At 70.8% G+C, this 57671-nt stretch carries 53 protein-coding genes and 2 pseudogenes (2 of these 55 only partly in view); 29 read left to right on the plus strand and 26 right to left on the minus strand.

The window, feature by feature from the left end; translation table 11 throughout:
• Positions 1-762, minus strand: the 5' portion of a protein-coding gene (locus B4N89_RS30390) for a WD40 repeat domain-containing protein (protein ID WP_161500865.1). The gene continues 1653 nt to the left of window position 1, outside the view; only the first 762 of its 2415 coding nucleotides appear in the window; the start codon lies at positions 760-762; its stop codon lies beyond the left edge, outside the window.
• Positions 763-993: 231 nt separating this feature from the next.
• Between B4N89_RS30390 and B4N89_RS49165 the strand changes: the two genes are divergently transcribed.
• Complete coding sequence (locus B4N89_RS49165; RefSeq protein ID WP_143658135.1) at positions 994-1302, plus strand: hypothetical protein; 309 nt, start codon at positions 994-996, stop codon at positions 1300-1302.
• A 132-nt stretch (positions 1303-1434) separates the two neighbouring features.
• Here the strand turns inward: B4N89_RS49165 and B4N89_RS30395 are convergent, their stop codons facing one another.
• Entirely contained in the window at positions 1435-2196 is a 762-nt protein-coding gene (locus tag B4N89_RS30395) for a hypothetical protein (protein ID WP_078978950.1), read from the minus strand.
• 619 nt (positions 2197-2815) lie between these two features.
• Here B4N89_RS30395 and B4N89_RS30405 point away from each other — a divergent pair.
• Positions 2816-3625, plus strand: coding sequence for an endonuclease/exonuclease/phosphatase family protein (locus B4N89_RS30405; RefSeq protein ID WP_078978952.1), 810 nt, complete (start codon positions 2816-2818; stop codon positions 3623-3625).
• 43 nt (positions 3626-3668) lie between these two features.
• Here the strand turns inward: B4N89_RS30405 and B4N89_RS30410 are convergent, their stop codons facing one another.
• The 3 genes from B4N89_RS30410 to B4N89_RS30420 form a co-directional block, all read right to left on the minus strand.
• The gene (locus B4N89_RS30410; protein ID WP_078978953.1) at positions 3669-4661 is read right to left on the minus strand and encodes a hypothetical protein; all 993 of its coding nucleotides are present in this window, start codon (positions 4659-4661) and stop codon (positions 3669-3671) included.
• Positions 4658-5260: an RNA polymerase sigma factor gene (locus tag B4N89_RS30415; protein WP_078978954.1), complete on the minus strand. Its 603-nt coding sequence runs from the start codon at positions 5258-5260 to the stop codon at positions 4658-4660. Before B4N89_RS30415 ends, B4N89_RS30410 begins: the two co-directional genes overlap by 4 nt.
• Positions 5261-5442: 182 nt before the next feature.
• Positions 5443-5730 carry a YciI family protein gene (locus B4N89_RS30420; protein WP_078978955.1) on the minus strand — a complete coding sequence of 96 codons (288 nt, stop codon included), beginning with the start codon at positions 5728-5730 and terminating at the stop codon, positions 5443-5445.
• 97 nt (positions 5731-5827) lie between these two features.
• Between B4N89_RS30420 and B4N89_RS30425 the strand changes: the two genes are divergently transcribed.
• Positions 5828-6697, plus strand: a complete 870-nt coding sequence (locus B4N89_RS30425; protein WP_078978956.1) for a LysR family transcriptional regulator — start codon at positions 5828-5830, stop codon at positions 6695-6697.
• A 63-nt stretch (positions 6698-6760) separates the two neighbouring features.
• On the opposite strand, the gene B4N89_RS30430 is transcribed toward B4N89_RS30425, so the two are convergent.
• A complete protein-coding gene (locus tag B4N89_RS30430; protein WP_078978957.1) occupies positions 6761-7696 on the minus strand; it encodes a LysR family transcriptional regulator in 936 nt (311 codons plus the stop codon).
• A gap of 71 nt (positions 7697-7767) precedes the next feature.
• Here B4N89_RS30430 and B4N89_RS30435 point away from each other — a divergent pair, with 71 nt between their 5' ends.
• Positions 7768-8157 (plus strand): RidA family protein, encoded by a 390-nt coding sequence (locus tag B4N89_RS30435; RefSeq protein ID WP_078978958.1) that lies wholly within the window; start codon positions 7768-7770, stop codon positions 8155-8157.
• Positions 8158-8294: 137 nt separating this feature from the next.
• On the opposite strand, the gene B4N89_RS30440 is transcribed toward B4N89_RS30435, so the two are convergent.
• From B4N89_RS30440 to B4N89_RS30475, 8 genes are all read right to left on the minus strand, one after another.
• A complete protein-coding gene (locus B4N89_RS30440; RefSeq protein WP_143658136.1) occupies positions 8295-10298 on the minus strand; it encodes a serine/threonine-protein kinase in 2004 nt (667 codons plus the stop codon).
• 374 nt (positions 10299-10672) lie between these two features.
• A complete protein-coding gene (locus B4N89_RS30445; protein ID WP_078978960.1) occupies positions 10673-11281 on the minus strand; it encodes an NADPH-dependent FMN reductase in 609 nt (202 codons plus the stop codon).
• Positions 11282-11942: 661 nt separating this feature from the next.
• Positions 11943-12311: a hypothetical protein gene (locus B4N89_RS30450; protein ID WP_078978961.1), complete on the minus strand. Its 369-nt coding sequence runs from the start codon at positions 12309-12311 to the stop codon at positions 11943-11945.
• Between the two features lie 302 nt (positions 12312-12613).
• Positions 12614-13444 (minus strand): IclR family transcriptional regulator, encoded by an 831-nt coding sequence (locus B4N89_RS30455; protein WP_078978962.1) that lies wholly within the window; start codon positions 13442-13444, stop codon positions 12614-12616.
• A gap of 28 nt (positions 13445-13472) precedes the next feature.
• The gene (locus tag B4N89_RS30460) at positions 13473-14348 is read right to left on the minus strand and encodes an alpha/beta hydrolase (protein WP_161500866.1); all 876 of its coding nucleotides are present in this window, start codon (positions 14346-14348) and stop codon (positions 13473-13475) included.
• Complete coding sequence (locus B4N89_RS30465) at positions 14345-15640, minus strand: amidohydrolase family protein (protein WP_078978964.1); 1296 nt, start codon at positions 15638-15640, stop codon at positions 14345-14347. The genes B4N89_RS30460 and B4N89_RS30465 overlap by 4 nt, the downstream gene beginning before the upstream one ends.
• A 127-nt stretch (positions 15641-15767) precedes the next feature.
• Positions 15768-16544 carry an SDR family NAD(P)-dependent oxidoreductase gene (locus tag B4N89_RS30470; protein ID WP_078978965.1) on the minus strand — a complete coding sequence of 259 codons (777 nt, stop codon included), beginning with the start codon at positions 16542-16544 and terminating at the stop codon, positions 15768-15770.
• Positions 16545-16597: 53 nt separating this feature from the next.
• A complete protein-coding gene (locus B4N89_RS30475) occupies positions 16598-17344 on the minus strand; it encodes an SDR family NAD(P)-dependent oxidoreductase (protein ID WP_235618862.1) in 747 nt (248 codons plus the stop codon).
• 235 nt (positions 17345-17579) lie between these two features.
• On the opposite strand from B4N89_RS30475, the gene B4N89_RS30480 reads away from it, so the two are divergent.
• Genes B4N89_RS30480 through B4N89_RS30490 form a run of 3 tightly spaced genes read left to right on the plus strand, consistent with a single transcriptional unit; the run spans position 17580 to position 20012 of the window.
• Entirely contained in the window at positions 17580-18161 is a 582-nt protein-coding gene (locus B4N89_RS30480) for a carboxymuconolactone decarboxylase family protein (protein ID WP_078978966.1), read from the plus strand.
• Positions 18158-19069: a fumarylacetoacetate hydrolase family protein gene (locus B4N89_RS30485; protein WP_078978967.1), complete on the plus strand. Its 912-nt coding sequence runs from the start codon at positions 18158-18160 to the stop codon at positions 19067-19069. Before B4N89_RS30480 ends, B4N89_RS30485 begins: the two co-directional genes overlap by 4 nt.
• 4 nt (positions 19070-19073) lie before the next feature.
• A complete protein-coding gene (locus B4N89_RS30490) occupies positions 19074-20012 on the plus strand; it encodes a fumarylacetoacetate hydrolase family protein (RefSeq protein WP_078978968.1) in 939 nt (312 codons plus the stop codon).
• A gap of 145 nt (positions 20013-20157) precedes the next feature.
• On the opposite strand, the gene B4N89_RS30495 is transcribed toward B4N89_RS30490, so the two are convergent.
• The 3 genes from B4N89_RS30495 to B4N89_RS30505 form a co-directional block, all read right to left on the minus strand.
• Positions 20158-20919, minus strand: coding sequence for a hypothetical protein (locus tag B4N89_RS30495; protein WP_078978969.1), 762 nt, complete (start codon positions 20917-20919; stop codon positions 20158-20160).
• Positions 20920-21078: 159 nt separating this feature from the next.
• Positions 21079-21582, minus strand: coding sequence for a hypothetical protein (locus B4N89_RS30500; RefSeq protein ID WP_078978970.1), 504 nt, complete (start codon positions 21580-21582; stop codon positions 21079-21081).
• Positions 21579-22535: a class I SAM-dependent methyltransferase gene (locus B4N89_RS30505; RefSeq protein WP_078978971.1), complete on the minus strand. Its 957-nt coding sequence runs from the start codon at positions 22533-22535 to the stop codon at positions 21579-21581. The genes B4N89_RS30500 and B4N89_RS30505 overlap by 4 nt, the downstream gene beginning before the upstream one ends.
• A 173-nt stretch (positions 22536-22708) precedes the next feature.
• Between B4N89_RS30505 and B4N89_RS53425 the strand changes: the two genes are divergently transcribed.
• The 5 genes from B4N89_RS53425 (at position 22709) to B4N89_RS30525 (ending at position 25744) form a co-directional block, all read left to right on the plus strand.
• Positions 22709-23218, plus strand: a complete 510-nt coding sequence (locus tag B4N89_RS53425; protein ID WP_414646402.1) for an FAD-binding protein — start codon at positions 22709-22711, stop codon at positions 23216-23218.
• Positions 23176-23817: a hypothetical protein gene (locus B4N89_RS30510; RefSeq protein ID WP_321170718.1), complete on the plus strand. Its 642-nt coding sequence runs from the start codon at positions 23176-23178 to the stop codon at positions 23815-23817. Before B4N89_RS53425 ends, B4N89_RS30510 begins: the two co-directional genes overlap by 43 nt.
• Positions 23818-23880: 63 nt before the next feature.
• Positions 23881-24375 carry an NUDIX hydrolase gene (locus B4N89_RS30515; RefSeq protein ID WP_078978972.1) on the plus strand — a complete coding sequence of 165 codons (495 nt, stop codon included), beginning with the start codon at positions 23881-23883 and terminating at the stop codon, positions 24373-24375.
• A gap of 232 nt (positions 24376-24607) precedes the next feature.
• On the plus strand, positions 24608-25144 hold the full coding sequence (locus B4N89_RS30520) for an NUDIX hydrolase (RefSeq protein ID WP_078978973.1): 537 nt from the start codon (positions 24608-24610) through the stop codon (positions 25142-25144).
• A gap of 285 nt (positions 25145-25429) precedes the next feature.
• On the plus strand, positions 25430-25744 hold the full coding sequence (locus tag B4N89_RS30525; RefSeq protein ID WP_078978974.1) for a YciI family protein: 315 nt from the start codon (positions 25430-25432) through the stop codon (positions 25742-25744).
• 586 nt (positions 25745-26330) lie between these two features.
• On the opposite strand, the gene B4N89_RS30530 is transcribed toward B4N89_RS30525, so the two are convergent.
• Together B4N89_RS30530 and B4N89_RS30535 are read right to left on the minus strand one after the other, a co-directional pair.
• The gene (locus tag B4N89_RS30530) at positions 26331-26777 is read right to left on the minus strand and encodes a cupin domain-containing protein (RefSeq protein ID WP_078978975.1); all 447 of its coding nucleotides are present in this window, start codon (positions 26775-26777) and stop codon (positions 26331-26333) included.
• 300 nt (positions 26778-27077) lie between these two features.
• Positions 27078-27449, minus strand: coding sequence for a cupin domain-containing protein (locus tag B4N89_RS30535; RefSeq protein WP_078978976.1), 372 nt, complete (start codon positions 27447-27449; stop codon positions 27078-27080).
• 402 nt (positions 27450-27851) lie between these two features.
• Here B4N89_RS30535 and B4N89_RS30540 point away from each other — a divergent pair, with 402 nt between their 5' ends.
• From B4N89_RS30540 to B4N89_RS49170, 16 genes and pseudogenes are all read left to right on the plus strand, one after another.
• Positions 27852-28127, plus strand: a complete 276-nt coding sequence (locus B4N89_RS30540) for a hypothetical protein (protein WP_078978977.1) — start codon at positions 27852-27854, stop codon at positions 28125-28127.
• Between the two features lie 41 nt (positions 28128-28168).
• Positions 28169-28468: a hypothetical protein gene (locus B4N89_RS30545; protein WP_078979755.1), complete on the plus strand. Its 300-nt coding sequence runs from the start codon at positions 28169-28171 to the stop codon at positions 28466-28468.
• 221 nt (positions 28469-28689) lie between these two features.
• The gene (locus tag B4N89_RS30550) at positions 28690-30147 is read left to right on the plus strand and encodes a hypothetical protein (protein ID WP_201260944.1); all 1458 of its coding nucleotides are present in this window, start codon (positions 28690-28692) and stop codon (positions 30145-30147) included.
• Positions 30148-30453: 306 nt separating this feature from the next.
• On the plus strand, positions 30454-30615 hold the full coding sequence (locus B4N89_RS50070) for a hypothetical protein (RefSeq protein ID WP_161500867.1): 162 nt from the start codon (positions 30454-30456) through the stop codon (positions 30613-30615).
• A 796-nt stretch (positions 30616-31411) separates the two neighbouring features.
• The gene (locus B4N89_RS30560) at positions 31412-32734 is read left to right on the plus strand and encodes a hypothetical protein (RefSeq protein WP_078978979.1); all 1323 of its coding nucleotides are present in this window, start codon (positions 31412-31414) and stop codon (positions 32732-32734) included.
• Between the two features lie 760 nt (positions 32735-33494).
• Positions 33495-34069: pseudogene (locus tag B4N89_RS51760) on the plus strand (transposase); the annotation flags it as partial.
• Positions 34070-34479: 410 nt separating this feature from the next.
• Entirely contained in the window at positions 34480-35448 is a 969-nt protein-coding gene (locus tag B4N89_RS30570; protein WP_268812532.1) for a beta-ketoacyl-ACP synthase 3, read from the plus strand.
• Between the two features lie 73 nt (positions 35449-35521).
• Positions 35522-35764, plus strand: coding sequence for a phosphopantetheine-binding protein (locus tag B4N89_RS30575; RefSeq protein WP_078978981.1), 243 nt, complete (start codon positions 35522-35524; stop codon positions 35762-35764).
• 472 nt (positions 35765-36236) lie between these two features.
• Entirely contained in the window at positions 36237-37307 is a 1071-nt protein-coding gene (gene mvk / locus B4N89_RS30580; RefSeq protein ID WP_161500868.1) for a mevalonate kinase, read from the plus strand.
• Positions 37294-38298, plus strand: coding sequence for a diphosphomevalonate decarboxylase (mvaD, locus tag B4N89_RS30585; RefSeq protein WP_078978983.1), 1005 nt, complete (start codon positions 37294-37296; stop codon positions 38296-38298). Before mvk ends, mvaD begins: the two co-directional genes overlap by 14 nt.
• Positions 38295-39476 carry a phosphomevalonate kinase gene (locus B4N89_RS30590; RefSeq protein WP_078978984.1) on the plus strand — a complete coding sequence of 394 codons (1182 nt, stop codon included), beginning with the start codon at positions 38295-38297 and terminating at the stop codon, positions 39474-39476. Before mvaD ends, B4N89_RS30590 begins: the two co-directional genes overlap by 4 nt.
• The gene (gene fni / locus B4N89_RS30595; protein WP_078978985.1) at positions 39473-40558 is read left to right on the plus strand and encodes a type 2 isopentenyl-diphosphate Delta-isomerase; all 1086 of its coding nucleotides are present in this window, start codon (positions 39473-39475) and stop codon (positions 40556-40558) included. The genes B4N89_RS30590 and fni overlap by 4 nt, the downstream gene beginning before the upstream one ends.
• Positions 40555-41652 carry a hydroxymethylglutaryl-CoA reductase gene (locus B4N89_RS30600; RefSeq protein ID WP_078978986.1) on the plus strand — a complete coding sequence of 366 codons (1098 nt, stop codon included), beginning with the start codon at positions 40555-40557 and terminating at the stop codon, positions 41650-41652. Before fni ends, B4N89_RS30600 begins: the two co-directional genes overlap by 4 nt.
• Entirely contained in the window at positions 41642-42856 is a 1215-nt protein-coding gene (locus B4N89_RS30605; RefSeq protein ID WP_078978987.1) for a hydroxymethylglutaryl-CoA synthase, read from the plus strand. Before B4N89_RS30600 ends, B4N89_RS30605 begins: the two co-directional genes overlap by 11 nt.
• A gap of 843 nt (positions 42857-43699) precedes the next feature.
• Positions 43700-44803, plus strand: a complete 1104-nt coding sequence (locus tag B4N89_RS30615) for a polyprenyl synthetase family protein (RefSeq protein ID WP_078978988.1) — start codon at positions 43700-43702, stop codon at positions 44801-44803.
• 253 nt (positions 44804-45056) lie between these two features.
• Positions 45057-46970 carry a hypothetical protein gene (locus B4N89_RS49170; protein WP_143658137.1) on the plus strand — a complete coding sequence of 638 codons (1914 nt, stop codon included), beginning with the start codon at positions 45057-45059 and terminating at the stop codon, positions 46968-46970.
• A gap of 388 nt (positions 46971-47358) precedes the next feature.
• On the opposite strand, the gene B4N89_RS49175 is transcribed toward B4N89_RS49170, so the two are convergent.
• The 3 genes from B4N89_RS49175 to B4N89_RS50080 all read right to left on the minus strand — a co-directional run bounded on the left by B4N89_RS49175 (position 47359) and on the right by B4N89_RS50080 (position 49265).
• Positions 47359-47544: a hypothetical protein gene (locus tag B4N89_RS49175; RefSeq protein ID WP_143658138.1), complete on the minus strand. Its 186-nt coding sequence runs from the start codon at positions 47542-47544 to the stop codon at positions 47359-47361.
• Between the two features lie 415 nt (positions 47545-47959).
• Positions 47960-48826 (minus strand): MaoC/PaaZ C-terminal domain-containing protein, encoded by an 867-nt coding sequence (locus B4N89_RS51765; RefSeq protein ID WP_235618863.1) that lies wholly within the window; start codon positions 48824-48826, stop codon positions 47960-47962.
• A 226-nt stretch (positions 48827-49052) separates the two neighbouring features.
• Positions 49053-49265, minus strand: coding sequence for an aldolase/citrate lyase family protein (locus tag B4N89_RS50080; protein WP_161500870.1), 213 nt, complete (start codon positions 49263-49265; stop codon positions 49053-49055).
• 549 nt (positions 49266-49814) lie between these two features.
• Here B4N89_RS50080 and B4N89_RS30640 point away from each other — a divergent pair.
• On the plus strand, positions 49815-51233 hold the full coding sequence (locus tag B4N89_RS30640; protein WP_078978990.1) for a hypothetical protein: 1419 nt from the start codon (positions 49815-49817) through the stop codon (positions 51231-51233).
• 501 nt (positions 51234-51734) lie between these two features.
• Here the strand turns inward: B4N89_RS30640 and B4N89_RS30645 are convergent.
• The 4 genes and pseudogenes from B4N89_RS30645 to B4N89_RS51770 all read right to left on the minus strand — a co-directional run.
• The gene (locus tag B4N89_RS30645; protein WP_078978991.1) at positions 51735-52331 is read right to left on the minus strand and encodes a hypothetical protein; all 597 of its coding nucleotides are present in this window, start codon (positions 52329-52331) and stop codon (positions 51735-51737) included.
• A 967-nt stretch (positions 52332-53298) separates the two neighbouring features.
• A complete protein-coding gene (locus B4N89_RS50085; RefSeq protein WP_161500871.1) occupies positions 53299-53475 on the minus strand; it encodes a hypothetical protein in 177 nt (58 codons plus the stop codon).
• 1859 nt (positions 53476-55334) lie between these two features.
• Entirely contained in the window at positions 55335-57119 is a 1785-nt protein-coding gene (locus B4N89_RS30660) for a HEAT repeat domain-containing protein (protein ID WP_078978994.1), read from the minus strand.
• 79 nt (positions 57120-57198) lie between these two features.
• A pseudogene (locus B4N89_RS51770) lies at positions 57199-57671 on the minus strand (transposase); its annotated part runs 49 nt beyond the window's last position; the annotation flags it as partial.

Genomic DNA, 57671 nt, shown 5'->3' on the forward strand with positions numbered 1-57671 from the left:
CGCCACGGCGAGGATCGTTCCGGCATGGCCCCCGGCGAGGGGGCCGCCGACCGGGCGTCGGGCGGCCGGGTCCCACAGCCGCACCGACCCCTCGGTGCCACCGGAGGCCAGCAGCGACCCGTTCGAGGAGAACGCCAAAGCGACGATCCGCCCGGGGTGGGCGGTCAGGGGATCGCCGACCGGGCGGCCGGTGTCCGGGTTCGAGAACCGCACTTCGCCGTCCTCGCCGCCGGTGGCCAGCAGCGACCCGTCCGGGGAGAATACGACCGCCCGGACCGCGCCGAGGTGGCCGGTGAGGGGGGCGCCGGCCGGGGCGTAGCGGGCCGGGAGAGGGGGCAGCCGAGGCAGCGGTACGGCCGCGTTCGCGCCCCCGACCTCCCCGTTGTCCTCGTCGCCTGCACGGCCGCGCACCGGACCGGGGGTCGGTCGGTCGGCCATCGAGAGGGCATCGCGGTCCGCCAGCCACAACTCGTGGAAGCGCAGCACCTCCCCCTCCACGTCCGGACGGCGTACCGAGGCGGCCGCCAAGTGCCGCACGACGGCCTCCAAGCGCGGCCAGTCCGGGACCGACCGCCCGTTCAGCAACTGGCCCAGCGTCTCGCGGCTGACCGGCGCCGGAAGGCTGTCGTCCCCGGTGATCGCCTTGGCGGCCACGTGCGTGCTGGGCCGCCCCGCATCGGTATACAGCCGGTGCAGCGCCACGATCAGGTCCCGCCGCGCCCCCGGGGGCACCCGCTCCTCGCCCGGCATCGCGATCGCCACACGCCCCCCGCCCCGCGCACACGCGCCCCATCGCAAGCAGCCGCCCAGATCTGCCAAGTCTCCTCCCCGGCAACGACGTTCGCAGGCCAACCGCCGACAAGAACCGCCCGAACCCGGCGGCCTCCCGCCCATGATCGGCAGGACGTGACCGAAACCGGTCCGGCGCAGTGACCAGGGCCGACGGTGGAAACACGGGGCAACAAGCCCCGCCGACACCCACCGGGGGACGCCATGACCAGCCCGCTCACCACCACCGCCGCGCCGGTCCTGGCGCCCCTGTTCTCCGCCGCCGTGAAGGCGCCCGCATGGATCACCTTGCCGCTGTTCGCCCTGGGCGCGGCGGCGGTGATCGTGCACCTGGTCCTGCAACTGCGCGCCGCACGCGAGCAGGAACGCGCCACCCGGCACGCCGAACAACGCCGGGCCGCCCTCGAAGACGAAGCCGTCCACGCCGCCCGCACCATCACCGACGCCACCGAACGCACAGCCGTCCTCGTCGACCTCGCCGCCCTGCGCACCAGACCCCCCGACCCGCCGTAGACGACCTGTCGAATCGCGCAGCGTCGTGGTGCTCGTGCCCCGTCTGTCGACGTCACCCGAGTGGATCCCGACGCCGGCACGCTGCCGAGCCGGACGGCGGAGCGAGGCTCCTCGCATCTTCGCCTCGGCCGGTCAGGGGGTGGTCAGTGTGCGGCTGTAGTGCAGGAGTTCATTGCAGCCGCCGGACTTGTCGACGTTGTGGCTCCATCGCCAGGAACCGTCGGAGCGTCCCTCGACGCGGGTGAGCGGGTGGTTGGTGAAGGTGGTGATCGTCAGGCAGAACACGTCGTTGCGGAAGGCGCCGGTGGTGTCCGTCGCCGCGCTGATCCCGTCGTTGGTGTGGTGTTGGTCGTGGGCCGTGCGGGTCCAACCGCTCGGCGTGAACCAGTTCCAGTCGGAGTGGTGCCGACTGGTCAGGCCTCGTTGCGGATCCGGCGCCCACTCGAGCGCGGCGTCCGTGGCGGTGACCTCGATGCCGAGCGGGTCGACGACGGCCACTCGCAGGTCCAGTGTCCAGGGCGCGGGGTGCGAGGCGGTACCCGTGCCGTGTGCCGTCGGGTCGGTTCGCGTCGCGGCCTTGACGGCGTCCGTTCGGGTGCGGCTGACCGTCGTGCGGGTGCAGGTGGCGGCGTCGTACGCGGTCTCGACGACGGTCGTCGTGACGGCGGAGCGCGCGGAACCGGCGGAGCCGGAGCCGCTTTCGGTGAAGCGGCATGTGCCGTCGGACAGTCGTCGGCCGCGTTGGGTCTGCGACACCTCTTCCGAGCCGGGCGGGGCGGCCGAAGCGGATGCGGCGCCGACGGCGGGCGAGGGGCCCACGGCGAGCGTCGCCACGGCGGCGAGCACGAGCGCGAGCAGCCTGCGACCGAAGCGGCCGTTTCGGATATCGGGCATACGCAACCTCCGTGACGAGACGAGGCGTTTGTTCCCATCGTGTGTCCCCCTGTATAGCGACTCCCGCATGACTCCGGGGCCGCCGTTCGAGTGAGATCCACCGGGGTTCGCGCGGTGCTCGGAGATACCGGCGCGACGTGGCGGCCAAGCCGATGCCCCGGCGACGTCGTCCCGCGTGTTCGCGGTGCGCCGGTCCGGGTTCCGCCGACTGTCGGGCGAGGCGGCGGTCGGCGACACGATCCGCATCGCGGGGGCCGCACGGGAGGACCGCCCGGCATCTCATCGGCCGACCGCAGGCTCCGGAGCCCGGGAGCGTTGGCGCAACGAAAGGACGCGTCGATGGGACGTGCGGGATAGGTTGATGTGCAGCTGATGGTTGCGCTGAGGTCGGGAGAGTCTGAATCCCCCCATGGGCCCTCCGGGCGCGACGCCGTCGTCGGCTCCTCGCCCATGGCGCGCCGAGGCCCTGCCCGGGGCGACTGGCGTACTCCCTGGCCCGGTGGAGAGCGCGGTCCCCACGCATCCGGCGCAACTGCCAGGCCTGCGACTCGCGTTGGCTCGGCAACCACCCGAAGTGTGCGCCCAACGCGTCGCGCCGTCCGTGACGTAGGTTCGCACGATGCGCATCATCTCGATCAATGCCTGGGGCGGCGCGAGGTACGGCGTCCTCGGTCCCTGGCTCGAAACCTGCCGGGCCGATGTCCTGTGTGTGCAGGAAGTGACCCACACGCCGGGACTCGGCGGTTGGACGCGATACGACGACGCGGAACGGTCGCTGCCCCAACGCGCGGACCTGTTGGCCGACATCCGGGCGAGGCTGCCCCGGCACCACGGACTCCACGTCGCCGGTGACTCCGGGCCCGTCCACGACGAGGACCGTCGGCGCCACCGACAGGACTTCGGCGTGGCGACGTTCGTTCACGACGGGTCGGCGCTCATCGGCGTGCGTTCGGCCTTCCTGCACGGCGACTACACCGAACACCGGGACGAATGGCCCGCGGGCGACCGGCCCCGAGCGGCCCTGGCCGTACGCCTCTTCGACCGCGCGGCCCGACGCCACGTCACCGTCGTCAACGTGCACGGCCTGCGCGACCCGCAGGGCAAGGGCGATACCGAAGCCCGCCGCGCCCAGGCCCACCGCCTGGCACGGTTGGTGACCGACACCCGCCGACCCGCAGACCTCACCGTGGTCGCGGGCGACTTCAACGTGCTGCCCGACAGCGAAACCCACCGGATCCTGGCCGACCTGGGACTGACCGACCTGGTCGGCCGATCCGACACCAGAACCTCCCACTACGCCAAGGCATGCCGGCACGCGAGCTACCTGCTGGTGTCCGACCCCGACGCCGTGACGCGCTTCGAAGTCCAGACCACACCCGAGGTGTCCGACCACCGCGCGTTGCTGCTCGAACTCCGAAGCGCTCAATAGGGCCGGCCCATCCGGCGCTGCCCGTGGATGGGCCGGCTGCGGCTCAACGGTTGCCGGCGGTCCAGGGCAGTGCCGGGCGGCACGTGGCCGGGTCGGGCTCGGCGTGACCCTTGTAGTCGAGAACCCGGCCGTCGGGGGTGCGGACGCATTCCGCCGACCCCGGTTCGGGGATGTCTCGGGCGGAGTCCCAGATCAGCTTGCCCGCCGCGTCGTAGCCGCGGATCCGGGGAAATCGCCCGGCCTGGAACGCCTCGGCGGCCTCGCGCGTGTACCCGACGGTCTCCGCCGCGTACCAGACGCCGCCCGACATGATCGCCGAGCGCTCTCCGGTGCCCCGGTCCATGGTGACTCGCGCCACGGGGGCGTTGTAGCGGCCCGCGGCGTAATCGGTCCAGGCGGAACCGGACTTGGTACCACCGCTGTTGTCCACCTGCACGGTCCCTGTCAGCAGTTCGAAATCCGACTGGACCCACTGAGCCGTGGGCGAAGCCGAGCCGGAACACTGCAACGCGTGGCGTCCGGACGGGTCGACCGCGACGGCGTAGACGTGCCCGGGGTCGGCGGCGCGCGGGCTGCGTACCGTGAAGTAGGGGCGGTATCCGCTTGCGGTGGCCGGGTCGAGTCGGGAAGCGGCGCACGCGGCGACGAATCGGCCGGCCTCGGCGTCGGGTACCGCGACCTCGGCGGGTACCGGTACCTGCCCGGGCGGCAGCGTGCGGTCCACGACGGGGGGCGTGGGGACGGTCGCGGAGGGTACTGCCGACGGCGGGCCGGCCGGCCCCGGAATCCGGGTGGCCCGGTCGTCGTCGGAGACCCCGAGCAGGACGCCGGTGACGAGGCCGGCGACCGTCGCCGCGGCAGCCAGTGGCAGCAGTACCCGGCGCGGCGGTACCAGCCGATCCGGGATGCGCCGCCGGGCCGTGGGTGGTTCCGACACCTGGGTGTCGGCGAGGGGAAGGAGGGCGAGCAGCTCGGCGCGGCGGGCGGCGCTGTGCGGCAACTCCCGCTCGGCCGGGATCGGGTTCGGCGACTTCACGATGTCTCCTCGGCGACGGCGTGGGAGTTGCGGGAGGACGGTGCGTGTTCACGCAGGTCGTCGCCGAGTCGGCGGCGGGCGCGGTGCAGGCGCGACTTGACGGTGCCCACGGCCACGCCCAGCGCGATGGCGGCGGCCTGTTGGTCCAGTCCGCTCCACACACACAGTTCGATCACCCCGCGTTCGTGTACGGGCAGGCGAGCGACGGATTCACGCAGTGCGACGAGGGCGCGCTCCTCGTCGATGCGATCGGCGACGTCCTGGGCATGGTCGGGGACCGGTGACGGCGTGGGAAGGCGTTCCTTGAGCGCCTGATAGCGCCGGCGAGCCCGCCCGCCATTGGCGGCGGTGTTGCGGGCGATGCCCAGCAGCCACGGCAGCGCGCTGTCCCGGTCCAGGGTGACGCCGTTTCGATGACGCCAGGCCTGCAGGAAGACGACCGACGTCAGATCCTCGGCCTCGACCCACGAAGCGGTGCGGCGGGACAGGTGGTTGAAGACGGCGCGGGAGTGCCGGTCGAAGATGACCCCGAACGCCTCGGGGTCACCTGCGCACGCCCTCTCCCACAACTCGCGGTCGGATATCGCGGTGATGGTCACACCCTGTCTTGTACGGCGGACCGTCTCGGGTTCCCGAACGGATCGCCCACCGCCGCACGCGAGATCGACGGCGGCCCGCCGTGGAGCCCGCCGCTTTCCACCGCGCGGAGTTGCCGCGCGGTGGGATCGCGACCACGACCGCGCCCCCGCCGAAAGGCGCTGTCGACCCTCGACGAAGCCGGCTACGAAACGTGGAGGAAGTCGGCGCCGCCGGGGCGGATGGTGGGGTGGAAGCGGAGGATTTCGGCGGTGGCGGCGCCGGTGACGATGAACGGGTCGGAGGCGACGGCGGCCTCGACGGCGGCATGTTCGCCCTCGGCGATGATCACCCCGCCCGTGCGGGGTTCCAACGGTCCGGCGTAGCGCACCATGCCCTTGGCGAACACGCCGTCCGGGTTGGTGTAGTGCGCGTCCTTGAGCGCGTCGATGGTCGTCAGGGGGGCTTGGTAGCGCAGCACAATCACGTACATGAGCCCAGCAAAGACCACGGCGACCGGAACGCGCCAAGACCTGTCCGCGTCCACGCCATAGGCTGACACCTATACGTACAGGTCGAAGGAACGTGGCATGGACGATGTCCCCGACGTGGAGCTGCGGCAACTGCGCTATTTCGCCGCGGTCGCCGAGGCCGGCACCGTCACCGAGGCGGCCCGGCGGTTGCGGATCGCCCAGCCCAGCCTCAGTCAGCAGATCCGGCGACTGGAACAACGTATCGGCACCCCGCTGTTCCGACGCACGCCGCAGGGCATGGAACCCACCGAAGCCGGGAGCCTGCTGCTGAACGGCGTCAACCGGGCCCTGGACGAACTGCGCTCCTCGATCGCGGCGGCACGCGACGTCCGGCCGACGGCGACCGTCGGGGTGTGCCACGGGGTGCCCCGATCCGTCCTGACCCGGGCCGAGGAGGCGATGACGCGGAGACGAGCGCTGCTCCTCGACTACCGGCAGGTCGATTCGCAGTCCCAGGGCGACATGCTGCGCGCGGGGACGCTGGCATTCGGGATCCTTCGTACCCCGGTCGACCCATCGGGTCTCGTCCTGCACCTTGTGGACGACGCGCCGCTCGGCGTCGTCCTGCACCGACGTCATCCGCTCGCGGACTGCCCGGAGCTGACCTGGTCGGACCTGTCCGGACAGCGCCTGCTCTGGTTCCCGGCCGAGCGTGCGCCCGGCTACGCGGCGGGCGTCCTCGCGCGTCTTCGCGAGCACGGTTGGATCCCGGAGACCGTGATTGAGGAGCACAGCGGCCACACCCTCTACCGGCACCGCCTCATCGGCCATGACGACCTGATCGCCCTGCGCACCCGTGACGGTTCGACCGACGACCCGGACCTCGCCTGGCGCCCGGTCGGCCCGAACCCGCCCCGCGAACGCTTGGCGCTGGCCGCAGCCGCCCACACACCCTGGGCCGAACAGTTGACCGACATCCCGGCCTGACGACCGCCCCTCGCCTCCCGACGCCCACGCCATCACCACCGGCGCAGCCCTCGTCCCCCGGCATCACAGCCCCTGACAGCCCGTCCTCCGCGAGCTGTTCGGCGGATCCTGGTCGATGGCCTTCAGCAGGTTGCCGACCAGGGGGCTTCGGTCGTCTGTGCGCCAGGCGATGGCGACGCGGGTGTGGGGGGCGTCGGGGTCGATGGTGCGGAAGGTGACGCCCTGGAGGCGGATGCGGCGGATGCTTGCCGGGGCGAGGGACACGCCGAGGCCGGCTTCCACCAGGGCGCAGACGGTCTGCCATTCGACGGCGTGTTGGACGACGTGTGGGGTGAAGCCGGCGGTGGTGCACAGGTCGATGATGCGGTCGTGCAGGTGTGGGCCGACGTGGCGCGGCAGGAGTACGAAGGGCGAGTCGGCCAACTGGGCGACGCGCAGTGTTCGTCGGGTCGCGAGGGGATGGGTGCGGGGCAGTACCGCGACGAAGGGTTCGGTCAGTACGGTCCTGAAGCCGAGTCGGGGTTCGTCGTCGGTGGGCGGTTCGCGCATCAGGCCGATGTCGATGCTGCGGTCGTGGAGTGCGGCGAGTTGCGGTGTGGTGGTCATCTCCCGGATGTGCAGACGTACGTCGGGGAACCGCTCGTGGAAGGTGCGCAGCAGGCCCGGCAGTACGGTCGGGGCGAGGGAGGCGGCGAAGCCGATGCGCAGGTGGCCGACCCGTCCGCTGCCGGCGGCGCGCGCCGCCGCCAGGGCGTCCGCGAGGTGGGCCAGGATCCGGCGTGCGGCGGGCAGGAGTTCCCGGCCCGCGGGGGTGAGCGTCACGCGTCCCGGTTCGCGGCTGAACAGCGCGTGGCCGACCTTGTCTTCGAGGCGGCGGATCTGCTGGCTCAGCGGGGGCTGCGCGATGCCCAGGCGGGCGGCGGCACGGCCGAAGTGCAGTTCCTCGGCGAGCACGACGAAGGCGTGCAGCTGCGGCAGGGGAAGTTCGGGGCGTTCCATACGCGCAGGGATATCACACGACAACGAACGACGTATTGGACGTATCGACCACGCTCGCCTAACTTCGCCGCATGACAGAACGACGCGCGATCCTCGGCGGCTCGACGTTCGAGGAACACATCGGCTACGCCCGAGCCGTGGTGGACGGCGACTGGGTACACGTGTCCGGAACGACCGGCTTCGACTACACCACCATGACGATCCCCGACGACGTGGTGGAACAGGCACGACAATGCCTGCGCAACATCGAGACCGCCCTGACCGAGGCGCGGTGCGGCTTCGCCGACGTCGTGCGGGTGCGATACCTGCTGCCCGACCGGGCCGACTTCGAACCGTGTTGGCCGGTGCTGCGCCGGTGCTTCGGCCGGGTGCGACCGGCGGCCACGATGTTGGTGTGCGGGCTTGCCGATCCCCGGATGAGGATCGAGATCGAGGTGTACGCCCGGCGGGCGACCGCGTAGCGGGCCACCGGGCGCAACCGGCCACGCGCGAATCGAAAGCCGGGCCGAGGTCGGGGCACTGAGCGACGGCGTCCGTGTCCGATGAACGCACGGATCCAGGGCGGTCCGAGCGGATGTCTCGGGTAGGCGGGAAGGTCTCACGCCGACGGCGGAGCCATCGTCACTGCGGCACCCAATTCCTCGGACGTCTCGCAGAGTTGCCGCCCGGTGCGGATGCCGCTGACCTTGATCAGCACGATCTCGGCGATGGTGCGGTTGCGAGGATCGGGATACGACCGGTGCACCAACCGTACGGTGCAGGCGGCATCGGCGCCCGTTCCGATCTCGGGGCTCACGAAGGCCTGTCGCCCGCCCAGAATGCCCGGGCGGCCGGTGCTCGTGTTCGGGGGTTCGCTTCGATCGAACTGGATGTCGATGCCGCCTTTGCCCGCGGTACTGCGCCAGCGGCAACGCCAGTTGCCGAAACCGGGCTCCGGCGCCGAGGCCTCGATACCGGGTACCCGGCCCAGTGCACCGGGACCCAACAGTCGGCAGGCGTCCTGCCGGGCCAACGACTCGGGGGAGGGCGGTGCGGATCGCGGGGGAGTGCCGTGGTCGCGCAGCAGGCGCGCGGCGCGTTCGGTCGTGAGGTCGGTGATCCGACACACATCGGGCGACCGGTCACCATAGCCCTGCGACGCGATCGTGACCCGGATCCGGTCGGGCAGTCGCAGCAGGCGACGACACGAACCGTCGCCGTCCGCCCGCGTGGCGACCGCGGTGTCGTCGACTCGGTCGCCGGGCGCCGGCGACGCCGAATCCCTTGGGCCGAGACCGAGTACGAGCCGCACACCGGCGACCTTGTCACCCCCGGCATCACGCACCAGCAGGTCGCACCGGTCGAAGTTGCCGAAGGCCGGCTCGACCGAGGTCGCCCCGAAACCGGACAGGGCCGTCGGGTCCAGCAGGGCACACGGATCCACCGCACGGACGTCGGTCAGGGCCGGCGTCGCAGGCGCCGCGTTCGGTGACGCCGGCGGCGACCCGGAGGCGCCCGCGCTCTCTTGCCGAGGTTCGTCCTCGAGCCGGGGCGCGACCACCAGCGCCGCCGTCACGACCGTTGCGACCACCACGGCCGCGACGGCGAGGTGCTTGCGCCCGACCCACCATCGCCGATCCACTCCGTCGGCTCGTCCGCTCGCGTCGTGGGAGCCGGTGGGGACAGGCGCGGACAGAGGCGGCAACGATACGACCATCGGCGGGCATCCGACCGATACCTCCACGGACACGTTCCGTGCTTGGGCGGAATCGTCCCGCCAGGCGGGCGTCGCGGGTGGGGAGGCGCCCGCGAGCCGCTCCGCGACGTGTGTCGCGTCGGGGCGGAGTGTGGGTTCGACCGACAGGAGTTCGGTGAGGATTCGGGTCAGCGGTCCGGCTCGGGTCGGCGGATCGATCAACCCTTCGACGGCGCGCTCGACGAAAGTGATCGGATCCTCGGTCGCGCCGTAGGGCGAGCATCCCTCGATCGCGGCGAAGAGCGTGGCCCCGAGCGAGAACATGTCCGAGGCCCGGCCCGCGCGCCCGGCCCGTACGACCTCCGGGGCGAGATAACGCGGCTTGCCCTGCGCCACGCCCGGGCCCACCCCGGTGCCGCCGGCTCCCAGCGCGCGCGAGATGCCGAAGTCGGCCAGCTTGGCCACCCACTCGCCGGTGACCAGGATGTTCTCCGGGGTCACATCGCCGTGCACCACACCGTGCCGGTGCACCACCTGCAATGCCCGCGCCACCTGGTGCCCGATCCACATGGCCTGCTCGGGGACGAACAGGCCCTGCTCACGTATGATTTGCGCGAGGCTGCGGGAAGGCACGTACTCCATCACCAGCCACCAGGTGTCGTCCTCGACCAGGGTGTCGTACACGTTCACGATGTGTGCGCTGCTGAATCGCGCGGCGATCCGCGCCTCCTCTCTGAGACGATCGGCGCTGCCCACGTCGTTCAAGCGCGCGCACTTGATCGCCACCGGTCGGTGCAACTCGGTGTCCTTGGCCAACCACACCAAGCCCATTCCGCCCGAACCGATCTGCGTCGACAACTCGTAGCGACCGGCGCCCACGTGCCCGTTGTGCACCATGACCAGACCCCCTACCCTGTGCGATCCCACGGGCACGCAGAGTATGCCGAATGTGTGTCATCAGGGTCGGATTCCGGCCATTCTCAACTATCCGGATGACGCGAACACCCGACGGGCGCGGGAAATCGCGAGCACGGCTGCGAGGTGCGATCCGGGCCAGGTACGGGGGAGTTCGGCCGGCGGTCGAAGCGCCGGCGCAGGCGCCCGGCTGCAACGCGTCGACGCCGGGCGCGCGGGGCGCCGGAGACCGGGCCGTGGTCGCGCGGCGAACTCGGTGGTCGGGATCCGTTCCACCGCCGCGCAGCAGCGGCTCCGCCTCGGGCGCGCCCACGCGGCCGGCGCGGCGCGTACGGTCGCCAGGCACCGGTCCCATTCCGGGCCGGGGTATCGGGGCTGTGCCGGTCCTACTGCTGGTCGTCCTGGAGGGCTTCGAGCATTTGCTCGTCGATGGCCCTGATTTGGTCGCGGTAGGGGTGGAGGGTGGCTTCGATGTCCTTGAGCTGCCAGTTCTCGTCCACGTCCGCGTCTGTGATCACCAGTTCCAGGTGGGTGTCCAGGGCGCGCATGTGCAGGCCCTGCAGGACGGACAGGAGTTGGGCGACTCCCTTGTTCCCGCCGCGGGTGCCGTAGCCGGCGACCGCGGCCGGCTTGTCGTGCCATTCCCGGTACAGGAAGTCCAGGGCGTTCTTCAGGACGGCGGGGTAGCCCCAGTTGTACTGCGGGAAGACGAACACGAAGCCGCTGTAGGAGCCGACGGTGCGGCTCCACCGGCGGGTGTGCTCGTGCTCGTACTGCTGGAGCGCGGCCTTCAGCGGTTCGTCGAGCAGGGGAAGGTCGACGTCGGCGAGGTCGAGCAGTTCGTAGGTCAGGGGGCTGTCCCGCTGGAGGGCCGTGCGGATCCATTCGGCGATGCCGGGGCAGATCCGGGTCGGGCGGGTGCTGCCGACCACGACGGCGACGCGATCGCCCGCCCGCCGCGTCGCCTGGGCGTTCGGGGTCTGGGCGTCGTCCATGTGAGACCTCCTTGCGGTGTGCTCGGGTGCCGCCGGATGACCCTGTCGGCCGTGCCCGTGGTCTTCGGCGGCTCCCGGATCCGCCGCGGTTCGCCACGAGCGTGACGGATGACGGCGGCCACGAATCCTTCACCGGCTGTCCCCGGCGCGGGGCAAGCGTGCCACATGTCTGGGCTCGTCCCGAATCGGTGCCTCGCCCCGTGCCTCACGGTTCAGCGGACAACCGGCACCGAACACCGATCCCGACGCCGCATGGGTGTGTCGGTGTGGTTCGGCGGTCCGACCCGAAGCAGCCGACCGGGGGTCGGGTCGTCGCTGCGGCGAGCAGGAGGACGATCGCCACGCCTGTTGCCCAGGTGTGGCGGATCGACCGCAGAGCCTTCGAGTTGCGGAGTCTGCCTCGTAGAGCGTGGATCACCATGCCGTCCTTTCGATCGGATACCCGGTGCCCGGTGCCCGGTGCCCGGTGCCCGGTGGCCGGTGGCCGGTGGCCCGGGCGCGGGGGAGGGGGTGTGGTCGGCGGTCGGGAGTCCGTGCCCGAAGTCGCCCGAGCCGGCCGAGGCCCGCCGGGAGAATCCCGGCGGGCCTCGGTTGTTCCCCGGCGGCACGCCCCGTCGTCGCCTCCGGGCGGCCTCGAACGTGTCATACGGGGTTCAGTGGATTACACGTCCTTGATGGCGGAACACGAGATTCCCCACGTGCCTTCCTCACACACCTGCATGCCATACGTCGAGTTCCGCACATTCGCGTTGCCGCAACCCGCCTTCGACCCGTTGCCGTCCCCCACCTTCTGCACGCTCGGGAAGTCCTCGGGGTTGAAGAACTTGGCGAACACCCCGTTGCCGTCCCGCTCCATGTCGCACACCTCGACCCAGCGGCCCCAGGGGTGCGTGGCCGTTTCGATCGAGGCGTAGTTGTCCCCCAGGTACTTCCGGAGATTCTGGGCGTTTGCCGGCCCCGACCCGACGAAGACGAGGGCGCCCGCGGCGGCCGCCGCGCAGACGGTCATCCCGATCCTGTTGCGTGCCATGTGTGTTCCTTCCCGTAGTGGTTGTCGACCGTTGGGTGTCGGCGTCCACGTGCGTACCGTCGCGGCCGGGAACGACGTGTACCTCGCGCCCCCGTCGGCTCGACGCCGCCACCGCGACCGGCGAGTCATCGGCCGGCCGGCTCCCGTGCCCACAAACCCCGACGTGATGCCGGTCACGCCCCAGCCTGCGCCGTGGACGAAGCCGACCGGTACTGCACAGTCATAGGTTCCGCAACCGAAGCCGACCTGCTACGGGCCCGACCACCTTCCCTGCCCGCGACCCCGTCCGCGATCGACGTGGTTCAGCGCGCCGGGCGGGGCGCGCCCAGTTCGCGGGAGATGCTGCGGGCGGCGGTTTGGACGGCGAGGCCCAGTTGGTGGGGGTGGGCCGTGTGGTGGGGGACGAGTACTCCGAGGGCGGCGGCCGGGGTGTCGTCCCGGCCGAAGACGGGGGCGGCGACGGAGACGATGGTCTCGGACGCGTCCTGGCGGCGGAAGACCGTCAGGCGCCGGCGGCGGATCTCGGCGAGGGTGCGGCGCAGGTCCTGCGGGTGGATGGGGTCGTTGCCGGGTTCGGTGTACAGGGGGCGGGCGAGCATGTCCTCCTGGACGTCGGAGGGGGCGAAGGCCAGCAGTGTCAGGCCGACGCCGGTGGAGTGCAGGGGGAGGTGGTCGCCGGTGTGGTAGTCGACGGGTGCGGCATGGGGGGCGGAGAGGCGTTCGACGAGCATCGCGGACGGGCCGTCGCGGACGGCCAGTTGCACGTGTTGTCGGGTGACCTCGGCGAGGTCGTGCATGAACGGCAGGGCGACCTGGCGCAGCCCGTGGCCGCGCGGGGCGAGTGTGGCGACTTGGAGGAGTCGCAGGCCGATGGAGTATCGCAGGGCGCTGTCGCGTTCGAGGGCGCCCCACGCGGTCAGTCGGTTCGCCAGACGCAGGACGGAACTGGCGGGCATCGCGGTGCGGCGGCTCAGTTCGCTGAGGCTGAGTGTGCGGTGGTCGGTGTCGAAGGCGGCGAGGAGCGAGAGCGCGCGGTCGACCACGGGCTCGCCGTGTGCGGGACGCCGGCCGCGGCGGGGCGGCGGGTCGTCCTCGGGAGGCGGGAGGTCCCCGGGGTTCGCGGTGGTCGGCATCGTCGGGCACGGTATCGCGGTCGCCGCACTACTCCTGTCCCGGCCCGGGCGCGGCTCGCCCGGGGGCATCCGGGAGCGAGCGCAGGAATGCGACCGTGCGCCGCACGATGCCCGCCACGTCGGCCACGCGGGCCCACATGTGGCCCGCCCCCGGAACGAGGTCGAGTTCCACCCGTCGAGCCCCCGCATCACGCAGCGCCTTCGCCAGCCGGATGCTCTGCGCGGGCGGCACCATGCGGTCGGCCGCACCGTGCATGAGCAGGACCGGCGGGGCGTCCGCGTGGGCATACGCCGTCGGGGCGGCGGATCGGGCCAGTTCGGGGACGTCCGACGGCGGAGCGCCGAGCATTCGCGCCTCGCGCGAGTCGGGACCGGTGTCCGCCGGCGCGCCGATCGCGGCGAGGTCCGCGGGCAGGCCCAGGAGGTCGGTGGGCGGATACCAGGCGACCACCCCCGCGACATCGAGACCGGGCCGCCCGCCCGCGCCGCCTCGTCCGCCTCCCGCGTCCGCCCCGTCCTCCGCGCCCGCGCCGAGCGCGGCGAGGAGGGCGAGGTGCGCGCCGGCGGACTCGCCCCACAGGTACACCGGCACGCCGGGCGGCCCGTGTTCGCACACCCACGCGACGGCGGCCCGTACGTCGTGCAGCGGCGCGGGAAACCGGGCCTCCCCGCTCAGCGCGTAGTCCGCGGCGGCGACCGCGAAGCCGAGTCCGGCCAGTTCCTCGTAGAACGCGAGGCCGCCGAGCGCGGGCAGCGGTTCGCGGCGTGAGCCGCGCCGCCATCCACCGCCGTGCAGATACACGATCGTGGCCGAGGGCTCCGGCGGCAGGTACAGGTCCAGTTCGGGCGCGCGGCGGCCCGCCGGCTGCCGGTAGGCCACCGTGCGTACGGTGGGCGCCGTCACCGTGCCCCGCCCGGCAGCGATTCGGTGATCTTGTGGAATCGGCCGCCTTGCATGATCGCGAGGAAGTTGCCCGGGTCCTGCATGAGGGCGATGTCCTCGGTCGGGTCGCCGCGAACCACGAGGATGTCGGCGTGGTGGCCCGGGGTGAGCCGACCGACCGGCATGTCCATGAGCAGGCCACCGTAGAAGGTCGCCGCGCGAAGGGCCTCCGCCGGCGTGTGCTCGAACAAGGAGACGAAAAGCTCCAGGTCGCGTGCGTTGCGGCCGATCGGGTTGTTGGGGAAGCCATAGTCGCCGCCCGGGAGTACGCGCAGTCCGCGCTTGCGCAGCTCCGGGTAGAGCCTGGTCATCGAGTCGAGCGATGCGACCGAGCCCATGGTGGCTGCCGTGGCCTCGTCGATCCCGAACTCCGCGCCCTCATGCACGTTTGCCCACATGATGCCGACGGCGGGCGAGAGGAAAACGGAGTCCTTGTGGGCCTCCAGGAGATCGATGGCATCGGCGTCGGCGTACGAGCAGTGGTAGATCGAGCGGAATCCGTTGCGGACCGCGAGCTTGATCGAATCGGGGGACTGGGCATGGCAGTTGAGCCACACGCCCGACTCGCGGGCCTCGGCGCCCGCGGCGGCGGCCTCGTCAGGACTGTACTGGGTGACCATCGAGCCGCCGGCGAGGAAGACATCGTCATTGCTGAGCAGGAACTTCACGCTGTCGAAGCCGAGTCGGGCCTGTTCGCGGACGAACTCGCGCACCGCGTTCGGGCCGGTGGCCTGTGGCGCCGGGCCGGAAGGCCCCATCCGCACCGGGTTGTTGTCCCGCTCGAAGGAGGCCGCGCGCAGACGCGGACCGGGCACTTCCCCGGCCGCGATGCGGTCGCGCAGGCGTACCTCGATGGGAACCGGCGTCAGCGAACCGGCCGAGTAGGCACTCGTGAAGCCGTGGTCGAGCAGGATGCGCGCATTGCGTTCGGCGATCGCCAAGTGCTCGTCGGGCGACGGCATGTGCCGGAAAAAGCCGACGTCCATCGGCGGATTGAAGGACGGGTCGAGATGCCCGACCGCGGAGGGGAAGGTGAGGTGTGCGTGCGACTCGATCATGCCGGGCATGACCGTGGCGCCGCGGCAGTCCACGACGCGGTCGTCCGGCCGCGGCTCGCCGCCGGTGCCCGCGCGAACGCTTTCGATACGGTCGCCGCGCACCACGACCTCGCCCGGTACGCTCGGCGCGCCGGACCCGTCGAACACGAGGCCGCCGACGAACCGCACGCGGCCGTTGATCGCGCTGTCATCCATGGCAGTTGCCTTCCCGAGACGCGTCAGGTGTCGTTCGTCAGGTGGTACCGGTCCGGGTGTGCCGCTCCGGCTGTGCCGTGCGGTGGTACTCGCCCGGTGCCGCCGTGTTTGGCAGGCGTGCCCGGGATCAGGCGCCGACCATGTTGTAGCCGCCGTCGGCGATGAGAAAACCGCCGGTGACGTGGGCGGCGTCCTCGGTGGCGAGGAAGAGCGCGGCGCCGGCGAGTTCCGCGGGGCCGGGGATGCGCCCCAGCGGCGTGTTCGCCCGCAACGTCTCGCCGCGGCCGGACTGCCAGTCCCGGCGGCCGAGCGTCGCCTCGGTCTCGATGAACCCGGGCGCGAAGACGTTGACACGCACGGTCGGGGCGAAAGCGTGGGCGTACGACTTGGTGAGACCGATGACGCCGTACTTCGCGGCGGCGTACTGCGGTGCCCGGGCACTGCCGCGCACGACCACCGTCGAGCCGATGTTGACGATGGCCCCGCCGCCCTGGGCGAGAAGACGTGCGCCGAACTCGTGGGTGCACAACATGGTGCCCTTGACGTCCACGGCGAGGACGTGGTCGATCGACTCCTCGGTGATGTCCCGCCACGACATCTGCTCGCGGGCGACGTCGCCGACGTTGTTGACGACCGCGTCCACGTGACCGAAGTGGTCCCAGACCTCGTCGGCCATGCGCTTGATGTGGTCCCACTCGGCGATGTCGGCCGCGACGAGGAACGCCTTGCGCCCGGCCTCCTCGATGCGGGCCGCCGTCCGCTCCGCGCCCGCGCGCGAACTGCGGTAGTGCACGGCGACATCGGCGCCCTCACGGGCCGCGCGTACGGCGATCTCCGCGCCGAAGCCGGTGCCGGCGCCGGTGACCAGAACGGTCTTTCCGTCGAAGCGCTGGGGAACAGCCACGATTTCTCCTCGGGAGCGTGCAGTGGTACGGACGGCGGGTCGGGGGCGGGCAGTCAAACGAGGGTGCGTCCGCCGTCGACGTACAGGACGTGGCCGGTGACGAAGGAGGCCTGGGCGGAGCACAGGAAGACGATCGGGCCGACCAGGTCCTCGACGGTCCCGAGACGCCCCGCCGGGACGAGGGCGGTCAGGGACTCGCGTACGCCGTCCCGGTCCAGGTGCCCCCGGGTCAGACCGGTCTCGGTGTAGCCGGGGGCGACCGCGTTCACCGTGACCCCCGAGGCCGCCCACTCGCGCGCCATGACTCGGCACAACTGGTTGACGCCTCCCTTGGTGGCCGCATACGGCGCGTGGTCCGCGTGGGCGAGCAGCCCGGACACCGAGGAGAGGTAGACGATGCGGCCGTGGCCCGCCTCGACCATCAGCGCCCCGGCGGCCTTGCCGGTCCAGAACGCGCTGTCGAGGTTGATCCGGACGACGTCGCGCCAGAGCTCGTCGGGCGTCTCCAGCACGGGACGGCGGTCGTTGACGCCGACGGCGTGCACGAAGACGTCGAGTCCGCCCAGGAGCGACGCCGCCTCGCCGACGCAGGAACGGCAGCCCTCCGGCGACGTGAGGTCCGCGGCGAGCGGACTGATTCCGGGGACGTCGGCCGCCAGGGACTCGAGCCGGTCCTCGTCGACATCGGCGACGACCACGCGGGCGCCGGCCCGGGCGAGGCCGGCGGGGACGGCCGCGCCGATCCCCCCGGCGCCCGCCACCAGCGCCTTGCGACCCCGCAGGCCCAGCCAGTCCGTCACCACAACACCTCGCTGTCGTCGACCGTCGCCGGCCGTGTCCACCGGTCCATCTCCGCCGGTCGTCCCTTGCCGGTTCTTCCCCGGTCCGTCCTCACCGGTCCATGCCGACCGGTGCCGTCCGCCGGGCTCACCGGCGATGCCGACGCTAGGTCCGCCCGTGGGCGGCCGGAACCGCGGTTTTCATTGAATGGCAGAACGGTTACGGGAGCCCGCCCGGATCGGGTGTGCTGGGCGCATGAGCAGATTGCCGCTTTTCCACCCGGACGCGTTGGACGCGTCACAGCGCGAGCTGTACGACGCCATCACCAACGGCCCGCGCGCCGCCGAACCGCCGTGGTTCGCCCTGACCGACGAGGCGGGCCGCCTTGCGGGCCCTTTCAACGCCATGCTTGTCGCGCCACCGCTCGGCACGGCACTGCAGGGGCTCGGCGCCGCGATCCGGTACGCCACGACGCTGAGCCCGCGCGTGCGCGAACTCGCGATCCTCGCGGTCGCGGCCCACTGGGACTGTGCGTTCGAGCGGCATGCGCACGAACCCATCGCGCGGGCCCACGGCATCACCGAAGAGCAACTGGGCAGCCTGCGCTCCCGGTTCGTACCCGAACTGGACGACGCGGGCGAACACGCGGCCCTGCGGCTGGTGTTCGCCCTGCTGCGGGACGGGGACGCCGACGACGACACGTATACGGACGCCGCGTCGACCCTCGGCGACCGCATGGTCTTCGAACTGACCACGCTGGTCGGCTACTACGCGACGCTCGCGCTCCAACTGCGCGCCTTCCGCATCGCCGCCCCCGCAGAGGATGGACCCGCATGAAGCTCGTGACCTTCGACACCGCGCCCGACGCGACGGCGGCCGCCGCCCTCGGCAGGGGACTGGTCGGATACCTGGCCGACGACGTCGTGGTGGAACTGGACACCGCCACGACACGCGAATTCTTCGAGCGCGGCGGGCTGGTGCCGGAGACCGGGCGTCGCCACCGGCAGGCCGACGTGCGGCTGCGCGCGCCGATCGTCCCGAAGAAGTTCTTCCACACGGCCGGCAACTTCCGCGAGCACCACGACGATCTCGTCCGCGTGAACTGGTCCCATCCGGTCAACAAGGGCATCGTGTTCTTCCAGAACGTCGACGCGATCGTGGGACCCGACGAATCGATCGTGTACCCGGAGCACCTGACGAAAGAACTCGACTACGAGCTCGAACTCGCCGTCGTCATCGGCAAGTCCGGCAAGTTCTTCTCCGCCGACCAGGCCGCCGAGCACATCGCGGGCTATCTGGTGTTCAACGACATCACCGCGCGCGACATCCAGCGCCGCGAGATGGAGTCGGGCGTGTTCTCGTTCTCGAAGGCGATCGACACCTTCTGCCCGATCGGGCCGTACATCGTCACCGCGGACGAGATCGACGACCCGCACGACCTCGACATGGAACTGCGCGTCAACGGCCAGGTGCGGCAGAAGTCCAACACCGGGCGGATGCAGGTGTCGATCCAGCAGCTTGTCGCGTACCACTCGCCGCAGATCTACAGCCCGGGCGACATCATCACCACCGGCACCATCGCGGGTGTCGCGGCCGGAACGGACGACCCGTTCGCCAATTACCTCAAACCCGGCGACGTGGTGGAGGCCGAGATCGAACACCTCGGCGTGCTGCGGAACCCGGTGGTGTCCTGGCGCGACGCGTACGGCGTCGAGCCCCCGTCCGCCGACCAGTGGCGGTGGTGACGCCGTGCGCCTTGCCACCCTCACCGACCGCGCGGTCCTCCTGGTGGACGGCGGCGCGGTCGACATCGCCGCGGCGAGTTCCGACCGGTTCGGACCGGACCCGATGGAGTTGCTCGCCGACTGGCAGGCGTTCGTACGCTGGGCCGCGACGGCGCGGCTGCCCGCCCCCGCCCCCTTCGACCCCGCTGTCCTGGGCGCGCCGTCCCCGCGGCCGCGCCAGGTCTTCGCCGTGGCGCTGAACTATCCGCCACACGCGGCCGAGGCCGGCTACCGGCCGCCCACCGAGCCCTTGGTGTTCACCAAGTACCCGACCTGCGTCACCGGGCCCGAGACCACCGTGGAACTGCCGGGTGACCGGGTGGACTGGGAAGTCGAACTCGTCGCCGTGATCGGGATCGGCGGGCATCGCATCGCCGCCGCCGACGCCTGGCGCCACATCGCGGGGCTGAGCGTGGGCCAGGACCTGTCCGAGCGCCGCCTGCAAATGCTCGGCACTCCACCACAGTTCTCGCTCGCGAAGTCCTACCCGGGCTTCGGCCCGACCGGCCCCGCGCTGGTCACCCCCGACGAGTTCGCCGATCCGGACGACCTGGAGATCACCGGCCTCGTGAACGGCACCGTCGTCCAGCACGCCCGCACCAAGGACATGGTCTTCCCACTCGCCGACCTGGTCGCGTGGATCTCGGCGGTCTGCCCGCTGCTTCCCGGCGACCTCGTCTTCACCGGGACGCCGGCCGGAGTGGGCAACCGCATGACACCGCCGCGCTACCTCACCCCTGACGACGAACTCGTAAGCCGGATCGAAGGAATCGGCACCCTGCGCACACACTTCCGGGCCCGGCGGACGGGCCACCGGGGTGCCACCGACCCGATCGGTCTCCACGGCAACCGACGACCGGGCCCCCGAGGCTCTCACCCGGCCGAACGCGGGCAACTGCCCTGACAGGGAGACCCCCGCATCGCGGCAGGAAATCGAGGCCGCGACGCGGAGCGTGGGCAGGAAACGGGGCATCGGGATGGCTGTTCTTCTTCCGGTCCTGAGCGTGACCAAGTGGTCGGAGCGGCGCGGACGCGGAGACGGAGTCGTCTCAGGAATGGGGGTGCTGCTCGAAGGAGAGCGACAGGACGGACACGATCACGACGCTGCTCCCGGCCGGCCGGGGCGCGTTCACGACGGCCTGGGCGTCCATTGGCCTGGTCGTGCTGTCGGTGGAGCGCACGTCGGCCGGCCGCAACAGGGAGGAGAAGTAGGGCGACCGGCCCGTGTCCCAGAACCGGGCGCTCAGGCTCAAGCGGGGCGGCAGGGTCGCGTCGATCGTGCAGTCCGGTTCGTGGTCGGCGGGAATGGAGGGCGCGGCGGTGGCCGGCGCGGGCGCGGGACACGGGGGCGTGGTCGCGGCGTGCGGACCTTTTCGGTACCAGTGGCCGGTGTTCAGCGCGTCGGCGAGCCCCGTCGCATGCCCTTCTCGAGGGCCGTCAAGCACGTACGCCCGCACGACTTCGCGTTCGCAGCGGACGTTGCTCCACTTCCCGCCCCCGGAGCCGAAGAACGGCGACGTGCGCAATTCGCTGCCGCACACGTCCGACACCGCCTCGGCACGGCGCTCGGCACGAGCGCCCCAGGTCTGCTCCAGCGTCGTGTACACGGCCTCGACGTCGCCCACCGCCGCCTGCCGGGCGGCACGGACCTCGGGAGCGCGCGCCACCTTGTCGACGTCGGGCGCATGCGGAGTCCGCTGACCCTGCGCGAACGAATACAGACCCCACGCGGCGAGGCCGAGCAACAGCAGCAGGACCGACAGCACCGCACCCAGGAACCACCTGATCACGCGCATCGCCGTGGAGGCCATGGCCCCATGATGGATTAACGCCCGTGCCCGCGGGGAGGCGAGGCTCGGATCCTTCGCGGCGCTCGCCCGGTCGCAGTCGCGGTCACTGGGTGTGCCCGGCGCGGGAGGAAGCGGGCCCGGACGAAGGGGCGTCGATCCGGGGGATCACCGGCGGTGTACCTATATCGGCGTCCGGTACCAGCGTCGGTGCACGTACGGCTCCACGAGGAGGATTCCGCTGCCGGCGGTCGCCGCGACGGCCGCGCCGGCGGGCGTCGCCCACCCGGCGGCGACGACACCGCCTACGACCAACAGTGGTCGCACCATGGTCAGCGGGCCGAGCCCGGCGAGGATGGCGAAGGTGGCGAGGCGGAACGAGCCCGCGAGGTAGCAGAGCATCGACACCGCGACGATCCCGGCGTAGGGCAGCAGGACGGCGAGCATCCGCCATGCCGCCGCGTCGAGTTCGGCGTACCGGGTGCCGCGGTCGTCGGCCGCGCCGAGCACGACCAGGGCGACGGCGGCGCTCGTGGCGAGCACGAACACCCCCGGGAGCACGCCGCGTCGGGCCGCTCGCAGGTCGGCGGCACGGCGGCGGATCCGGCCGTTGCGGCCGCTCGAGGCCCGGAAACCGGCCAGGGCGGCGTCGATCATGCCGAGGGCCGCCAGCAGCACCACACTCACCCGGCCGCCCCCCGGAGCCTGCGGGCGTCCTTGCCGAGAGCGGCGCGCAGCGGAGCGAGGATGTCGGGGCGCACGCCGAGTACCGGGCGCAGCGTGGTGCACAGGGGGTTGCTGGCTCCTGTGGGTTCGTGGATCAGCGGTACGAGGGGATGCGCGGCGTGGGCGGCGTGCAGCAGGGTCGTGTCGTCGTGGGCGCGCCGGGCGGAGGCGGCGCCGTCGTGGCGGCCGAGGGGGTCGCGCATACGGGCGTGGTGGAAGAGCCAGGCGCCGAACGGGGCGATGCGGGTGGTGGCGATGTCGTAGTGGCAGAAGGCGACGGTGCCGGGGCTCGCCTGGGCGGCGAAGAAGGCGTGGAGGTCGGGGCCGCGGAGGTGATGCAGGAGACCGGTGGAAATGTAGACCGTCGCCGTACGAGCCGCCGCGGCTTCCGGAGCGGTGGTCGCCGTGGTGTCGAGCCGGAAGGCGTTCGCGCGCACGAACCGGCAGGGGAGTCCTTCGTCGTCGGCGAGCCGGGTCGCCTCGGCGACCAGTGCGGCGTGCAGGTCGGCACCCACCAACTCCACGCCGGGACCGAGCACGTCGTGGGCGGCGAGCCAACGCACGACATGGCCGAGGCCGCAGCCGATGTCGACGACGCGGATACGATCGGGCGCGTCCCGGGTGGAGCGGACCGCGGCGAGCAGCGGCCGCAACAGGTGGGCGAGCCGTTCGGGAATGCGCAGTTCCTCGCTCAGGCGCTGGAGTTCGGTGTGCACGGCGACAAGGCGGCGGTCGACGTACGCCGGATCGAGCACACCCCCGTCGAGCACCGGCAACCGCGCGGCGATCCGTGCCCCCTGAAACTGACGCGCGGCGCGCAGCGTCGCGACCACGTCGGCGCGGGCGACCGGTACCCGCTCGAGCGAGTCGGGGCAGTGGTCGACGATCAGGTCGGAGACTTCGAGACGGGACACCGGAGCACCATACGCCGCAGGCTCCCGCACCGGTCGGTGGTTCGTCGTGGGCGTTGCTCGCGGTCGTACTCGGGCGCAGGCGGAACGGCACCGCCGACGCGCCCGCGGCGGAAATCCGGCCCGGCGGGGCGGGTACCGGCATTGCCGATGGGGAGTTCTCGCGGTGACAGGTGATGCCGTCGATCGTTTTCCGTCCGACCGTGCTCTGCGACCGATCGTCACGATCCGGAAGCGCTCCAGGGAGCACGCACGCCTGCTCGCCCCCGGCTCCGACATCCCCCCGCCTGGCTCGACCACACCCGCGATCACACGCCCGTGCCGCAGGCGGGGACCGAGGCGTCGACCCCACGCCGGAGGCGGGGCGGATCCACTCGATCGACGCCGATTCCGGCCTGGCCGTTCTCGACGCCGGGGTGGATCCGGATCAACTGACGCGTGCCGCACTGCCGTTCGGGCTGTGGGTGCCCACGCTGCCTGGCACCCGACGGATGACCGTCGGCGGGGCGATCGGCTCCGACATCCACGGCAGGAACCACCACACCGCGGGCAGCTTCGGCAATCGGTTGACCGGCGACGGTGAGATCCGCACCCTCACCCCGACGGCCCGGAATCCGAGTCGTTCTGGTGCACGGGGGGCGGCATGGGGCCGACCGGGATCGTGCTGCGCGCCGCGATCCAGATGACCAAGACCGAGACCGCGTATTTCGTGACGGATCACGACCGGACACAATCGCTGGAGGAGACGGTCGCGTTCTTCTCCGACGGCTCCGATGCCGAATACGACTACTCCGCCGCGTGGTTCGACGTCATGTCCAAAGGCGCTCGACTCGGCCGCGCGGTCATCGGACGGGCCTCGTTGGCGAAGCCGGACGAGTTGCCGCGGAAGCTGCGCGCGGACCCGCTGGAGTTCGATGCCCCGCAACTGATGACGGCGCCCGACGTCTTCCCCGGCGGGGTGGCGATGAACAGGCTCTCGTTCCTCGCCCTCGGCGAGTTCGCGCCTACGTCGCGAAGAGGTTCCCGCAATACCGGTTCATCGTCCCCTTCGGCGAGGAGGCGGAATTCTGCGACCTGGTCCGACACATCGCGCGTTCCGGACGATACTCCGCCCTCAACGTCATCAAACGTTTCGGCGCCGGCAACCGCGCGCCGATGTCGTTCCCGGCTCCGGGCCGTCGCGTACTCGGTGATATCTGTCGGTAGGGATCTCTACACTCCACGTGATGAGATCCGATCCGCCTCATCCCATCCCGCGCACCCCCTTTCCGGCGTGCAGCCGTAGTGACGGAGCAAGCACGAGATCGCCCGTCGAAACCGCAGACCACCGGTCGTCGGAGATGCCCCGATGAGCGCCGAGGAAAGCGCGGCGTCGACGAACCGGCACGTCGAGTCCGGTACGCGTGGCGTCCTGAACGTCGTCGGCGTTCACCTGTACGCGGAGGATTCCCGGGGCCGGGTCCTGCTCGGGTTGCGGCATCCCGATTCGCTGTACGCGCCCTCGACCCACCACTTCCTGGCCGGGCACTGCGAACAGGAGTCCGCCGTCGCGTGCCTGGTGCGCGAGGCCCGCGAGGAGGCCGGACTGGTGATCCACCCCGACGACGTCGAGTTCGCCCACGCCGTCCACCTCCTGGACGCGCCGGGAACGTGCCCGCGCATGCAGATGATCTTCCGCGCCCGCCGGTGGACCGGCACGCCCGAGGTCCGCGAACCCGACAAGTGTCTCGGCTGGGGATGGTGGCACCCCCACGACCTGCCGGAACCGACCGTCCCCTACACCCGCACCGCGATCGATGCCATCCAAGCCGGCCGCCTCTACAGCGAGTTCGGCTGGACCTGACACCGAACACGCGCCCCGTCCGCCCGGAGAGGCCCCCATGAGCCAGTACCCGCCACTCGGCCCCGCGACCGTTCGTCCGCCACCCGGTGACCGAACCGCCGCAGCGCCGACAACCCACTCACCGACGACCACCCGAAGCGCGCAGACAAGGCCGCCGCCCCCTCGGCCAGGCAGGCCGCCTCGCCCCGCACCCACTTGACGCATCGGGCAACTGCCCGCCCAGGAGCGTGAATTGAGCCCGCCGGACCGGCACACGGAGCCCGTGGACGTCCACCTGATCCTGCGCCGCGACGCCGCCGCCGGGCCACAGGTGCTGCTGTCACGCCGAGCCGGCACCGTGTACGCCGCCGGGCTGTGGCATCTGCCTTCGGGGCACCTGGACGGCCCGCACGAGGACGTCGTCGACGCGCTCGTCCGCGAGACGGCCGAGGAGACCGGCGTGCGCGTCGACCCGTCCGACGTCCGCGCCGCCGTCACAGTCCACCATCGCAGCCCGGGCGGCGGCGCCCGGGTCGGATTCTTCCTCCAGGTCCGCCACTGGCGCGGCACACCGCAGGTCATGGAACCGGCCGTGTGCGACGCGATGGACTGGTACCGGCTCGACGCATTGCCGGTGCCGATGGTGGCCTACTGCCGGGCCGGGCTCGACGCCTACCGGTCCGGCGCCCGGCTCGCCGTGCACTTCCAACAACCCGACGACCCGATCGCCTACGACCCCACGCGCGACCGGCTGCGCACGGTCCCCGCCGTCGGCGACGCCGACTCGTGACCGGGTGATGGTCAGCACTCCGGCACCGGCGTGTTGCCGGAGCACCGCGGGCAAATCCTCGGCCGATGGACGAAGGCCGAGTCGACCCGACCCGCCCGTGCGCTATCCGATCCCGGAGGTATCCGGACTGACACCGCCCGCGGCAACACGCCCATGAGCCAGGCCAAAGCCAGAGAAGGGCTCCCGAGCCGCCAGATGCCGGACGAGACAGCCCTTGGCAAGGGCCTGCCTCCGGATCATGAAATGTGATCGCGGCAGTCCTTGGTGTTCCGCTACGGTCCGGGCATGTTCGTTGTCACAGTGACCTACACGGCACCGCTGGATGAGGTGAATCAGTGGAGACCGGCCCACGGCGACTGGCTGAAGCAGCTCATATCCCGGCAATTGCTTCTGGTGGCCGGGCGTCAGGTGCCTCTGGTCGGTGGTGTCTACCTCGCCCCCCGGATGCCCGCCGAAGCACTTGACCGCCTTCTCGCCACCGATCCGTATGTCCTCAACGGTGTCGCCACGCACAGCGTCGTGGAGTTCACCCCGTTGCTGGTCGCGGCCGGTTTGGAGGACCTCAAGTCCCAGGAGCAAGCAAAATTCTCCGGGCTATGAGCGGAGCCGGATGAGGAGCGCGGCTCCGGTCACGGTGCCGACGTAGACGTGCTTCAACTTCCCGACGGCTCCACCGTGTTGTGCTCCTGGTATGGGGACTCAGGGCGCCCGACGAGCGGCGGCGGCACCTTGATCGCGCCGTCCAGGTCGTCGGTGCCGCGCCCGGTTGCCGGGCCGGCCGTGGCGTACGCCTCGTTCGGGTTTGCCAGTACGCGGCCCCGCAGACGTCAGCGGCGGAGTCGAAACCCGCGTACATGGTCTCGTAGTCCTTGAGACCGCGACCGCGTCGGGCCACGAAGCGTTCCTGTTGCGGCCGGTCGGCGGGTGCGCGCGAGGCACCGGCTCGATCCATGTCCCGGGTGTGGTGGGCGAGTTGTCCCGGCCCGCGCAGGCCACCGGAGCGGTGCGCCGCGCTGGAGGAAGTCCCTGCACCACCGCGTTCCTGCCGGAGAGCCTGGTCGACGAAAGCCACGGAAGGCGCTACAGCCGCCCGCGTGGTTCGGTGGTCGTCGGACCGACGGCCCACGTTCCCGGCAGGCGTCGAGGGGCGGGCCGGCGAACCCCGTGTGCGCCGGCCCGTCTCGTGTCAGCCCGCGGGTGTGTCCTGGAGCCGGTACAGCTCCGGGACGGAGATCTTGATCGGCTCTTGCGTGGTTCGGGCGATCACGACGACCACCGGCTCGTTCGGGTCGGGGTTCTCCTCGCGGTGGGGGACGAACGGGGGGACGTGGAGGAAGTCGCCCGGGCCCGCTTCGATGCGTACCTCCTTGGTGCCGTCGTGGTAGAAGTACAGGGGATGGCCGCTGACCACATAGACCCCCGCTTCCGAGTCGCCGTGGTGGTGGTTGTCCGTCGCGCTCGACGGTGGGTTCACCACCAGGCCCATCCAGAGCTTCCTCGAGCCGACCGTGCCACCGCTGATGACGGCCGCGGGCCCCTCGGCCCCACCGGCCCGGATGTGGCGGAGTCGGTCTCCCACGGGTGTCGCGCGGTCGTCGCCTCGTGCGTTCTCTACGTCTACCAGGTCGCTCATCGTTAACCTCCCGATGGTCCGTCACGGCCGGTTCGGCCGCGCCCCAGACTGCGCCCGTCTCGATCAAGATGGCAAACATCTTTGCTGTTTCCGCAACACTCCCGAGCCGCAATCGGCGTGTCCGCCCTCTCACCGAGTCGGCTGTCATGCGGTGATCCGAGGCATGAAATCGCGTCCCCGGTAGCGCTTCGGGGGTCATCGTCCGCGTCCGCGCGAGTCGATCGCTTCGACTCCGTCCGCGGTGACCGGCGGCCACTATCCCGGAGACCTACCGTGACCCGACGCCATTCACTTCGACCGTCAGACGAGGACCTCGGCCGCCTTGGTCATCGACCCGCCCGCGTCACCGGTGTTGATCGTTCCCGCTGGTTCGAACAACAGGATCGCCGTCTCCTCGTCCGCCGCGGTGCAGTGCTCGACCCTGCGGGGAACCACGAACAACTCGCCCGGCTCCAGCACCACGTCGGCACCCCTGAGCCGGATGGTCAGCCGTCCGCTGACGACCAGAATCAGTTCATCGGTGTCCTCGTGGGTGTGCCAGACGAATTCCCCCTTCAGCTTGGCCACCTTGACCTCATAGTCGTTGAGCACCGCCACTGTCTTCTGCGACCACAGGTCGCTGAACCGGGACAGCCTGTCGGCAAGATTCACAGGAACAACGGACTCGGACATGAGACGCTCCTCGAAACCGGACCTCCGGAAGCGATTCCGCAGCGCCCCCGATCGGTGTGACCAGCCTGCCGCGCTCCGACCGCGCCGGTCTTGTACGTTCCTGGCATGCGCGCAGATCGACCCCGCACGTCCGTCAGCGCCTGGAGGCCCCAAGTCGCGGAGTCCCGACTCTCGTTCATCCGGAACGGCTCCACACCCGCCTCGACGGGACGGGCTCCAGCCCCGCACGCCGTGACGCGAGGCGAACCGGCTCGCCGCCGCACTGCGAGAACTACTGGACTCACGGATACGCCCCGATGACGCCGGGTCGCAAGTGGTGCGTGGGGAAGTCCCCATCGCGTCGCGGCCGTGCCCGCTGGGATGTTGATCTCACGGGACGTGTGGTGCGAGGGAGGAAGCGACATGGCAGGACTCGGATGGGGTGTCGTACCGTGCGCGCTGGCGGCTGTGCTGCTGTTGGCGGGGTGTGCCGGGGACGACGACGAGCGGGGCAAGGGCGACTCGCCGGTCGCGAACCAGCGTGGCGACGACACTCCGGCCCAGGTGTTCAACTTCCCCGACGGCTTCGGGAACCTCGCCACCAAGTGCGTCGGCCACGGATTCCGCGCCTACGTGACCACGAACGCGAGCGGCCCCTCCAACGTGCAGGTCGTCCCGGACGCGGCGTGCGCGGGGTGAAGGCGACGCGACGGACGAGCGCGCCGCGACGATCGCACACGATGCGATGGGCGCCGATCGTGTCGGTGTTCCTGGTCCTCGGCGCCGTCGCCGGGTGTTCCCAGGAGTACTACGACGAGCGCGGCAAGGCGGACGCCCCGGTGTTCGGTGACCGCGGCGAGGACAGCCCTGCGGAAGTGTTCGACTTCCCCGACGGTTTCGGCAACCTCGCCACCAAATGCGTCGGGCCCGGCAAGCGTGCCTACACCACGACCAAGGGCTCGGTGTCGATCGACGAGGACGTGGTGATCATCCCCGCGAACGCGGTGCTCGTAGACGACCCGACCTGCCCGAAACACTGACCCGCCACCGACCCGGCGTGCGCCCGCAGGGCGTCGTTGCGGGCCCGGACTCCCTCCCGGTCCCGGACGATACGACGACGTCCGTGGTGTCGGACAGCGGCGGCGGGCCGGCGATTCGATCCGGCCGGCGTCGATGCCGGCCGCCCGGGGACGCGGGGTTCTTCGGGGGAACCGTGTAATGGTCGGGCACCACGAATGCGCACGAGCTACGGTGAACGGCCATGAGCGAGTTGGAGATTCACCGAGGAGCGGATGCCGCACCGACGGATGTGCGCGCGGGCATCGAGAGGTTCGAGAAGGTTCTGCTCGACAGCATCAGCGCGGTGGGACTGCCCACGGACGGTGTGCTGGTCGAGGTGACACAGCGCCAGCGGGTCCTGGGGAACCTCGGTGGGGCGTTGGAGCGCCTGGACATCGACGATCGCGCGCGGTCCTACTACATCAGCAAGATGATCGCCGCGGCCGCGGCCGGTCTGTTCGACGCGGCCCTGAACTACCTCTGGGACGAGACCATCGCGGAGCTCCGCCGTCGCGTGGCCGGTTACGACCTCGACTACTTCTTCGACGTCGCGGTATCGGCTCCCGAGAAGCGCAAGCACCTGAGCACCGCAGACCACCTCAGTCAAATCCAGGACGTCGACCTGTTACGCGCCGCCCGTGACATCGGCCTGCTCAGCGACGTCGGACACGCCCAGCTCGACAGCGTGAGATACATGCGGAACCATGCCAGCGCCGCTCATCCCAACCAGACGGAACTCACCGGCCTGCAACTGGTGACGTGGTTGGAAACGTGCATCCTCCAGGTCATCACCCTCCCGGTGGACACGGTTACCGCCGAGACGGGAAAGCTGTTGCGCAACATAAAGCAGCGGCGGCTGTCGTCACAGGAGGTGTCCTCCACCGCCGGCTTCTTCGACCGGTTGCCTCCCGATCGCGCGGACGCACTGGCCGCCGGGTTGTTCGGCCTGTACACCGCCGACTCCTCGACCCCGGACACCGCGGACAACGTGCGCGTCCTGTGGCCCGAGCTGTGGCCCTACGTGTCCGACGAAGCCAGATACAACTTCGGGACCCGCATCGCGCGTTTCGTCGCGAACGCCGACCATCCGCAGGCGACGAGCGCGCGAGAACTGTTCGACCTCGTGGACGCGGACGCCTTTCTGCCGGCCCCCGTTCGCATCGCCGAGCTCGATCACGCGATCGACGGCCTCCTCGAAGCACACCGGGGTTGGAACAACTTCGCCACCGAGCCGACCGCCGTTCGCCGTCTGGACGCGTTGGTCGGAGCGAAGGGTGAGGTTCCCCCAAGTCTGTCCACGAAGTACGTGAAGGCCGTCGTGGAGGCGTTCCTCACCAACGGCAACGGTGTGTGCTGGGCCGCCGAGCCCACGTACCGGGCCATGTTGGAACGCCTCGACTCGGTGCAAGCAAGCCTGGCCTTGCGGGCCTTCGTCGACACGACGATCTCCGGCAGACTTCAGACCGCGAGAGCCCGAGGCCAGTGGGAAGACCTGCTGAGCATTCTCGAATCGAAAGTGACTCGCCGAAACGACCGCGACCTCCTACAGGCGATCCGGTCATTCCCACGAACCCCCGACAAATTGCGTCTTGACGAGACCATCATGCGCCTGGCCTCACCACCGCGAGTCCAACCGGCGAAGCCCCGGAAGCGATCATGACCCGCCCAACGTCGCGACCTGCGGTTGGCGCCCCTTCCCTTGCCCACCGTCCGCCCGCGACGCACCACCTCGCCCGTCCCACCCCTCGACCCTTCCGCGCGTGCCGAAACTGGTCGGAGGAAACACCGGACCCACCCCCGTCGACCTTCGCAGCAGCGGACCTACGCCCCTGGATGCCGGAACGACGGTGGACAGGGCGAGGATCCGGAGTCGCGTGATGGCGGTGTCTCCGGCCCGAGTCCTGCACACCCTCGCGATGGCCGTTCTTCGAGGCATCGCCGGCGGTGTGACGGGCGCCTGGCTGGTGTGGAACGCTCCGATCCGGACCGCGTCCTGACCGCCTGCCCCGACCTGGCGATCGCCCATGCCCTGGCCGGCGACTTCTCCGCGATCACCCGCGAACGACGCGCCCCGGGGTACGACCCGGCCCCATCGACACCACCGACACGGAAGACGACGCTGCCATGACACGTTCGACCCCGCCGACAGGACCGCCTTCCTGCACACCAGGGCCGACGGATGGACACGCCCGAGCCGGTGGAGGAACGTCTCCGCCACTACGCCGAGGACGCCGCCTACGAGGACATCCCTTGGCTGCACACGTACGACGGTTACGAGGAGATCCGTCCGTACCCACGTATGACCGAAGCGACGCGTGGCCCCCACGCACGAAGTGGTGCGCTCGATGAGGCACGGCAGGACGCGTAAGATCCTGCCGGAATGCCGACGACGTGGTCGGCGCACGATTTCGGTCAGGGCGTGAGCATCGAGGAGTTCGCCAGAGCGGTCGCATCGCCCGGGAGATCGCGTACCGGGACGCCTTCGACATGCTGCGGCGGTCGGCTCGCCGCCCGAACCGGCGAGCGTCACCACGATGTGAGAAGAGCGCGACCGAACCCCCGCACGGCACAGGGCCATTCGCGAGCGCAACGATCCCCGTGCTCGCGTGACCGGGAGCCGCCGCCGTCAAGCCAACGCCGACGCCGGTGTCTCGTCGCGCCGGGGGAGTCGGCGGAAGGTGGGATCGTACGCGGCCGGGTTCGAGCCGACCCGAGATTCGAGGAACGTCAAGGTAAGCGGCCCCGTGTCGGATACGTCGAACAATGGCTGGAAATACACGTTCAAGCAGTCCTGGACGACGCAGTATTCAGGGCAGCCCCGACGGCCGGGGGGCGAGTCCGATCGAGCGGTGACCCTCGTTGGCGCGACCACGGTCGAAAGCTCCGGTCGCGCGGCGGAGCACCGTATCGGGATACGAGGAATCATGTCACGCCGCCGGAGCAACCAGCGTCTGGCCCTGCTCCTGGCCCAGTCACAGCTCGGCGCGGGCGAACTCGCCCGCGCCGTCAACGCTCTGGGCACCGCACAGGGAATGCGCCTGTGCTACGACCGTACCTCGGTCGCGCATTGGCTCACCGGGTCGCGGCCGAGGCCCGCAGTCGCGGAGCTGGTCGCCGCCGCGCTGGGGTGGCCCCTGGAACGCGTCGTCACCGTCGGGGACATCGGCTTCGATCCGGTCGACGCGACCGGCCCGTCCGCCCGCGAGGCCGCCCTTCGGGACACCGCCGACCTGTGCCGGGACTGGACCTGCAACGAGCACCGACCGGCGGACGTCGTCTACCGCGCGTCGCGCGTACCGCACTGGGATCGGCCTGTGCCCGCGGATCGTTCGCCCGTCGGTGGACGTCGGGCCACCGTCGCCGACGTCCAGGCACTGTCGGACCTGACGGCGCAGTTCGCCGTGCTCGCCGAACGTCATGGCGGCGCTCGCGTCGGGCCCGCGCTGGCGGCGTGTTTCGCCACGTCGGTACCCCGACTGCTCACAGCCCCCGCCTCCGCCGAGACCCATCGGGCGCTATTGGTCGGAAGTGCCCGGATGGCGCACGTGCTCGCCACCACCGCCGAGGACGCCGATCATCAGGGCTCGGCGCAACGGCACTTGACCACCGCGTTCCACCTGGCCCGAGAGGCGGACGATCGCGGCACCGGCGCCATAGTCCTGCGCACGATGAGCCGACAGGCGCTGCGTCTGGGGTGTGTTCGCCAGGCCGCCGACCTCGCGGACGCGGCCGTGGACGCGACGTCCGCGCACACGCCCGCCACCCGCGCCTTCGTGCTGTCCCAACGGGCTTGGGCGCACGCCGCCCAACACCACCGCCGGCCCGCCCTCGCGGACCTCGACGAGGCGGAACATCGACACGAACAGGCCGTGGACCACCCCGGGGAGGGACCCTTCGCCACCTATCCGCGACCCGGCTTCGAATACCAACGCGCGCGAATCCTCGACACGCTCGGCGAATCCGGTCCGGCCCTGCGGGCCCTTCGCGAAGCCGCGCAGCGGCGATCACCCCAGCAACGCCGAGCCCATGCCGTCACCCTCGCGCGCCTCGCTCGCGCGCAGTGGCGGGACGGAGACATCGAGGCCGCAGGCGCGTCCTGGCACACGTTTCTGGACCAATACCCCCACCTGGGTTCGACGCCGGTTCACCACCAATTCGTTCATCTGGGTCGGCTCCTGCACCAGTTTCCGCGGCTTCACCAGTTCCAGCCGCTGCGCGAACGCGTTCGCGGACTCGCCGCCCGTTGACGGCGAGTCGATGAGGGGCGGGATCGCAAGGTCGGGTTGCGCAGCTGTGGTGAAGGGCGGCCCGCGGTCCTCGGGCCGTGCGGACGTTTCGGCGCAATCCGTTTTCCGGTGGGCGCGACCGGAGGCGTGACCGAGGCGAGCGCTGACGCAGTGCGGCGGGTGTGGAGGGTGTGGCGGTACCTTTACCGCGAACGAGTTGCGATATTCCAACCATCGTGTCGGTTGTTTCCTTGGATGCGCGCCCAGGCTTGACTTACACGCGTGGACGATCCCAAGAGCCGTCGCGCTCGCTGGAGCACACGTCCGTGCGAACCGCCGCCGGATGCCTTGCCCGATCACGAGCCCGCATCGCCCCCGCCCGAATGCTCGGGGACCGATGTGCACCCCCCGGGGGATGCGCAGCCTGTATCTGGGGTTCATCGTGCGTAACCCTCATCCGCCCCGGCCGAGTGCGGCCGCTCTGCTCACGGCCGGCGCATTCCCAACGCGTCCAACGCTGCGATCCTGCCCACCGGGAGCTCGTCCGCCTGCTCCTGGTGCCCACGTCGTTCGGGCACGCCGCCCCGGGTTTCCTCGCCCCGCCCGGCCGCGTGCGCGGTGTGCCGCCGTCACGGCACCCACCACCATGGCGGGCGCCCTTCGACGCGCACGTCCCCGGCTTCTTCCATGGGTTCCCGCTCGGATATCGGGACCCGGTCACCCCCACGCCGAGCCGCGAGGCCCCGGCCCCTCCCGAGCCGAGGCGTCGCTCGCGGTGGACGGCCTATGGGGACGCCTCCACCTGCGGTTGCGTGAACTCCTGGCCGACGCGGGCTAGGTGGACCCGTCCCGCGGCCTGGTCGACACCGTGCACGTGCGCGCGAAAACGGGGGCGAACCAACAGGTCCGAGTCCCGTGGACCGGGGCAAGGCGAGTTCCAAGCCGCATGTCCTGTCCGACGGCGATGGGCTGCCCCTCGTCGTCGGCCTCTCCGGTGGGAACATCCACGACAGTCGGGGCCTGAAGCCCCTGCTCGAAGCACTCCTGTCGAAACACGACTCCCACCACGGCCGGTCCCGGAAGCCGACGCGTCTGCACGCCGACAAGGCCTACGGCATCCCGACCTGCGCAGACGGGTACGGGGCCGTCGCATCGGAGTGCGCATCGCCCGCAAGGGCGTCGAATCGAGCGAACGCCCGGGGGCGCCAACGACGGAAGATCGAACGCACCTGTCCTGGTGCGGCGGTTACCGACGACTTTCCCCACGCCACGAACGCCGCGCCGCGACTCCACCTGGCCTTCCTCATCGTCGCAGCCGCACTCGTCCGCTACGAAAGGCTCCATCGCGACACCACGCAGGACACCTGCCCGGCCTCGTTTGCCCAGCCCGGGTTGGGCTCTGTCCGCCCGAAGCGGAACGATGTCCTGGGCGTGCGGAGGGACTCCGCGAGCGGCGATGGTGCGATGTTCAGGCGCGGGTGGGTGTCGGTGGTGGGCACGACGCGTCCCACGACGGCGAAGCGCACGGGCGTTCAACGCGTTCACGCGTCGTATCCCCGTTCTCCCTTCCGCCGAGTCCCGCACTGGGGGCTTGATGGACATGGAACCGATGGGCGGAACCCCGGCGGACTTTCGTACCCGGCGCGCGATCCGCGGCCGTGGACCCATCCGCCGACCCATCGCGACCACCGGGCGCAGGAACGTCGGCGCCGCAGCCCACACGCACACCGGAGCGGGAAATGGACCAGGGTCGGGAACCGAAGGGGGTGGCGGTCGCAGCATCGGGCCGCTCGGCCGGGGCGGGAGCCCGTATCGGCGGATTGGGCGCGTACCGTCCCGAGACCGTGGTGGTCAACGAGCAGGCCGCCGCGTGTGCCGGTGTCGGCACGGATTGGATTTCGAGGCGAGTGGGCATCGAGGAGCGGCGTCACGCCGGCGCGACCGAGACGGTCGTGGCGATGGCGGTCGCGGCGGGCAAGAACGCGTTGGCCGAATGCGGCGCCACCGCCGACGACGTCGACGCGGTGATTCTCGCGACCTGCTCCCTGCCCTCACCCATGCCCAACGGGGCGGCGTCGGTCGCCTCCGGTCTCGGCTGCGGGGCGTCGGCGGCGTTCGACCTGAACGCCGCCTGCTCGGGTTTTTGTCACGCCCTGGCCGTGGCCGACGCCCTGATCCGGGCGGGAACGGCGCGGGGGGTGCTGGTCGTCGCCTCGGAACGCATGACCGACTGGGTGACGGCGGAAGACCGCGACACCGGGCCGATCTTCGCCGACGGCGCCGCAGCGGCGTTCGTCGTGCCTTCGGCGGAGCCCGCGATCTTCCCTGTCGCGTGGGGCAGCGGCGGCACACAGGCCGACCTCATCACCATCCCCCATGGGACGGGCCGGATGGAAATGCAGGGGCGCAAGGTCTTCCGGTGGGCCACCACCGCGCTCGACCCCGTCATTCGCGCCGCCTGCGAACGGGCGGGGCTGACACCCGTCGACCTGAGGGCATTCGTGCCACACCAGGCGAACCTGCGCATCATCGAAGTCCTGAGCCGGAGCGTCGACGCGCCCGAACTGGTGACCGCCGACGACGTGGTCCATGCCGGCAACACCTGCGCGGCCTCCGTTCCACTGGCGCTGCACGCGCTGCGCGCGGCGCGTCGGGTCAGCTGCGGCGACCCCGTTCTGCTCTTCGGGTTCGGTGCCGGGCTGACTTACGCGGCGCAAGTCGTCCTGTGCCCGTAAGACACCACCAGGCCCATCCCACGCACGCCCACACCGTCGATCGTTCCCACACACCCCATGGAGGAGAAAAGCCGTGGTCACCGACGCGAACACCCTGCTGCAGGTCCGGAACATCGTTTCCCTGCTCACCGAACGGCCCGTCGAGAGCATCGGCGCGGACGACAGGCTCCTGGAGGACCTCGACCTCGACTCCCTGCAAATCTCGGAGCTGGCGCAGCAACTCGAGAACGCGCTGGGCAAGCCCATCGACGACGACTTGCTCAACGTGGCCGGCGCGACGGTCGCCCTCTGCGCGGAGATCGCACAGGTTTCCTGACACGGCGCGGGTCCGGCGGTCCGACTCCGTACGAACATGGTCGGTGGCCTGTCACCGACCATGCACCCATCCCGCACGAGCCGCACGCATCCCTGCCCCCTCCGTCCGGCTGCCCCGTCGAACCGCGTCCGGCACGGCAGGAAGCGGCGGGGCGCGGCACCACACGGCGACAGCGGCGCATCCCGACACTTCCGGTGTGAGGCCGGCCGCCACCCGCCACCCGGCGCGTCGTCACCAAGGAACGCCGGACACCACCACCGGGGCTCGGCCCCGCATCGGAAGAGAGAGGTCGACGAGCATGGGCGCAACGCCCTTCATCCCGGCGGACGTTCGCCGCCGCACCGGGATCCGCGCCGGTTTCGGGCCGGTCCCGCCCGTCCTTCTCGCCGCATGGCCCTTCCCCGACACGGCGCAGCACAACGACGGTTCCCGAAGCGGCCCGTGCCCGCACACGGGAGGACGTCCGGCGGTCATGGCGCACGACGCGCACAGCGGAGCGCGGGAGACGAGCCCGCCGGTGGCGCCTCGAGCGGGCGGGGGCGCCGCTGCGCAGGGCGTCGGGGAGGGGCGGGCCCATGCGAAGGTCATCCTGCTGGGGGAGCATGCCGTCGTCTACGGCGCGCCCGCCGTGGCGCTGCCGGTACCCGGGCTGGGTTGCCGGGTCCGGGTTGCCCGTCGGGATCGGGACGGGCACGGACTGCTGGGATTCCGGTTCACTCCCGTCCCGCCCGGCGTGCCGTCCGGCAGCCCGGCACGGTTGCCGCGAACGCCGGAGGGCGTCATTCCGGAGGGGCTGCGGATCCTCAGCGAAGCCGTTCTGCGCCTCACGGGCCCGCGGATCGCGCCGGGGGTGGACGTGCACGTGGAGAGCGGGGTGCCGCTCGGTCGCGGTCTCGGCTCCAGCGCGGCCTGTGCCCGGGCCCTCGTCCATGCCTTGGACGATCTCTTCGAACTGGGGCTGGGGGAGGACGTCGTCTTCCGGTACGTGCAGATGGCCGAGAACACGGCGCACGGCAGGGCGAGCGGCATCGACGCCTGGACCACCGGCGCCAACGGACCGGTCCTGTTGGCGGACGGACGGATCAGTACCCCGCCGGTGGGTGCCGACTGCTGGATCGTGGTGGTGGACAGCGGCACCGGCGCGTCCACACGAGAAGCCGTGGGGATGTTGCGCGAGCGTTTCGCGAAGGATCCCGGCCGCCGGGACGCCTTCCTCGCCCACTCGACCGCCCTCGCCCGCCGAGCCCTGTTCGACCTGGAACACGGTCGCCTGCGGGAACTGGGAAGCGCCCTGACGGACAGTCACACACTGCTCGCCGGCCTCGACCTGACCACCGACCGCACGGACTCCCTGGTGGACGCCTCGATCCGGGTCGGCGCACTCGGCGCGAAGATGAGCGGCGGCGGACTCGGCGGCTGCGTGATCGCCCTGCTGCCCGACCGAACCGCCGCCGACACCGCGGCCGCTCGACTGACCCGCGAGCACGGCGTCCGCTGCTGGATCACCCCGCTGCCAAAGGGGGACGGCAATGTCGACGTCTGAAGGCGCGATCGCCGTGGCCCACCCCAACATCGCCCTGGTCAAGTACTGGGGAAAACGAGACGAACACCTCGTCCTGCCCTGTGCCGACAGCCTCTCCCTCACCCTGGATGTCTTCCCCACCACCACCGAGGTCCGCCTCCACCCCCACGCCACGCGAGACTACGTCACGGTGGACGGCGTCCTCGCCCGAGGTGAGACACCGCGGCGCATCACGGCCTTCCTGGACCTGGTACGCGATCGGGCCGGCAGGACGGAAAGGGCCCTGGTGGCGACCCGCAACACGGTCCCGACCGGCGCCGGCCTCGCCTCCTCCGCAAGCGGATTCGCGGCCCTTGCCCTGGCCGCCTCCCACGCCTACGACCTGCCGCTGGAGCCGGCGGTGCTGTCGAGACTGGCCCGCAGGGGTTCCGGATCGGCCGCGCGGTCGATCTTCGGCGGGTTCGTCGTCTGGCACGCCGGCGCGCCCGACGCACCCGACCCCGACCTCGCCTCCTACGCCGAGCCCGTCACGGACGCCAGGGTGGATCTCGCAATGGTGGTCGTGCTCGTGGAGACCGGCCCCAAACCGGTTTCCAGCCGTGAGGCGATGCGCCGCACCGTGGCCACGTCCCCGCGCTTCCACGACTGGCTCGCCGCGACCCGCGGCGACCTCCAGGCCATGCGCGCGGCGCTTGCCGGGGGCGACCTCGCCGCGGTGGGCGCGATCGCCGAGAGCAACGCCCTCGGCATGCACAAGACCATGGAAAACGCGGTACCGCCCGTGCGATACCTGACGGACGCCTCACGCCTGGTCCTCGACTCGGTACGCCGCATGCGGCACGCCGGCACACAGGCGTGGGCGACGATGGATGCCGGACCCAACGTCAAGGTCCTGTGCGCCGGTGACGACGCCGAACACGTGGCGTACGAGCTTCGGGAACTGTCCGATCGGCCCACGGTCGTGGGTCGATCCGGCCCCGGCGCGACCCTGCGCACCGGGGCCCGGAGATGACGAGCCCGGTCACCCACGCCGCGCCGGGGAAACTTCTCATCGCGGGGGAGTACGCCGTTCTGGAGCCCGCTCAACCGGCGATCGTCGTGGCCGTGGACCGGTTCGTCACCGTCCGTGCGTCCACACCCCAACAGGGCGACGTGGTCTTCGACACCGACCTCCTCCCGCACGAGGTGGCCCTGGTGCGCGGCCGTACGGGTCTGCGCTCCCCGGACCCGGCGGACACGCCACACCTGACCAGGGCACTGGCCCACCTCGTGTCCGCCGTCGAGATCGTCGACCGACTGCGAGCCGAACTCGCTCTGCCGCCCGTGCCGTTGCGCCTGACGGTCCGCAGCGGCTTGCACGAACACGGCGTCAAGATCGGCCTGGGCTCCAGCGGAGCGGTGACCGTCGCGGCCGTAGCCGCCCTGACCGACTTCCACAGCATGCCGACGACGCCGGAACTGCGCTTCCGCCTTGCCCTGCTGGCGAGCATCGGCGTCGACGCCGGCCCCTCCGGCGCGGACCTCGCGGCGAGCACATGGGGCGGTTGGATCTCCTACCGGGCGCCGGACCGCGCGCTCCTGCTCCGGCGCCTGCGCCGGGACGGCCCTGCCGAAACCCTGCGCGCCACCTGGCCCGAACTGACCGTCCGTGCCCTGCCGCCCCCGAACACGCTGTCCCTGCACACCGGTTGGAGCGGCAGCCCGGCCTCCACCTCCGCCCACGTCCACCGGCTCTCCCACACCGCATGGCGGCGCGGCCCCGCCTTCCGACAGTTCCTCGCACGCAGCGCGACGTGCGTGGACGCGGCCGCCCACGCACTCCGACACGACGACCCGGGGGCGCTCCTGGACGCCGTCCGCGACGCGCACCGCCTCCTGGCCGGCCTCGACGACGCCACCGGACTGGGCATCTTCACCCCCCGACTGACCGAGCTGTGTGCGGCGGCACAGACCTGCGGCGGTGCGGCCAAACCGTCCGGCGCCGGCGGAGGCGACTGCGGCATCGCCCTGCTGCCGGACAGCGCCGACCCCCGAGCCCTGCACGCGCGATGGGCGCGGGCCGGGATCACCGCCCTGCCGCTGCGGGTCACCCCGGCACCGAGACCTCGACCGGGCGAGCCCCCCTTGGCGGGACCCGCCCCCGGCCCGAGCCCGCATTCCCTCCTCCCCGACCGAGGGGCATCCCGATGAGCGCATCACGCAAGGACGACCACGTACGGCTCGCCCTCGCCCAACACGAAAACGACAACGCCAACGGCGTCAAGCCCGTCGAACCGCCCCGGCCACGAAGCCAGTTCGACGACGTGCACTTCGTGCACCACGCCCTCGCCGGCACCGACCGCGACCGGGTCTGCCTGCGCACCCGCTTCGCCACCCTCGACTGGCCCGTCCCGCTCTACATCAACGCGATGACCGGCGGCAGCCCCAGGACCGGGGAGATCAACCGCGACCTGGCGATCGCCGCCCACGAGACCCGGCTGCCGATCGCCGGCGGATCCATGAGCCCTTACCTGCGGGACCCCTCCACCGCCGGAACCTTCACCCCCCTGCGCCGCCACAACCCCGGCGGTTTCGTGATGGCGAACGTCAACGCCGGCACCGACCCGGAGCAGGCACGCCGAGCCGTCGCCCTGCTGGACGCGGACGCCCTGCAGATCCACGTCAACGCCGTGCAGGAAACCGTCATGCCCGAGGGGGACCGCTCCTTCGGGTCGTGGCCCGCGGGGATCGAACGCATCGCCGCGGCGATCGACGTCCCCGTCATCGTCAAGGAGGTCGGCTTCGGCCTCAGCGGCCGCACCGTCTCCCACCTCGCCGAACTGGGCGTCGCCGTCGCGGATGTCGCCGGGCGCGGCGGCACCGACTTCGCGAGGATCGAGAACGGCCGCCGCCCACACGGTGAGTACGCCTACCTGGACGGCTGGGGCCTGAGCACCCCCGCGGCCCTCCTCGACGCCCGCGGCCGCGGTCTGCCGCTCCTGGCCTCCGGCGGCGTGCGCCACCCCCTCGACGCCGTCCGCGCCCTCGCACTGGGAGCCCATGCCGTCGGCGTCTCCGGCGGCTTCCTCGCCATCCTCCTGGACGGCGGCGTCAACGCCCTCGTCCGGGAGATCACCACTTGGCTGGACCACCTCACCTCCCTCATGACCCTCCTGGGCGCCCACCACCCCGCCGACCTGGCCGGCTGCGACGTGCGCCTGACCGGATCCCTGCGCGAGTTCTGCGCCCTGCACGACATCGACACCACCAACCCCCGAGGAGATCCGCGATGACCGATCAGAGCATCCGCGGCACGAAGCCCGCCCGGCGAGCCGCACCCGGCGCCGCGCACGTCCCCCTGTCCTGGGTCGGCCCCCTGCGAATCTCCGGGAACGTCGCCACCGACGAGGTCGAAGTCCCCCTCGCCACCTACGAGTCGCCCCTGTGGCCCTCGGTCGGCCGCGGCGCGCGGATCTCCCGGATGGTCGACGCGGGCATCCGCGCGACCCTGGTGGACGAGCGCATGACCCGCTCCGTCCTGGTCGAGGCCACCGATGCGGCCACCGCCCACCTCGCCGCACGCGCCGTACACCGACACATCGACGAGCTGCGCGAGATCACCCGCGGTACCAGCCGCTTCGCCGAACTCCTCGCAGTGCGCGACGAGATCGCCGGAGCACTGCTGTTCCTGCGCTTCGAGTTCTCCACCGGCGACGCCGCCGGCCACAACATGGTCACCCTCGCCGCCGACGCCCTGCTCGGCCACATCCTGACCCACATACCCGGCATCACGTACGGATCCGTGTCCGGCAACTACTGCACCGACAAGAAGGCCACCGCCGTCAACGGCATCCTGGGTCGCGGGAAAAGAGTCATCGCGGAAATCGAGCTCCCGGAACACATCGTCACCACCCGCTTGCACACCACGGCCGCCGCGATCAAGCGACTCAACACGAACAAGAATCTGGTCGGCACGCTCCTGGCCGGGGGCATCCGCTCCGCCAACGCCCACTACGGGAACATGCTCCTGGCCTTCTACCTCGCCACCGGCCAGGACGCCGCGAACATCGTCGAGGGCGCGCAGGGCGTCACCCTGGCCCAGGACCGCGACGGCGACCTCCACTTCTCCTGCACCCTGCCCAACCTCATCGTCGGCACGGTCGGCAACGGCAAGGGCCTCGCCTTCGTCGACGAGGCCCTCATCCGGCTCGGCTGCCGCGAGGACCGCCCCATCGGGGACAACGCCCGCCGCCTCGCGGTCCTGGCCGCGGCCACCGTGCTGTGCGGCGAACTCTCCCTACTGGCGGCGCAGACCAACCCCGGCGAACTCATGAAGGCCCACACCCTGTTCGAACGCCCCGACGGAGACGATCGCCATGCCCGCTGACCGACCCATCGGCATCCACGACCTCTCCTTCAGCACCACCAGCCTCGTCCTCACCCACGCCGAACTCGCCGCACACACCGGCGCCGCCCTGGGCAAGTACCACCACGGCATCGGCCAAAAGGAAATGAGCGTGCCCGCTGTCGACGAGGACATCGTCACCATGGCCGCCGACGCGGCGGCACCGATCATCGAACGTCATGGCGCCGGCCGCATCCGCACCGTCCTGTTCGCCACCGAAACCTCCATCGACCAGTCCAAGGCCGCCGGCGTCTACGTCCACTCCCTGCTCGGCCTGCCCCCGAACGTGCGGGTCGTCGAACTCAAACAAGCCTGCTACGGGGCTACCGCCGCCCTCCAGTTCGCCACCGCGCTCGTCCACCGCGACCCCACACAACACGTCCTCGTTTTCGCCGCCGACATCGCCCGCTACGAACTGGACACCCCCGGAGAAGCCACCCAAGGCGCCGCGGCCGCGGCCATGCTGATCACAGCCGAACCCGCCCTCGTGGAAATCAACGCCCCCTCGGGCCTGTTCACCCACGACGTCATGGACTTCTGGCGCCCCAACCACCGCACCACCGCACTCGTCGACGGCAAAAAATCCCTCACCGCCTACCTGACCGCCCTCGCCGGCGCATGGCACGACCACCGGGCACACCACGGTCCGCCGATCGAAGAAATCCACACCGTCTGCTACCACCAGCCCTTCACCCGCATGGCACACAAGGCACACCGCCACCTCCTCGAAACCGCCGGGACGCCGGCCGACACCGCCACCATCGAACACGCCGTCGCACCCACCATCCGCTACAACGAAATCATCGGCAACAGCTATACCGCGTCCCTCTACCTCGCCCTGGCAGCCCTGCTCGAGGAAGACGACAAACTCGACGGCCGCACCCTGGGCTTCTTCAGCTACGGATCCGGAAGCGTCGCCGAATTCTTCACCGGACAGGTCACCCCCGGCTACCGGACCGCCCTGCGCACTCGAGCCCACCGCGAGGCCATCGCACGCCGCAGCCCCATCGACTACGACACCTACCGGCGCCTGCACACCCAACCCCCACACACCGACGGCGGCCGACACGCCCTGCCCCACCGCACCCGAGGCCGCTACCGCCTCGCCGAAATCCACGACCACCAACGCATATACGAACCGGCCCCCACCCGCGGAGAAACGCACCCGGCGACCGAGGGGCCGTAGAACCTCCGGTGCGACTCCGATCACGGACACAACAGGGCGCCCGCATCGAGCGGGACACCCAACCGACGTCGTCGTCGCGCAAGGGCGGCGATGGACCGGCCTTCCAGGTACGCGGTGCGCACAGCGTCGGGCTTCGCAGGTGGGACGGCGAGACGGCGTCCGCCTTTGTCGCCTCCGGCGGCCCCGGCAGCCCGCGCACCGTCGTGGATAGGCAGCGCCGCCTGGTCGCGGTGGAGGACCTTGGGCACATCGAGGATGTGCCCGATGCCGCGCACGAGTCGTCACTGCGCCGAAGCCCCCTGTCCGCGGTCTTAACCGACCCTTGTCCGGCGCGGCCACGCCGGACAAGGGGTGCCGGACCAGGGGACCTGTGAAAACGCGACCGGAAACGAGGCCCTCGCCGCCGGCGGCGACCGGAGCGGGACCGTGGCGGACAGGGGGGCCGGTCAAGGGGTTTCCCGAGCTTGACCAGGCACTCGCCGACGCCCGAATCTCCGCCTTGTCCACGCGGTTTGTCCGCATGGTTCGCACCCCGGCGAAGCCATTTTCGGGAACAGTCCCGCGTGGATGTTCACCGGTCCCGACTCCGTCGCTCGCGAGTGTCCGGCGTTCGGTCATCTCCCGATGCGCCGGCGAGGGTCGGTGATTCGTCGTCCTGTGCCGACGAACCCGAGCACCTGTGATGCCGGCCCTCGACGCGTCGGCGTCCCGTTCAACGCGTTCACGCCTCGCTCGTGAAATGCGGGCAGGGTCGGCGCGTGGTCGGGAAGGCATCGGCACATACCCCGGTCCGTCCGGCGGGCCGGGGCCGAGCGCGAAGCCCTTCGAGAAAGGCGATCGACCGTGACCGCGTCACCCGCCTCCCCACCCCGCACTCCGACACCCGACCCGGCGAGCGTGCGCCACGCGGTCGAGCACATTCTCGACGACTTCCTTGCGACCAAGGCCCGCGCGGCCGACGACGCCGGACTGCCCGGTGAGATCGCCGAGGTCCTGCGCGGGTTCGTCCTGTCCGGAGGCAAACGCCTGCGGCCGGTGCTGTGCACGCTCGGCTGGCATGCCGCCGACGCGCACACCGACACCCCGCCACCCCCGGTCCTCAAGGCGGCCGCATCCCTGGAGTTGTTCCACGCGTTCGCGCTCGTCCACGACGACCTCATCGACCGCTCCGATACCCGACGCGGCCGACCCACCATGCACCGCACCCTTGCCGCCCGCCACCGCCTCGCCCGAGGCCCGGCCGAGGCGGAACGCCTGGGCACCGACACCGCGATCCTGGTCGGCGACCTCGCCCTGGCCTGGTCCGACGAACTCCTGCACACCGCCGGCCTCGCCCCCGCCCGACTCGACGCCGCCCTGGCCGTGGTCGACCGCATGCGCACCGAGGTCATGTACGGCCAATACCTCGACGTGGCGGCCACCGGCACACCCACCGACGACGTGGACGCCGCGCTGCGCGTCGCCCACTACAAGACCGCCCGCTACACGATCGAACGCCCCCTGCACCTGGGCGCCGCCCTCGCCCCCGCCCCGCCCCCGGGCCTGACCGAGGCCCTGACCGCCTACGCCCTGCCCCTCGGGGAGGCCTTCCAACTGCGCGACGACCTCCTGGGTGTCTACGGCACCCCCGACCTCACCGGCAAGAGCGCCCTGGAGGACCTCCGCGAAGGCAAGGCCACCGTGCTCATCGCCCTCGCCCTGCGCCGCGCAGCACCCCGCGGGCGCGCCGTCCTGCGTTCCCTGCTGGCCGACCCCGACCTGAACGAGGACGGCGCCGCCACCGTCCGCGCCGTCCTCGACCTCACCGGCGCCCACCGCACCGTCGAGGACATGATCGACACCCGCCGCCGCGACGCCGTCCACGCGGTGGAATCCGGCCCCTTCACCCCACCCGTCGCCGCCACGCTTCGCGACCTCGCGGACCAAGCCACCCGACGCGACATCTGACCCCGCCCGAGACACCCGCCCGGTCCCGAGCGCACGACGCCCCCGTTGCGCACCCGTCGTCCCAGAGGACCAGCCGTCATGACCGCGACGCGCCCACCGCACATGACCTCGCCCCGGCCCGTGGTCGTCCCACCGCGACGACCACGTCGGCCTCGGAGAAACCGATCCTCGGATCGTCACTCCCGGCACCGAACGGCCTGTGTGCGCGCTGGACGAGAAAATTCCACGGATACACCCGAAGGAGTGGCGTCATATGAACGCGTTCGCCAACGTGTGGAGTGCTGAATCATGTGGCCTCATCGAGGCCGACGGCACATGTGTTGCCCAATTGGCTGACATTCGGATGAACTCGGAAGCGAAAGCTGCGATCCGGGCTCGATACGAGGAGGCGTCGAACTCTGATGATGCGACCACGTACATGATTGCGGAGCCGTCGTACACTCCGCACGTGTCCGGGAAAGTGAGGCGGTATCGTCAAGGGGACGACATGGGCTGGAAGGTCATCCGGACCGCACATTCGAGCGAGCTTCGGGAGTCCGTCGAATCAAGTCCCGTCGCCGAAACGGTGATCAATGTGATCTCTTTGGTGGGGCGCGAGCTATGGGCAAAGGAAGGAGCGCAGTCCAGGGGGATGGATCTACTCTCTGAAATCAGTCCAAAAAAAGGAGGAGAGGTCCGCAGGCTGCTGGACGAATACGTGGCACGAAATGCCGATTCGGCCGAATCGGCGGTACCGATGATCTTGCGTGATTTCTTTGCCAGTATCTACCGCTGGCAGGTCCCGCGGGTTCGTGACGGCCGGATACTCGATCTCTGCGGGGCAACCCGTAACCTCACGATGGCCGTCGACTACCCCGGCGCCCCCGATGATTCGTCCGGAGGTGGTCATGATTCATATGTTGCAGCGGCGAGCGAAGGCCTCACGTGTCTGGGAGGGAAGGCTGCGACACAGGCGCTGAAGGATTCGGCGGTGACGGACGCGGTCATCCTGATGAAGAATTCCATCACGACGTCCTATCTGGAACGTTCAGGCCGGGAGACGGGTTACCGACCTGCTCCCGGAGTCGTCACGCCGGAAGAATACCTGGTGGCCCGTTGGTGGGACGGGGACATGGTCGGCTTCTACCGCCTGGCCATGGGCACGGCCGAGTACAGGCACCTTTCGGATGAACTCGGCTGTTTTCGAGCGATTCGGGAGTGCGGTCGGATGAGACGCGTCGTCGAGAATCTCATTCGATACAATGACATCATCGATGTCATCTCCGACTATACGAGTCGAGAGGCATTCAACGAGATTCACGTGGCGCTTTCTGCGAAGGGGAGCGCCAGTGTCATCGGCTATGCCGATGCGCTGGCCGCCGTGACGGACCGCGTCATCGACTGCGACTGTCGAGAGGACGGTCACCAAGAAGCGGCGGAAATGGGCATGGGAGCCTGCCTGTGGTATCTGATAGTGCCTCGATATCGTGGAAGGGCCCAGATCGACTGCCTTTCGCGTACGCCGCGGGACGATGTGAGGACCAGCTTCGACTGGCTTCCCTGTGGCGAGAGGCTGACCGCTGTTTCCGCCACCGCTCTGACGGCGGGAAATACGCTGCACTCGCCCGAATGGGAGCCGCTGTGGTTCAGGGAGACCCAAGGGAACCGCAACAGGGACGCCGATTCACGGACCGCCGTCGAGGATCTCGCAAGGAGGACGGCCCGGAGGATACGTCTACCCTGCGAAGGGGGCATCGATCCCGTGATCGAGACCCTCCAGGCCGAAGCGAAGAAGGTTCTCGAAGGGTGCGAGAGCCTTTCCGACAAGGCACGTTTACGCGCCTTGTCGGAAAAATGGTGTGGATTGTTCGATATCGGAGTTCTCGATCCGGACGGGAAGCCGCTTCATTCTCGCGGCTCCCAGGAGGAGTTGCGGAGCCTCATTCCTCGAATATGGAATCACGTCGTCGTCGGCTCTGAAGGACCGGCGACGAGCGACACGGATGAGGGCCTGTTCATCGACGTCGACCGGACGATCACTCGCACCTACCTGGAATCCCCAGAGGTCGCCCTGACCCTCCGGCGCGCCTTCCTCGGCGTGACCACAAGCGCCGTGGAACTCAGTGGTCTAAACCCTTACGGTCGCCTGGTGGATGGCGTCGCCAGGTTCCGGCAACACCACGAATGACGTGCCCGGTGCCCCCCGCACATGCGGGAGCGGCATCGGCCAGGCCCGCGAACCGGTGGGTCATCGGCGCCGCACGCTCTTCAAGGAGGCGCGCGGCCGACCTGCGAGCCCCGGCCTGCGCGCGTCATCGCGCCATCGGGGCCCGGGTGCGAGTAGGGGGTTGAGTCTGGTGAAGTTGCCTGACCAAGTTGTCGCGAGTTCGCCGGGTGCTTGGTCCGGCGGTGGCGTCGAGTGATCGCCGGCGGCGTATCGGCTCCAGAGCGTTCCCGCGTCGGTGGCCAGGCGAGTGGTGCTCTCGTGGTGGCAGCCGACGACGGGGGCCGGCATCTCCAGGAGAGGTCGACGGATCGCGCCCCCCGTGCCGCACTGGTCGGGATGCCTACCAGCGTCAGGTCCGCGGATAGGTGGTTCGGCCCAACGGCCGGCCGGCGCGTCTGCCGGGAAAGAGCCGGCGCGAGGCGAGATTCGTCCCGGTGTTCGTGTTGCTGCGGTGGGCCGGGTGGGCGAGCAGTAGAGCGGCCACCGATTCGGGAACGGGCGAGGGCGGTTCTCCCGGCTTCGGGAACACGATCATCGTCTTGGACGATGTCTTCGATGGTGAGCAGCATCGTGGCGCGGCAGTGTGGTGGTGAGGGTTTCGCGGGGTCGGTCCGGTGGTGGCCCGCCCGTGGGGTGTGCTTCGGGAGACGGCCCGGGGGAGTGTGACCAACGCGCGGGCGAGGGCGACGGTTTCGGAATAGGTGACCACGGCGCGGGCCAGGAATGCGGCCGAGACGCCGCCGGTCGCGGTCGGTGCGGAGTCGCCCGCGGTGAGCCGGCTCAGCCGCCCCTGCCGGCGCCGCGCCATGTGGCGCCCGCAGTCGTATCCGCGGGTGGTGACCGCTGCCGCCCAGGTATGCGCGACCGTGCCGTCGCCGTGTCGTGCGAAGCGCCGGCGGACCGGGCGTGCGAGGCCGGTCTCGGCTGCGCCGTCCCGTCCGCTTTGAACGTTATCGGGAAGGCCCTGTGGACCGCGGCCGGGTTCCGAGGACCCGCCGGTCGTCCTGGTTGTGGCCCTCGATCCGGCACGTCACGACCCTGTGCTCCGGGCGACTACGGGAGCGGCGGGCGGTGAGGGTCTCGCTCTGGGCGCGCAGCGTGTCGCCGACATGCACCGGGTGTTCGAACCGCACTTCGTCCGGGGCGAGATTGGCGGTGGTCAGGCCGCTGGTGGACCGGACGGTCATGCCCAGCACGATGTTCAGGGTCAGGAGCCCGCAGACCAGTACCTGGTCGCGGCCGGTGCGTTTGCAGAACTCGACGTCGGAGTGGATCGGCGCCTCGTTGCCGGTGAGGGCGAGGATCTGGACGTGTTCGGCCAGTGTCACGGTCCTGGCCGGGCGGTGCTCGACCACCCGGCCGACGACGAAGTCCGCCAAGCCGAGCCCGACCAGTTCACGGACCCGGTTCTCCCCGACACTGCGGTATCCCGGGGGCAGAGCGTCAGGCACGGCGGGACTCCTCGAACGCGGCGGAAGGGGCGTCTCACCCGCGCGGACGGCGAGAGCGCGGGCCGCGGCCACCAGCGGTGGCCCGATCGTGCGGTCGCCGACGGTGGTGATGGCGCCGCCGGCGGCGTCTGCGGCACTCAACACGGCGCGCGCGTCCGCGAGTTCGCGCGGGTCCGGTCGGAACGCGCCCCGCATGACAGGCACCTGGTTCGGATGGATGGCGACCTTCCCGGCGAACCCGAGCTCGACGGCGTCCTCGACGTCCCGTCGGAGCCCGTCCACGTCGCCCAGATCGAAGAAGGAGTCGACGGCGGACAACCCGGCGCCCGCCGCCCCTGCGGCGTAGTGGGCCGCCCCGAACAGCACGCCCGCCAGGACGGGGAGCGCTGGATGCCCGACAGGTTCCCGACGGCGAGAGGTGTCTCGATCAATGCCCACACCCGACACCCTTCCGCATCGGCGTCCAAGAGCTCTCCAACCACATCGACATCGCGCGCGGCTTCGACCTTGGGAACGAGCAGTACCGGCGGCCACAGCGCGCACTCCGCAAGCGTGACCAAGTCCTGCAACCCGTGCAGCGTGCCCACCGCGTTCACGCGCACCCCGGGCACGCAGCCCCGTCGCCACCGAGTCGGTGGGCCCGGGCGAGGAAGGAGAGCACGTCGGCGCGCGCGACGTCCTTGGCGACGCCGGGGACGGAGTCCTCCAAGTCCAGCAGGGCGACGTTCGCGCCCGAGCCCCGCGCCGTCTCGAAGCGGCCGGGAGAGGTCCCCGGCGTGACCAACCAGACACGACGATCCGGCACGGCGCAACCGGTGCCTTCTGCCGCAGCTCCCGTCACAAGGCCTCCTGCCACGACACGGCGCGCCGGTCCCCGCGCGCGGCGCCGTCCGGTCCTTGCGCAGCCCGGCCGTCGGCCGGTGGTACGAACCGCGGTCGTCACGCGACCCGGTGCTCCTGGGCCGGCCTGCCGGTCCCGACCGGCCCCGACCAGGGGCACTTCGTCGGGCGGTTCCTGCGGAAGGGACGAACCACAGGGCAAATCACCGGACACATCGCGGGATTCGACGTCCGGCGGTGTTCTTCGCTGCCGCGGAACCGGTTCACCTCGCTACCGTGGAGACTCGGGCCGACGAGCCGCCTCGGGGGTACCGAATGAGCCAGGGCACGAACGCAACCACGCACGAACGAACACACCCGCAGGCGCCGACCGGTCCGGCACCGAACGAGCGGCTGCGCGAGCCCACCCGCGAACGCGGGTGGACCCACAACGAACGCCCGGCAGCTTGCCCGCGCCGCCCGAGCCGAGGGAATACGCGGTGCCGCGTTCGACCCCAAGACGATCGGGCGTTGGATGCGCGGTGAGTCGACCTGGCCGTGGCCCGATCACCGCAGATGCCTGGAGGCGGTGTTCGAACGCCCGGTGGTGGACACCGGATTCGTCCCGCCCCGGAACCGCGGACGCACCCCCGAGCCCCGTCGCGAGACGGGCGAGGGGCCCCCGATCCCCCGGACCCATCGGGGCACCGTGTCCTTCCTCGTCACCGCAACAGGGAGCGACCTGATGCACCTCGACCGACGCAACTTCATGACCATGGCCGGCGCGGCTGCGCTCACGCCGGCCTCCGCATGGCTCCGCAAGGACCCCGACGCCGACACCACCGGCGACGGCACCAGCGCACGCGTCGAGGACACCCAGGTCACCCGCATCCGCCGCCGCATCGACGACTTGCGCCTGATGGACGACGACCTCGGCGGAGGCGACCTCATCACGTTGATCAGCGCCGACCTCGCCTACATCACCAGCAGGCTCCGTCACGGCCGCAACACCGACGTGAACGTCGTCAAGGACGCCCTCGACCACACCGGAATCCGCTGGAGCGAACACCGTGGTTGCGAGGCCGATGACGTCATCGCCACCCTCATCACCCGCGCCCGCGCGAACGACCGCCTTGTGGACGTCATGAGCGCCGACAAGGACTTCGTCCAACTCCTCGCCGACCCGGGGGTGCGGCTCCTGAACACCGGATTCCGCGAAGACCGCCGCTACACCATCGGCGACCAGATTCGCCCCCGCCACGGAGTCACGGCCGAGCAGTGGCCGGACTACCGGGCGCTGACCGGCGACCCCGCCGACAACATCCGCGGCCTGCGCGGCGTCCACGGTCGTACGGCCGCCAACGTGACGGTGTTGCCCATCCGCAAGGGCGGCTCGTGCAGCGCCTACGTCGGGATGCAAGGGAGTGAGGCCGCCGTGCGAATTCGAAAGACGGTGCCGGCAGTGGTATTCGAAAGGGACTCGGGAAGGTCGCCGCGCGTGGTTTTGGCGACATCCGCATCAGCTACGCCGGCGTCGGCACCGGCGGACAACGACTCGACCGACAACTCGACGCCCTCAACCTGCCCCGGGCGACGGCCTGGCTCCTGTGCCCACGGTGTCGGGGCGTCGGCCGGGGCGGAGCACGAGGACCGGCCGACTGGGGGCACGAGACTTCGGCCGTGTCGGGTCGTACGGCCGTGCCGGGTGCGGGCGGATGACGTCCGCGACCCGGCACCCTTGGGTCACGCCGCGCCGGGCACGAACATCTTCGCCAGTTGGCCTGCGGCGCCGATCACGACGCCACCGCCCAACGCGATCGACGCGACACCCAACACGATTCGACGCTTCGTACGTGCGCGCACATCCGCCTCCGGGATGAGGGGTTCGAGGACCGAGCGTGACGCGACCATCGTCGCGGGTCGCGGTGATCGACTCAAGAACGGCGGACGGTAGAGCGACGGGACGGAGGTCGAGACCGGCGAAGTCGAGTGGTCGGTTGTTGGGAGCCGCGACTCGGACTGGGCGGGTGAGGGCCGAGCGAACGGGGGGACTTCGACGACCCGGCATGGGGCACGGCCGGGGAAGTGGTTTGCACCCAACCTGAGTTGTCGCATGGAGGGGACGAGGAGCCGGACGCCCCCGAACGGCGGGCGCTTCGAGACGAGCGCGCCCGCCGGCCGACACGGCGCCGACCTTTCCGACTCCGGTGTGCCGCAGGCGTTGTATGCGTCGCCCCGCAGCTGTCGGACCACTACCTGCCCACCCTGAGTGGAGCCTGTCGCGCTCCGATGCCGTGATCACAGCGGCCACGGCCTGATTACGTGACGACCCGCGTGTTCTCGTAGGTCTGCCGGCATGACGGCAGGCTGCCACCACTTGCGGTCGCCGACCCGCGTGTCGGCCGGGCGCAGTCGGCGGGGGCAAAAGGCCCGGCGCTTACGAAACAACCTCCGGCTAGGGTGCGTACTGCAGGCCCTGAACCGCCGTCACGTACCAGTCGCCGGCGGCTTGGGACTTTCTCCTGGCCAGTGCCTGGTTGTTGCTGTCGAGGTTGTTGTACTGGATGCCTCGCCACCCGGTGGTGAGGTCGGTTTGGGAGATGGCCCCGAAGAGTTGGCCGACGACCGAGGCGTCGTACGTCACCGCGGAATAGAGTTCCTGGTCCCGAGGGACCTGGCCCTGGATGTTGGCGTTGCAGGCTCTCTCGACGAACTCGGCGTCCTGGACCTCCTGATAGACGCAGTGTGCGCCGCTCTGCCCGTCCAGCACGCGCGACCAGGAGTTGCCGACGGTCTGCATCTGCCGCCGCACGGCGTCCTGCCTGAGGTCGATGCCGGTCTCCTCGAAGAACTCGATCCGGCCCGCGGTGATCACGTCGGGGGCGACCACGGAGCCTCCGGGGATGACGAGTTGTCCCGATCCGTTCAGGACTGTGGGCGTGGTGGGGTTGCCGCCGAAGCGGGACCCGTACACGTTCTTCCAGGCGACCAGAACCCGATACTGCCTGGGGTTGGCGGTGGGGATGTCGTAGATCAGATGGTAGGCGTACATCGCTTCCTCTCTCCTTCGACGCGTCGCGGTCAGGGTGTCGCGGTCGGCGTGGCGCGGTCCGGTTTGCGCATGCCCTATTGGGGGGACCCCCGGATCCCCGGTCCCCCCGTTCCCGGGATGCGGACTCCGGTGACAGGTCGCCCCCGCGCTGTTCGGGAACGGTTCACGCGCCCCGGTGAGTCGGTACGATCGCGATCGGGATTCGGATGGTCTCGGTCGACAGGTTCGGCTTGACGCACGGCCCCCGTAGCGGTTGCGTCCCCTGTGTCGACCTACCGTTGCCCCTCATCACAAGCCCCCCCGGCTCGATGGGTGCATCCCTGTACGAAACAACCGATACAGCGTCAAGCACCTTCACTTTAGGTACTTCACCCATCTGCCTGCAGCTCTATGGACACAAAAGCGAGGTTTGGCGCAATCTCGTGCCATGCCACCGGAGTTGGCCAGATACATTGTGCGCCCCTGGGACCTGACGCATTCATGCCAAGGGTCCGACGGCTTGGCCGGAGCGGTCGCGGCGTGCGCGCCGGGGGCGGTCGGGCCGCCCCGCAACCGCGAACCCCGGCGGCCTCGGGGCACGGGCCGGTCGGCATCCTCGTCCGCGGCGGGCTGTGGCACCGAGCCCTGGGAAGTTGTTCAAGTGGTGATGCTGCTGCCGGAAAACGCCAACATCGTCACGTGCGTGAGCGCCACTTGGTCGTCGTTGACCTTCATGTAGCCACTCATGGGCCGTTTCGGACCGCCGGCCGGGTGTTGGCGTTCAGTTGGCGCGCAACTCGCCACCGGCGTCCACCCGTTCGCCGACGGTCGGCCCTGCGCCGACGGCGGAGTTGCGCGCGACGCGAGTTCCCCGGCGCCAACTCGCCTTCGACGGCGAGAATGCCGTCGATCGCCACGTTCCGAGCGGCGTTCGACTCGCCTCCGGTGTGCGCCGCGTCCGGACGGCGACGGCCGGGTTGCCGCGGGATCACGGCCGTGCCTTCGCCCGGAGGCCGCCCCCCGAGTCCACGTTGCCGGTGCCGGCCTCGCCGACGACGGTATTGCGCGCGACGTGTAGTTCGTTGCCGGCGGTGTGCACGTCGCGCTTGGCCCCGATGCCGCGGTTGCGCTCGACCAGCCCCCTGGCCGTTGGGCAGTGGCTCATCGTCGATGTGCGTCTTCGAGGCGGGGCAGGGACCGCGCCGTCCGGCGTGCGTTTGGCTCTCCGGCCGCGTCGGGCTGCTGCGGATCGGGTCGGAGTCGGCGGGCGGGCCGCCGGCAGCGCACGGGCCCAGACCCAGGGCGCTCCGCGAGGGCCGGGCCAACGCCCGTGTCAGGGCCTTGGGCGCACGCCTGTGGTGCGCTCTCGGGACTGCGACCGTCCACCGGAACATCGGTCGAACACTTGACAGCGACGCGGCGTACATGCGGTCGTGCTCGTCGAGTTCGGGATCTTTTTCGGCCCGGTCGGCCATGTCGGCGGTGTCGCCGCCTGCGGCGAGGGCGCGTTCGGCGGCTCGGGCGATCGCTGCCCAGTCGCTCCGGTGGTAGTCGCACACGCGGAAGTCGTCCGGGCCCCAGGTCGAGAACGCGTGGGCGTGGGCGGCCTGGTCGGCTCCGGCGGTGTCCGGATACTGCTCCACGAGGGCCTTCACGCGATCGGCGTGGGCGCGTTTGAACAGGTGGTGCGGCCAGGGCAGCGCCGACAGCAGTACCGGGCGCAGGCCCTCGACCCCGTCCAGGAGCAGGACGCGTTCGTCGGGATCGGTGATCAGCGTCGGATACAGCTGCGCCGTCCACAGACTCGACTGGATCCCTCGTCCAGGCCGCGTTCGGCGCTCGGATGGCGTCGGTGCGCGCGCGGGTAGTCCCCGGGGGCAGGGCAGTGGCCGGTGTCCTGAACGCCGAGGCGTGGCGGGCCGGCTGGGTGACCGCTGTGGCCAGGTCCTCGACGGGGTCGGCGCGGTCCTCCACGCGTTCGGCCCCGCGCAACACCGTGCCTGTCTTGTCCCAGGTCGGGTGGCACTCGTCGTGCTGCACGCCCTCCGGGCAGTCCCTGGTACCGGACCACGGCAGCGGTCTGGAACGCGGAAGGTGGCTCCGGCGGTGCGTCGGCGGCTCGGAACAGGACATCGGCCGGGATGTGTTCGACGCGCTCCGCGCGCGTAACCGGCATCGGGAGCGGGGCCGCCCCGGGCGTCGACCCGCAGATGGTGGCCCGGGCGGATCCGTGTGTGTGGCTCGATGCGATCCACAACGAATCCTCCATCGCGTCCCTTCGGATGGTTGGACGGTCCGGCGGCTGCGCGCCCGGTAGACGCACCGACGATAGCGAGCATGGACGACGACGTTCCAGCCCCTCCGCCGAAGGAGCGGGTAACGCGTGGACCACCCGATGTAAGCGGCACAGGTCGCAGCGCCCTGTGCCGCTTTCACGCGGCCGTTGCCACCAGGCCGGTCCGCGGGCGATCGCGCCCGTGCCGGGCTCCGTGCCGGCCGTCCGTGCGATCGGTTCCTTTGGTGTCTTCTCGAGCGAGGCGCTCGGGAGGAGCCTGGTCGGGATGCACCGGAATCAACGACGATGACGCTGATACGGCGTTGGACGCGTGCGTGACTACGCAGGAGGTCCGATACGCACATCGACTTCACCGCCGCGCGTGCGTGTCGGTTGGGAACGGTAACGCGGTCGCCGCGGTTGCGAAGCCGGCAGCACAGCCGGTCGGCGGCGGCCCCGCACCGGCGCGTTGCGCCCCCGGTGTCGGCCCGCCGATCGAGGGGTGCACAGGTGTGGCCGGCGGGCGGATCAGAGCTGCCGGGCCCGGGTGGGGGCGACCCGAGTGACCGGCGGTTCGAGGTCGTCCGACATCCGGTCGGCGCGTTGAGGTCTGTGCTCGCCGCCCGTCGACCCCGAAGGGTCGTGGGGCCGAACTCGGCCATGAATTGCCCGGACTTGGCCGGGAACCGGCAACCGGGATTTCGCCGCTCCGAACCTGGTGCCCCGGTCGGAGTGGAAGGTTCCGCCGGCTACTCGGCACGTGCCTCGCCGAACTTGGCGAGGATGTGGCGGGCGGTTCGCTGCAGTTGCTCGTCGCTGTCGATGTCGTTCCACCGGCAGTCCCGGCGCGAGTTTGCCAGGGCGGCGGCGAGCAGTGGCATGGCCGGTTCGGCGGCGGTACCCATGCGATCCAGGCACGCGAGGGCGTGGTTGGCCGTTGCGGAGTTCCGTTCCCACGCCCGTGTGAGCGTGTTCAGCACGACCGGTGCTTCGGGTTCGCCGTACAGGTCCCACAGGGCGGTGGCCGCGTGTACGCGCCGCCACTCGTCGTCGTCCGTCAGCGCCGTGCGCAGTTGCGCGACGAGGACGGGCGGGGCCGGTGGGCCGATACGGCCGAGCAGGTCGCCCAGGTCGCGGACCCAGGAAGGGCCCTGGAATTGGGCGACTTCGACGATTGCCGCCCGCACCTCGTCGGCACTGCCGCCGAGGGCGTACAGAGCCTCGACCGCGGCGACCCGAGCCCGCCCCTCATGCACGGCGATCCGGGCCTTCGCTTCCGGGGCCGACGTCAATCGCCGAACCAGGGGAAGGGCTGCCGCGGCGGCGACGCCGAAGCGCGCCGAGGCCTTCAGCGCCGACTTCACAGTGCCCCAATGCCGGTCCCGGACGGCGACCGCCAGGGTGTCGACGATCACGGGCACCGCGCTCGTGTCGCCGAGCCGCGACAGGGTGTCGAGCAACGGATGCACGCTGCCCTCGAACCACGTGGCCGCGAGATCGGCCTCGCGCAGATGCCGGACCAACGCCGGCACCAGCATCCGTGACGCCTCGGGCAGCCACGCGGCGGCCGGGAACGCGCGCCATGCGTCGACCCCGGCGTCGCACGCCACCAGCAGGCACGGCAACGCCCGCGCGTCACCGAACCGGGCCAGTGCGCACACCGCCGTCTGCTGGGCCCGCCCAACCTCCGCGTCGGGATGGGCCCAGACGTCGGGGCCGTACTCGGCGCGTCGCGCCGTCACGTACGCGGCCAGTGCCTCTCGGGCTGGTTCGGCGATCGCATGACAGTTGTCCATGACGTCGGCCGCCTCCGCGGTCAACTCGTTGCCGAACCGGTCGAATTGATCCGCGACCAGCAGCAGCAGGTCGGTGTGGTCGCTGCGCCACGTCCGCATCAGCTCGCCGCTCATGCGGACCGCGTCCAGACGGGTGCCCGGATCCGGACTGCGTAGCTGGGCCGCCGGCAACTCCGTGCGCCAGGCGATGCGTTCGTCCAGTGCCTCGTGAAGGGTGCGGAGCGTGCCGGTGGTGACCGCGTGGATGCGGTTGTCCCGGTCGAGGTGGTCGAACCCGGCGATCCCCCGGGGCGGAACGTCCTGCGCGGTGTTCGTCGCGGGTGCGGGGTGCCGCCATGATCGTCGGGATGGGGCGTCCTTGCCGATGTCGCCGAGCAGCGCGACCGCCGCGGGAAGGATCTCCGGTTCGATGCGCTCCAGGGCGCAGCGGGCGCGTTGGGTCAGGGCCGCAAGTCGGGTCGGCGAGTCCCGGTGTGGGTCGGCGGCCAGGGCGGCGAGCCGGGTGCGGGCCTGTTCGGCGACGGTCGGCAGTCGCAGGGCCAGGGTTGCGGTCGCCTCGACGGCCGCGAGTCGTTCCGGGAGGCCTTCCTCGGCCGCAAGTCTCTCCTGCAGCAGGGTGGCGGCCCGACGGCCACCGTCGTCGTCGACGAACTGGCCCAGTGCGGGTATCGCCGCCCGACGCACGTCGGGGTCCGGGTCGGTGGCCGGCGCGACGAGGGTGTCCGCGTGTCGCCGCATCTCGGCGTCGGCCGCTTGCAGGACCGGGAGTTCGCGGTAGTCGCCGTCGAGGCAGGACAGCGCGTCGTCGCCGATGCCGCCGCGAGCGTCCGAGCAGGGCGACCGTCAGCCGGATCCGGTGTCGGCGCCGGATATGTCGTCATTCCTCACGCTCCGGGTCGATTCCAGCCCCGTTCCCGGCTTGTCCCTCCGGATCGCCCCTTTTGCCAGGCCTTGTCCTCCTCGGCGGCGGCCTTCTCCAGGACGGCGAGCGTGTCGGGGGCCAGACGCGTTCCGGCGGCGTCGTGATGCGCCCGCACGGTGGTCGAGTCCACACTCACCAGCGACAGGTCCACCCCGCCCCGTTTCGCGCCCTCCGCGATCAGGCCCTCCAACAGGGCCTCGAAGACACCGGCGTCCCGCCACTGCCGAAAACGATTGTGCACGGTTGACCACGCACCGAACCGCTCCGGCACCTCATGCCACTGCCCACCCGTCCGAACTTCCGGATCACACCCTCGAACTGCCGCCGCAGCCACTCGGGATACGGACCGTACGCACCGACCGGCAGGT

It is taken from the genome of Embleya scabrispora (assembly GCF_002024165.1).
In the GTDB taxonomy this organism is placed as follows: Bacteria; Actinomycetota; Actinomycetes; order Streptomycetales; family Streptomycetaceae; genus Embleya; species Embleya scabrispora_A.

What these genes read in the sequence shown, in the direction of transcription:
- B4N89_RS49165 (WP_143658135.1), top strand. Translation starts at nt 994, where the DNA reads ATGACCAGCCCGCTCACCACCACCGCCGCGCCGGTCCTGGCGCCCCTG.
- B4N89_RS30395 (WP_078978950.1), bottom strand. Translation starts at nt 2,196, where the DNA reads ATGCCCGATATCCGAAACGGCCGCTTCGGTCGCAGGCTGCTCGCGCTC.
- B4N89_RS30405 (WP_078978952.1), top strand. Translation starts at nt 2,816, where the DNA reads ATGCGCATCATCTCGATCAATGCCTGGGGCGGCGCGAGGTACGGCGTC.
- B4N89_RS30420 (WP_078978955.1), bottom strand. Translation starts at nt 5,730, where the DNA reads ATGTACGTGATTGTGCTGCGCTACCAAGCCCCCCTGACGACCATCGAC.
- B4N89_RS30425 (WP_078978956.1), top strand. Translation starts at nt 5,828, where the DNA reads ATGGACGATGTCCCCGACGTGGAGCTGCGGCAACTGCGCTATTTCGCC.
- B4N89_RS30430 (WP_078978957.1), bottom strand. Translation starts at nt 7,696, where the DNA reads ATGGAACGCCCCGAACTTCCCCTGCCGCAGCTGCACGCCTTCGTCGTG.
- B4N89_RS30435 (WP_078978958.1), top strand. Translation starts at nt 7,768, where the DNA reads ATGACAGAACGACGCGCGATCCTCGGCGGCTCGACGTTCGAGGAACAC.
- B4N89_RS30445 (WP_078978960.1), bottom strand. Translation starts at nt 11,281, where the DNA reads ATGGACGACGCCCAGACCCCGAACGCCCAGGCGACGCGGCGGGCGGGC.
- B4N89_RS30450 (WP_078978961.1), bottom strand. Translation starts at nt 12,311, where the DNA reads ATGGCACGCAACAGGATCGGGATGACCGTCTGCGCGGCGGCCGCCGCG.
- B4N89_RS30455 (WP_078978962.1), bottom strand. Translation starts at nt 13,444, where the DNA reads ATGCCGACCACCGCGAACCCCGGGGACCTCCCGCCTCCCGAGGACGAC.
- B4N89_RS30465 (WP_078978964.1), bottom strand. Translation starts at nt 15,640, where the DNA reads ATGGATGACAGCGCGATCAACGGCCGCGTGCGGTTCGTCGGCGGCCTC.
- B4N89_RS30480 (WP_078978966.1), top strand. Translation starts at nt 17,580, where the DNA reads ATGAGCAGATTGCCGCTTTTCCACCCGGACGCGTTGGACGCGTCACAG.
- B4N89_RS30485 (WP_078978967.1), top strand. Translation starts at nt 18,158, where the DNA reads ATGAAGCTCGTGACCTTCGACACCGCGCCCGACGCGACGGCGGCCGCC.
- B4N89_RS30495 (WP_078978969.1), bottom strand. Translation starts at nt 20,919, where the DNA reads ATGGCCTCCACGGCGATGCGCGTGATCAGGTGGTTCCTGGGTGCGGTG.
- B4N89_RS53425 (WP_414646402.1), top strand. Translation starts at nt 22,709, where the DNA reads ATGCCGTCGATCGTTTTCCGTCCGACCGTGCTCTGCGACCGATCGTCA.
- B4N89_RS30510 (WP_321170718.1), top strand. Translation starts at nt 23,176, where the DNA reads ATGGGGCCGACCGGGATCGTGCTGCGCGCCGCGATCCAGATGACCAAG.
- B4N89_RS30515 (WP_078978972.1), top strand. Translation starts at nt 23,881, where the DNA reads ATGAGCGCCGAGGAAAGCGCGGCGTCGACGAACCGGCACGTCGAGTCC.
- B4N89_RS30525 (WP_078978974.1), top strand. Translation starts at nt 25,430, where the DNA reads ATGTTCGTTGTCACAGTGACCTACACGGCACCGCTGGATGAGGTGAAT.
- B4N89_RS30530 (WP_078978975.1), bottom strand. Translation starts at nt 26,777, where the DNA reads ATGAGCGACCTGGTAGACGTAGAGAACGCACGAGGCGACGACCGCGCG.
- B4N89_RS30535 (WP_078978976.1), bottom strand. Translation starts at nt 27,449, where the DNA reads ATGTCCGAGTCCGTTGTTCCTGTGAATCTTGCCGACAGGCTGTCCCGG.
- B4N89_RS30540 (WP_078978977.1), top strand. Translation starts at nt 27,852, where the DNA reads ATGGCAGGACTCGGATGGGGTGTCGTACCGTGCGCGCTGGCGGCTGTG.
- B4N89_RS30545 (WP_078979755.1), top strand. Translation starts at nt 28,169, where the DNA reads ATGCGATGGGCGCCGATCGTGTCGGTGTTCCTGGTCCTCGGCGCCGTC.
- B4N89_RS30550 (WP_201260944.1), top strand. Translation starts at nt 28,690, where the DNA reads ATGAGCGAGTTGGAGATTCACCGAGGAGCGGATGCCGCACCGACGGAT.
- B4N89_RS30560 (WP_078978979.1), top strand. Translation starts at nt 31,412, where the DNA reads ATGTCACGCCGCCGGAGCAACCAGCGTCTGGCCCTGCTCCTGGCCCAG.
- mvk (WP_161500868.1), top strand. Translation starts at nt 36,237, where the DNA reads ATGGCGCACGACGCGCACAGCGGAGCGCGGGAGACGAGCCCGCCGGTG.
- mvaD (WP_078978983.1), top strand. Translation starts at nt 37,294, where the DNA reads ATGTCGACGTCTGAAGGCGCGATCGCCGTGGCCCACCCCAACATCGCC.
- B4N89_RS30590 (WP_078978984.1), top strand. Translation starts at nt 38,295, where the DNA reads ATGACGAGCCCGGTCACCCACGCCGCGCCGGGGAAACTTCTCATCGCG.
- fni (WP_078978985.1), top strand. Translation starts at nt 39,473, where the DNA reads ATGAGCGCATCACGCAAGGACGACCACGTACGGCTCGCCCTCGCCCAA.
- B4N89_RS30600 (WP_078978986.1), top strand. Translation starts at nt 40,555, where the DNA reads ATGACCGATCAGAGCATCCGCGGCACGAAGCCCGCCCGGCGAGCCGCA.
- B4N89_RS30605 (WP_078978987.1), top strand. Translation starts at nt 41,642, where the DNA reads ATGCCCGCTGACCGACCCATCGGCATCCACGACCTCTCCTTCAGCACC.
- B4N89_RS49170 (WP_143658137.1), top strand. Translation starts at nt 45,057, where the DNA reads ATGAACGCGTTCGCCAACGTGTGGAGTGCTGAATCATGTGGCCTCATC.
- B4N89_RS49175 (WP_143658138.1), bottom strand. Translation starts at nt 47,544, where the DNA reads ATGATCGTGTTCCCGAAGCCGGGAGAACCGCCCTCGCCCGTTCCCGAA.
- B4N89_RS30640 (WP_078978990.1), top strand. Translation starts at nt 49,815, where the DNA reads ATGCGCGGTGAGTCGACCTGGCCGTGGCCCGATCACCGCAGATGCCTG.
- B4N89_RS30645 (WP_078978991.1), bottom strand. Translation starts at nt 52,331, where the DNA reads ATGTACGCCTACCATCTGATCTACGACATCCCCACCGCCAACCCCAGG.
- B4N89_RS50085 (WP_161500871.1), bottom strand. Translation starts at nt 53,475, where the DNA reads ATGAGCCACTGCCCAACGGCCAGGGGGCTGGTCGAGCGCAACCGCGGC.
- B4N89_RS30660 (WP_078978994.1), bottom strand. Translation starts at nt 57,119, where the DNA reads ATGCGGCGACACGCGGACACCCTCGTCGCGCCGGCCACCGACCCGGAC.